General features: G+C 59.7%; 48 protein-coding genes, 1 pseudogene and 1 riboswitch (1 of these 50 only partly in view). Of the genes and pseudogenes, 30 read left to right on the top strand and 19 right to left on the bottom strand.

From position 1 onward, the window contains the following. Window positions 1-660 carry the 5' portion of an aldo/keto reductase gene (locus tag Q9R34_RS08400; RefSeq protein ID WP_485893095.1) on the bottom strand. Its footprint begins 300 nt before the window's first position, so 660 of the gene's 960 nt are visible here — the first part of the coding sequence; it begins with the start codon at window positions 658-660; its stop codon lies off the left edge, out of view. Window positions 661-898: 238 nt separating this feature from the next. On the opposite strand from Q9R34_RS08400, the gene Q9R34_RS08405 reads away from it, so the two are divergent. The 13 genes from Q9R34_RS08405 (at window position 899) to Q9R34_RS08465 (ending at window position 20,565) form a co-directional block, all read left to right on the top strand. After that, complete coding sequence (locus tag Q9R34_RS08405) at window positions 899-2,122, top strand: MdtA/MuxA family multidrug efflux RND transporter periplasmic adaptor subunit (protein ID WP_485893096.1); 1,224 nt, start codon at window positions 899-901, stop codon at window positions 2,120-2,122. Then, window positions 2,122-5,244, top strand: coding sequence for an MdtB/MuxB family multidrug efflux RND transporter permease subunit (locus tag Q9R34_RS08410; protein WP_485893097.1), 3,123 nt, complete (start codon window positions 2,122-2,124; stop codon window positions 5,242-5,244). Before Q9R34_RS08405 ends, Q9R34_RS08410 begins: the two co-directional genes overlap by 1 nt. Next, entirely contained in the window at window positions 5,241-8,315 is a 3,075-nt protein-coding gene (gene mdtC / locus Q9R34_RS08415; protein ID WP_485893098.1) for a multidrug efflux RND transporter permease subunit MdtC, read from the top strand. The genes Q9R34_RS08410 and mdtC overlap by 4 nt, the downstream gene beginning before the upstream one ends. Before the next feature lie 14 nt (window positions 8,316-8,329). After that, window positions 8,330-9,736 carry a multidrug transporter subunit MdtD gene (mdtD, locus tag Q9R34_RS08420; RefSeq protein WP_485893099.1) on the top strand — a complete coding sequence of 469 codons (1,407 nt, stop codon included), beginning with the start codon at window positions 8,330-8,332 and terminating at the stop codon, window positions 9,734-9,736. Continuing rightward, entirely contained in the window at window positions 9,733-11,121 is a 1,389-nt protein-coding gene (gene baeS, locus Q9R34_RS08425) for an envelope stress sensor histidine kinase BaeS (protein ID WP_434122870.1), read from the top strand. Before mdtD ends, baeS begins: the two co-directional genes overlap by 4 nt. Before the next feature lie 6 nt (window positions 11,122-11,127). Continuing rightward, entirely contained in the window at window positions 11,128-11,835 is a 708-nt protein-coding gene (baeR, locus tag Q9R34_RS08430) for an envelope stress response regulator BaeR (RefSeq protein WP_033750242.1), read from the top strand. A 117-nt stretch (window positions 11,836-11,952) separates the two neighbouring features. Continuing rightward, window positions 11,953-13,317 carry a prephenate-dependent tRNA uridine(34) hydroxylase TrhP gene (gene trhP / locus Q9R34_RS08435; RefSeq protein WP_485893132.1) on the top strand — a complete coding sequence of 455 codons (1,365 nt, stop codon included), beginning with the start codon at window positions 11,953-11,955 and terminating at the stop codon, window positions 13,315-13,317. A 222-nt stretch (window positions 13,318-13,539) separates the two neighbouring features. Further along, a complete protein-coding gene (gene yegS, locus Q9R34_RS08440; RefSeq protein WP_434122868.1) occupies window positions 13,540-14,439 on the top strand; it encodes a lipid kinase YegS in 900 nt (299 codons plus the stop codon). 216 nt (window positions 14,440-14,655) lie between these two features. After that, window positions 14,656-15,870: a D-mannonate dehydratase ManD gene (gene manD / locus Q9R34_RS08445; RefSeq protein WP_485893100.1), complete on the top strand. Its 1,215-nt coding sequence runs from the start codon at window positions 14,656-14,658 to the stop codon at window positions 15,868-15,870. 10 nt (window positions 15,871-15,880) lie between these two features. Continuing rightward, on the top strand, window positions 15,881-16,888 hold the full coding sequence (locus Q9R34_RS08450; protein ID WP_485893101.1) for a Zn-dependent oxidoreductase: 1,008 nt from the start codon (window positions 15,881-15,883) through the stop codon (window positions 16,886-16,888). An 81-nt stretch (window positions 16,889-16,969) separates the two neighbouring features. Next, window positions 16,970-18,253, top strand: a complete 1,284-nt coding sequence (locus Q9R34_RS08455) for an MFS transporter (protein ID WP_485893102.1) — start codon at window positions 16,970-16,972, stop codon at window positions 18,251-18,253. Window positions 18,254-18,317: 64 nt separating this feature from the next. After that, on the top strand, window positions 18,318-19,778 hold the full coding sequence (locus tag Q9R34_RS08460) for a mannitol dehydrogenase family protein (RefSeq protein ID WP_485893103.1): 1,461 nt from the start codon (window positions 18,318-18,320) through the stop codon (window positions 19,776-19,778). 100 nt (window positions 19,779-19,878) lie between these two features. Further along, complete coding sequence (locus Q9R34_RS08465) at window positions 19,879-20,565, top strand: GntR family transcriptional regulator (protein ID WP_434122862.1); 687 nt, start codon at window positions 19,879-19,881, stop codon at window positions 20,563-20,565. 60 nt (window positions 20,566-20,625) lie between these two features. Here the strand turns inward: Q9R34_RS08465 and thiD are convergent, their stop codons facing one another. Next, the gene (gene thiD, locus Q9R34_RS08470; protein ID WP_485893104.1) at window positions 20,626-21,426 is read right to left on the bottom strand and encodes a bifunctional hydroxymethylpyrimidine kinase/phosphomethylpyrimidine kinase; all 801 of its coding nucleotides are present in this window, start codon (window positions 21,424-21,426) and stop codon (window positions 20,626-20,628) included. After that, complete coding sequence (gene thiM / locus Q9R34_RS08475) at window positions 21,423-22,217, bottom strand: hydroxyethylthiazole kinase (protein ID WP_485893133.1); 795 nt, start codon at window positions 22,215-22,217, stop codon at window positions 21,423-21,425. Before thiM ends, thiD begins: the two co-directional genes overlap by 4 nt. Window positions 22,218-22,251: 34 nt before the next feature. After that, window positions 22,252-22,348, bottom strand: a riboswitch (TPP riboswitch). A gap of 132 nt (window positions 22,349-22,480) precedes the next feature. Here thiM and Q9R34_RS08480 point away from each other — a divergent pair. The 3 genes from Q9R34_RS08480 (at window position 22,481) to Q9R34_RS08490 (ending at window position 25,924) form a co-directional block, all read left to right on the top strand. Further along, entirely contained in the window at window positions 22,481-23,878 is a 1,398-nt protein-coding gene (locus tag Q9R34_RS08480; protein WP_485893105.1) for a PAAR domain-containing protein, read from the top strand. 812 nt (window positions 23,879-24,690) lie between these two features. Continuing rightward, window positions 24,691-24,888, top strand: a complete 198-nt coding sequence (locus Q9R34_RS08485; RefSeq protein ID WP_485893106.1) for a hypothetical protein — start codon at window positions 24,691-24,693, stop codon at window positions 24,886-24,888. A gap of 76 nt (window positions 24,889-24,964) precedes the next feature. Then, entirely contained in the window at window positions 24,965-25,924 is a 960-nt protein-coding gene (locus Q9R34_RS08490) for an AEC family transporter (protein ID WP_485893107.1), read from the top strand. A gap of 53 nt (window positions 25,925-25,977) precedes the next feature. Here the strand turns inward: Q9R34_RS08490 and ahpF are convergent, their stop codons facing one another. Both ahpF and ahpC read right to left on the bottom strand, forming a co-directional pair. Then, the gene (ahpF, locus tag Q9R34_RS08495) at window positions 25,978-27,546 is read right to left on the bottom strand and encodes an alkyl hydroperoxide reductase subunit F (RefSeq protein WP_485893108.1); all 1,569 of its coding nucleotides are present in this window, start codon (window positions 27,544-27,546) and stop codon (window positions 25,978-25,980) included. A gap of 71 nt (window positions 27,547-27,617) precedes the next feature. Then, window positions 27,618-28,181 carry an alkyl hydroperoxide reductase subunit C gene (gene ahpC, locus Q9R34_RS08500; RefSeq protein WP_033750273.1) on the bottom strand — a complete coding sequence of 188 codons (564 nt, stop codon included), beginning with the start codon at window positions 28,179-28,181 and terminating at the stop codon, window positions 27,618-27,620. Window positions 28,182-28,467: 286 nt separating this feature from the next. Here ahpC and Q9R34_RS08505 point away from each other — a divergent pair, with 286 nt between their 5' ends. Then, window positions 28,468-28,896, top strand: coding sequence for a GNAT family N-acetyltransferase (locus Q9R34_RS08505; RefSeq protein ID WP_485893109.1), 429 nt, complete (start codon window positions 28,468-28,470; stop codon window positions 28,894-28,896). A gap of 21 nt (window positions 28,897-28,917) precedes the next feature. Here Q9R34_RS08505 and apbC read toward each other — a convergent pair whose 3' ends face one another. Beyond that, the gene (gene apbC / locus Q9R34_RS08510) at window positions 28,918-30,030 is read right to left on the bottom strand and encodes an iron-sulfur cluster carrier protein ApbC (RefSeq protein WP_485893110.1); all 1,113 of its coding nucleotides are present in this window, start codon (window positions 30,028-30,030) and stop codon (window positions 28,918-28,920) included. A 163-nt stretch (window positions 30,031-30,193) separates the two neighbouring features. Between apbC and metG the strand changes: the two genes are divergently transcribed. The 6 genes from metG (at window position 30,194) to sanA (ending at window position 37,284) form a co-directional block, all read left to right on the top strand. Next, window positions 30,194-32,224, top strand: a complete 2,031-nt coding sequence (metG, locus tag Q9R34_RS08515) for a methionine--tRNA ligase (protein ID WP_485893111.1) — start codon at window positions 30,194-30,196, stop codon at window positions 32,222-32,224. Window positions 32,225-32,491: 267 nt separating this feature from the next. Beyond that, the gene (locus Q9R34_RS08520) at window positions 32,492-32,881 is read left to right on the top strand and encodes a CidA/LrgA family protein (protein ID WP_434122850.1); all 390 of its coding nucleotides are present in this window, start codon (window positions 32,492-32,494) and stop codon (window positions 32,879-32,881) included. Next, entirely contained in the window at window positions 32,874-33,566 is a 693-nt protein-coding gene (locus tag Q9R34_RS08525) for a CidB/LrgB family autolysis modulator (RefSeq protein WP_434122848.1), read from the top strand. The genes Q9R34_RS08520 and Q9R34_RS08525 overlap by 8 nt, the downstream gene beginning before the upstream one ends. A 119-nt stretch (window positions 33,567-33,685) precedes the next feature. Then, window positions 33,686-34,576 (top strand): cytidine deaminase, encoded by an 891-nt coding sequence (gene cdd / locus Q9R34_RS08530; RefSeq protein WP_485893112.1) that lies wholly within the window; start codon window positions 33,686-33,688, stop codon window positions 34,574-34,576. A gap of 155 nt (window positions 34,577-34,731) precedes the next feature. After that, window positions 34,732-36,429, top strand: a complete 1,698-nt coding sequence (locus tag Q9R34_RS08535; protein ID WP_434122846.1) for an NAD-dependent malic enzyme — start codon at window positions 34,732-34,734, stop codon at window positions 36,427-36,429. Between the two features lie 135 nt (window positions 36,430-36,564). Further along, window positions 36,565-37,284: an outer membrane permeability protein SanA gene (gene sanA, locus Q9R34_RS08540; protein ID WP_485893113.1), complete on the top strand. Its 720-nt coding sequence runs from the start codon at window positions 36,565-36,567 to the stop codon at window positions 37,282-37,284. 309 nt (window positions 37,285-37,593) lie between these two features. Here sanA and mglC read toward each other — a convergent pair whose 3' ends face one another. The 7 genes from mglC to Q9R34_RS08575 all read right to left on the bottom strand — a co-directional run bounded on the left by mglC (window position 37,594) and on the right by Q9R34_RS08575 (window position 45,855). Continuing rightward, window positions 37,594-38,604, bottom strand: a complete 1,011-nt coding sequence (gene mglC / locus Q9R34_RS08545; protein ID WP_434122843.1) for a galactose/methyl galactoside ABC transporter permease MglC — start codon at window positions 38,602-38,604, stop codon at window positions 37,594-37,596. Between the two features lie 19 nt (window positions 38,605-38,623). Further along, entirely contained in the window at window positions 38,624-40,144 is a 1,521-nt protein-coding gene (gene mglA, locus Q9R34_RS08550) for a galactose/methyl galactoside ABC transporter ATP-binding protein MglA (RefSeq protein ID WP_434122842.1), read from the bottom strand. A gap of 69 nt (window positions 40,145-40,213) precedes the next feature. Further along, on the bottom strand, window positions 40,214-41,209 hold the full coding sequence (gene mglB, locus Q9R34_RS08555; RefSeq protein WP_434122841.1) for a galactose/glucose ABC transporter substrate-binding protein MglB: 996 nt from the start codon (window positions 41,207-41,209) through the stop codon (window positions 40,214-40,216). A gap of 314 nt (window positions 41,210-41,523) precedes the next feature. Then, window positions 41,524-42,564 (bottom strand): HTH-type transcriptional regulator GalS, encoded by a 1,041-nt coding sequence (galS, locus tag Q9R34_RS08560; RefSeq protein WP_485893114.1) that lies wholly within the window; start codon window positions 42,562-42,564, stop codon window positions 41,524-41,526. Window positions 42,565-42,708: 144 nt separating this feature from the next. After that, window positions 42,709-43,869, bottom strand: coding sequence for a DUF418 domain-containing protein YeiB (gene yeiB, locus Q9R34_RS08565; RefSeq protein ID WP_485893115.1), 1,161 nt, complete (start codon window positions 43,867-43,869; stop codon window positions 42,709-42,711). Window positions 43,870-43,936: 67 nt separating this feature from the next. Further along, window positions 43,937-44,602, bottom strand: a complete 666-nt coding sequence (gene folE, locus Q9R34_RS08570) for a GTP cyclohydrolase I FolE (protein ID WP_434122838.1) — start codon at window positions 44,600-44,602, stop codon at window positions 43,937-43,939. A gap of 122 nt (window positions 44,603-44,724) precedes the next feature. Then, the gene (locus Q9R34_RS08575; RefSeq protein ID WP_485893116.1) at window positions 44,725-45,855 is read right to left on the bottom strand and encodes a YbfB/YjiJ family MFS transporter; all 1,131 of its coding nucleotides are present in this window, start codon (window positions 45,853-45,855) and stop codon (window positions 44,725-44,727) included. A 103-nt stretch (window positions 45,856-45,958) separates the two neighbouring features. Between Q9R34_RS08575 and ptrR the strand changes: the two genes are divergently transcribed. The 3 genes from ptrR to fghA all read left to right on the top strand — a co-directional run bounded on the left by ptrR (window position 45,959) and on the right by fghA (window position 48,937). Next, window positions 45,959-46,870 (top strand): putrescine utilization regulator PtrR, encoded by a 912-nt coding sequence (ptrR, locus tag Q9R34_RS08580; RefSeq protein ID WP_485893117.1) that lies wholly within the window; start codon window positions 45,959-45,961, stop codon window positions 46,868-46,870. 87 nt (window positions 46,871-46,957) lie between these two features. Beyond that, the gene (locus tag Q9R34_RS08585; protein ID WP_033750320.1) at window positions 46,958-48,082 is read left to right on the top strand and encodes an S-(hydroxymethyl)glutathione dehydrogenase/class III alcohol dehydrogenase; all 1,125 of its coding nucleotides are present in this window, start codon (window positions 46,958-46,960) and stop codon (window positions 48,080-48,082) included. A 12-nt stretch (window positions 48,083-48,094) separates the two neighbouring features. Continuing rightward, window positions 48,095-48,937 (top strand): S-formylglutathione hydrolase, encoded by an 843-nt coding sequence (fghA, locus tag Q9R34_RS08590; RefSeq protein ID WP_485893118.1) that lies wholly within the window; start codon window positions 48,095-48,097, stop codon window positions 48,935-48,937. A gap of 278 nt (window positions 48,938-49,215) precedes the next feature. On the opposite strand, the gene Q9R34_RS08595 is transcribed toward fghA, so the two are convergent. The 5 genes from Q9R34_RS08595 to Q9R34_RS08615 all read right to left on the bottom strand — a co-directional run bounded on the left by Q9R34_RS08595 (window position 49,216) and on the right by Q9R34_RS08615 (window position 54,058). Next, a complete protein-coding gene (locus tag Q9R34_RS08595; protein ID WP_485893119.1) occupies window positions 49,216-50,004 on the bottom strand; it encodes an ABC transporter ATP-binding protein in 789 nt (262 codons plus the stop codon). Beyond that, window positions 50,001-51,059, bottom strand: coding sequence for a FecCD family ABC transporter permease (locus Q9R34_RS08600; RefSeq protein ID WP_033750328.1), 1,059 nt, complete (start codon window positions 51,057-51,059; stop codon window positions 50,001-50,003). The genes Q9R34_RS08595 and Q9R34_RS08600 overlap by 4 nt, the downstream gene beginning before the upstream one ends. Before the next feature lie 146 nt (window positions 51,060-51,205). Further along, window positions 51,206-52,672, bottom strand: coding sequence for an amino acid permease (locus tag Q9R34_RS08605; RefSeq protein ID WP_485893120.1), 1,467 nt, complete (start codon window positions 52,670-52,672; stop codon window positions 51,206-51,208). Window positions 52,673-52,801: 129 nt separating this feature from the next. Next, entirely contained in the window at window positions 52,802-53,668 is an 867-nt protein-coding gene (yieE, locus tag Q9R34_RS08610; RefSeq protein ID WP_434122827.1) for a DNA-binding transcriptional regulator YeiE, read from the bottom strand. 9 nt (window positions 53,669-53,677) lie between these two features. After that, window positions 53,678-54,058 carry a YkvA family protein gene (locus Q9R34_RS08615; protein WP_434122826.1) on the bottom strand — a complete coding sequence of 127 codons (381 nt, stop codon included), beginning with the start codon at window positions 54,056-54,058 and terminating at the stop codon, window positions 53,678-53,680. A 100-nt stretch (window positions 54,059-54,158) separates the two neighbouring features. On the opposite strand from Q9R34_RS08615, the gene Q9R34_RS08620 reads away from it, so the two are divergent. Next, window positions 54,159-55,211: a YeiH family protein gene (locus Q9R34_RS08620; protein ID WP_434122825.1), complete on the top strand. Its 1,053-nt coding sequence runs from the start codon at window positions 54,159-54,161 to the stop codon at window positions 55,209-55,211. A gap of 54 nt (window positions 55,212-55,265) precedes the next feature. Further along, window positions 55,266-56,111, top strand: a complete 846-nt coding sequence (gene nfo / locus Q9R34_RS08625; RefSeq protein ID WP_485893121.1) for a deoxyribonuclease IV — start codon at window positions 55,266-55,268, stop codon at window positions 56,109-56,111. Between the two features lie 211 nt (window positions 56,112-56,322). On the opposite strand, the pseudogene Q9R34_RS08630 reads toward nfo, so the two are convergent. Next, window positions 56,323-56,821: pseudogene (locus Q9R34_RS08630) on the bottom strand (hemagglutinin repeat-containing protein); the annotation flags it as partial. 296 nt (window positions 56,822-57,117) lie between these two features. Here Q9R34_RS08630 and Q9R34_RS08635 point away from each other — a divergent pair. Both Q9R34_RS08635 and Q9R34_RS08640 read left to right on the top strand, forming a co-directional pair. Beyond that, a complete protein-coding gene (locus tag Q9R34_RS08635; RefSeq protein WP_485893134.1) occupies window positions 57,118-57,288 on the top strand; it encodes a SymE family type I addiction module toxin in 171 nt (56 codons plus the stop codon). After that, window positions 57,285-57,608 (top strand): hypothetical protein, encoded by a 324-nt coding sequence (locus Q9R34_RS08640; RefSeq protein WP_485893122.1) that lies wholly within the window; start codon window positions 57,285-57,287, stop codon window positions 57,606-57,608. The genes Q9R34_RS08635 and Q9R34_RS08640 overlap by 4 nt, the downstream gene beginning before the upstream one ends. Window positions 57,609-57,671 lie beyond the last annotated feature (63 nt).

Below are 57,671 nucleotides of genomic sequence, written 5' to 3' on the forward strand. Positions count from 1 at the left end.
GCCGCTGGCCAGCGAATAGTAGTTAATTACGCCCAGCCCGTGCTGCGTCGCCACCGCTTCCAGCGCTGACTCGTAGCCTTCGCGATCGTAAAGATTGTACTCAGGCTGCAGGGTGGCGTAGCGCGCCAGGCCCTGCTCCTCGCTGATTTTCAGCGCCTCCTGCAGGCGCGGCGCGCTGTAGTTCGAGGCGCCGATGGCGCGCACTTTGCCCTCTTTGATCAGCGAATCGAACGCCGCCAGGGTTTCCGCCAGCGGCGTATCCGTATCGTCGCGGTGCGCCTGGTAGAGATCGATATAGTCGGTTTGCAGACGGCGCAGCGAATCCTCCACCGCCTGACGAATATATTGCGGCTTCAGGCCGGTTTTCTCCGGCGAGAGCGCCATGCCGACCTTGGTCGCCAGTACGATGCGGTCGCGCTTGCCGCTTTTTTTCAGCCAGTTGCCAATAATGGTTTCTGACTCGCCGCCTTTATTGCCTGGCGCCCAGCGCGAATAGACGTCGGCGGTGTCGATAAACCACAGCCCCTTTTCCACCAGAGCATCCAGCAATGAAAACGACGCCGCCTCGTCCAGGGTCCAGCCGAAGACGTTGCCGCCAAAGGTTAACAGCGGCACCTGAATGCCGGTATCGCCGAGCTGGCGGGTTTCAACCTGACTCATCCTCTTCTCCTTGTGTAAGAAATGCCCAGTCAAAGAGCATAGCAAAAGCAAAAAGCGCGCTTTATGCGTAATTCCTCGATAAGTTTGCTCTGAGAGGGATACTTACGTCGGGCTGACAGATATCCTTAATTCCTTCAACTTCTGCCCGCGTTGCGGGTCTACACTCTGCTATTTGCAGGCTGCCGCGTTTCAGCCTGCGTTTTGGGGATTTCGCTACTGCTGGAGAGCAACCGTTAAGATGAACCGACCTTCCTTGTTAAAAAAGAGCCTGCTGACGCTGTTAGTGCTGGCTGCCGCTGCAGGCGGCTATTACTGGTGGCACCATCCGGCACAGCCTGACGCCGATCCGCAGGCATCGACCCGGCCGCATCGCGGCAAGGGCAGCGCGGGCGCCCCGCCGGCGCCGGTGCAGGCCGCCACCGCCGTTAGCCAGAGCGTGCCGCACTTTCTGAGCGGGCTCGGCACCGTGACCGCCGCCAGCACCGTGACGGTGCGCAGCCGCGTCGACGGCGAGCTGATGGCGATCCACTTTCAGGAAGGAGAGCAGGTCAAAGCGGGCCAGCTGCTGGCGGAGATCGATCCCCGCCCCTATCAGGTCGTATTGACGCAGGCGCAGGGCCAGCTGGCAAAAGATCGCGCGACGCTGGCGAACGCCCGCCGCGATCTGGCGCGCTATGAAAAGCTGGCGAAAACCTCGCTGGTGTCGCAGCAGGAGCTCGATACGCAGCGTTCGCTGGTGAGCGAAACTCAGGGCACCATTAAGGCGGATGAAGGCAGCGTCGCCAGCGCCCAGCTCAACTTAACCTACAGCCGTATTACGTCGCCGATAGCGGGCCGCGTCGGCCTGAAACAGATGGACGTCGGCAACTACATTACCAGCGGCGACACCAACGGGCTGGTGGTCATCACCCAGACGCATCCCATCGACGTGCTGTTTAGCCTGGCGGAAAATTACCTGCCCGACATCATGCAGGCGCAAAAGAGCGGCCAGCCGCTGGTGGTCGAGGCCTGGGATCGCAGCAACCAGACGCTGCTGACCCAGGGCACGCTGCTCAGCATCGACAACCAGATCGATGCCACCACCGGCACCATCAAGATGAAGGCGCGCTTCGACAATCAGGATGACACGCTCTTCCCAAATCAGTTTGTTAACGCGCGGCTGAAGGTCAACACCCTGCAGGATGCGATTGTTATTCCGACCGCCGCGCTGCAGATGGGCAATGAAGGCCACTTTGTCTGGGTGGTGAACAGCGACAACAAAGTGAGCAAGAAAAGCGTGACCGCCGGGCTGCAGGACAGCCATCAGGTAGTGATTAACGCGGGCCTGAGCGCAGGCGAACGCGTGGTCACCGACGGGCTGGATCGCCTGACGGAAGGGGCGCAGGTCGAAGTTGTCGCGCCGCAGAGCACCGCGCTGAAAAGCAGCCGCGCGGCGCAACCGGCCAGGGGAGCGAGCGAGTAATGCAGGTTACGCCTCCTGACGCCAGCGGCGGGCCGTCGCGTCAGTTTATTTTACGTCCGGTCGCCACCACGCTGCTGATGATCGCTATTCTGCTGGCGGGCGTGCTCGGCTACCGTTTTCTGCCGGTCTCGGCGCTGCCGGAGGTCGATTATCCCACCATTCAGGTGGTGACGCTCTATCCCGGCGCCAGCCCGGACGTCACTACCTCCGCGATTACCGCGCCGCTTGAGCGCCAGTTCGGCCAGATGTCAGGGCTGAAACAGATGGCGTCGCAAAGCTCCGGCGGCGCGTCGGTGATCACCCTGCAGTTCCAGCTGACGCTGCCGCTCGACGTCGCCGAGCAGGAAGTGCAGGCCGCCATTAATGCCGCCACCAGCCTGCTGCCCAACGATCTGCCTAACCCGCCGGTCTACAGTAAGGTCAACCCCGCCGATCCGCCGATCATGACGCTGGCGGTCACCACCAGCAGCATGCCGCTGACCCAGGTGCAGGATATGGTGGAGACGCGCGTCGCGCAGAAAATCTCCCAGGTCTCCGGCGTCGGGCTGGTGACGCTCTCCGGCGGTCAGCGACCGGCGGTGCGCGTGCAGATGAACGCCCAGGCGCTGGCGGCGCTCGGGCTGACCAGTGAAGAGGTGCGCACCGCCATCAGCAGCGCCAACGTCAACTCGGCGAAAGGCAGCCTCGACGGCCCGGAGCGCTCAATTACCCTCTCCGCCAATGACCAGATGAAATCGGCGGAGGATTACCGTCAGCTGATCCTCAGCTATAAAAACGGCGCGCCGGTCAGGCTCGGCGATGTCGCCACCATTGAACAGGGAGCGGAAAATCGCTGGCTTGGCGCCTGGGCAAACCGCGAAGCCGCTATCGTGCTCAACGTGCAGCGCCAGCCGGGCGCCAATATTATCGCCACCGCCGATAATATTCGCGCACTGCTGCCTTCGCTCACCGCCTCGCTGCCGAAGTCGGTGAAGGTCCAACTGCTGACCGACCGCACCACCAATATTCGCGCCTCGGTCACCGATACCCAGCACGAGCTGATGCTGGCAATCGGCCTGGTGGTGATGATTATTTATCTGTTCCTGCGCAACGTGCCGGCGACGATTATTCCCGCCGTCGCGGTGCCGCTGTCGCTGGTCGGCACCTTCGCCGCGATGTACTTCCTCGGCTTCTCTATCAATAACCTGACGCTGATGGCGCTGACTATCGCCACCGGCTTCGTGGTCGATGACGCCATCGTAGTCATTGAAAACATCACCCGCTATCTGGAAAAGGGCGAAAAGCCGCTCACCGCCGCGCTCAAAGGAGCGGGAGAAATCGGCTTTACCATTATCTCCCTTACCTTTTCGCTGATCGCGGTGCTGATCCCGCTGCTGTTTATGGGCGACGTGATCGGCCGCCTGTTCCGTGAGTTTGCCGTCACGCTGGCGGTGGCGATTCTGATTTCCGCGGTGGTCTCGCTGACGCTGACGCCAATGATGTGCGCGCGCATGCTGAGCGCCGAGTCGCTGCGCAAGCAGAACCGCTTTTCGCGCGCCTGTGAAGCCTTTTTCGACCGGTTAATCGCCGGGTACGGCGGCTGGCTGCGCAAGGTGCTGGCGCATCCCTGGCTGACGCTGTCGGTAGCGCTCGGCACGCTGCTGCTCACCGTGCTGCTGTGGATAGTGATCCCGAAAGGCTTTTTCCCACAGCAGGATAACTCGATTATTCAGGGCACATTGCAGGCGTCGCAGAGCGCCTCCTACGCCAGCATGGCGGAGCGCACGCGCGACGTCGCCTCGCTGATCGTGAAAGATCCGGCGGTGCAGAGCATGACCGCTTTCGTCGGCGTCGACGGCACCAACGCCGCGCTCAACAGCGCGCGCCTGCAGATCAACCTGAAGCCGCTGAGCGAGCGCGACGACCGTATCCCGCAGGTGCAGCAGCGGCTGCAGCAGCAGATAAGCCAGCTTCCCGGCGTTACGCTGTGGCTGCAGCCGGTACAGGATCTGACGATTGAAACCCAGGCGAGCCGCACGCCCTATCAGTTCACGCTGCAGTCCGGCTCGCTGGCGTCGCTCGGCACCTGGGTGCCGAAACTGCTGGAGGCGCTGCGCCAGTCGCCTGAGCTGCGCGATATCAGCAGCGACTGGCAGGATCAGGGGCTGGAGGCGTACGTCAATGTCGACCGCGACAGCGCCAGCCGCCTCGGCATCAGTATGGCGGACGTTGATAACGCGCTCTATAACGCCTTCGGCCAGCGCCTGATCTCCACCATTTATACCCAGGCGAACCAGTATCGCGTGGTGCTGGAGCAGGACAACCGCGCCACGCCGGGCCTGGCGGGCCTGGAAAGCATCCGGCTCAACAGCACCGACGGCGGCAGCGTGCCGCTCAGCGCCATCGCGAAAGTTGAGCAGCGCCACAGCGCGCTAAGCATCAACCATCTCGATCAGTTCCCGTCAGCAACCTTCTCTTTTAACGTTGCCGACGGCTATTCGCTGGGCGATGCGGTGAAAGCGGTCAGCGCGGCGGAAGAGCGTCTCGGCATGCCTGCCGAACTGATGACCCAGTTCCAGGGCAGCACTCTGGCGTTCGAGGCGGCGCTTACCAGCACCGTCTGGCTGATCGTCGCGGCCATCGTGGCGATGTATATCGTGCTGGGCGTGCTCTATGAGAGCTTTATCCACCCCATCACGATTTTGTCGACGCTGCCCACCGCCGGCGTCGGCGCGCTGCTGGCGCTGATGCTGAGCGGCGGCGAGCTGGATATTGTCGCCATCATCGGCATTATTCTGCTGATCGGCATCGTGAAGAAAAACGCCATTATGATGATCGACTTTGCGCTGGCCGCCGAACGCGAGCAAGGCATGACCCCCTATGACGCCATCTATCAGGCGTGCCTGCTGCGTTTTCGCCCAATCCTGATGACCACGCTGGCGGCGCTGCTGGGCGCGCTGCCGCTGATGCTCAGCACCGGCGTCGGCGCCGAGCTGCGCCACCCGCTCGGCATCGCCATGGTGGGCGGCCTGATCCTGAGCCAGGTGCTGACGCTGTTTACCACACCAGTGATCTACCTGCTGTTTGATCGCCTCGGCCAGGCCGCGCGCCGCCGCTTTAACGGCCGGGAGGCGGAGCAGTGAGATTCTTTGCGCTGTTTATCCACCGCCCGGTGGCTACCTCGCTGCTGACCCTCGCCATTGCGCTGGCGGGCGTGCTCGGCTTTCGCCTGCTGCCGGTCGCTCCGCTGCCGCAGGTCGACTTTCCGGTGATAGTGATTTCCGCCTCGCTGCCGGGCGCGTCGCCGGAAATCATGGCGTCATCGGTGGCGACGCCGCTGGAGCGTTCGCTGGGCCGCATCGCCGGCGTCAGCGAAATGACCTCCACCAGCTCGCTCGGCAGCACGCGCATTATTCTGGTGCTCGATTTCGATCGCGACATCAACGGCGCGGCGCGCGACGTGCAGGCGGCCATTAACGCGGCGCAAAGCCTGCTGCCGACGGGAATGCCGAGCCGCCCCACTTACCGCAAGGTCAACCCCTCAGACGCGCCGATTATGATCATGACGCTGACCTCGGATATCTATAATCCGGGCCAGCTCTATGACTACGCCTCGACCCAGCTGGCGCAGAAGCTGTCGCAGATCGAAGGGGTCGGCGACGTCACGGTCGGCGGCAGCTCGCTGCCTGCGGTGCGCGTCGCGCTGAATCCGCAGGCGCTGTTTAACCAGGGGGTTTCGCTGGATGCGGTGCGCGAGGCGATCGCCAACGCCAACCAGCGTCGTCCGCAGGGCGCGGTAGAGGATCGCCAGCAGCGCTGGCAGCTGCGCACCAACGACGAGCTGAAAACCGCCAGCGACTACGCGCCGCTGGTGGTGCACTACAGCAAGGGCGCGGCGGTGAAGCTGGCGGACGTCGCCAGCGTACAGGACTCGGTGCAGGACGTGCGCAACGCCGGGATGGCGGACGGCAAGCCCGCGGTGCTGCTGCTGGTGCGCAAAACGCCAGAGGCGAACGTGATCGACACCGTTGACCGCATTCGCGCCGAGCTGCCAACGCTGCACCAGACCATTCCCGCCGCCATCGACCTGCAGATTGCGCAGGACCGCTCGCCCACCATTCGCGCCTCGCTGCATGAGGTCGAGCAGTCGCTGACCATCGCCGTGCTGCTGGTGATTATGGTGGTGTTCGTTTTCCTGCGCTCCGGCCGCGCCACGCTGATCCCGGCCGCCGCGGTGCCGGTCTCGCTGATCGGCACCTTCGCCGCGATGTACCTGTGCGGCTTCAGCCTGAATAACCTGTCGCTGATGGCGCTGACCATCGCCACCGGTTTCGTGGTGGATGACGCCATTGTGGTGCTGGAGAATATCGCGCGCCACGTCGAGGCGGGCATGAAACCCCTGCAGGCAGCGCTGACCGGCGTGCGCGAAGTAGGCTTTACCGTGCTGTCGATGAGCCTGTCGCTGATCGCCGTCTTTCTGCCGCTGCTGATGACAGGCGGGCTGATTGGCCGCTTCTTCTCTGAATTCGCCATTACGCTCTCGGTGGCGATCGCCATCTCGATGGTGATCTCCCTCACCCTGACGCCGATGATGTGCGCGTATCTGCTGAAGCCGCATGCGCCGCGCGCCCAGCCGCGTCGGCACGGCGCTGGCCGGATGCTGCTGGCGATCCAGCAGGGCTATGGTCGCTCGCTGGGCTGGGTGCTGAACCATGCGCGCTGGGTGCTGCTGCTGCTGTTCGGCACCGTCGCCCTGACCGTCTGGCTGTTTATTCAGGTGCCGAAAACCTTTATGCCGGAGCAGGACACCGGCCGCCTGTCGGGCTTTATCTCCGCCGACCAGAGCATCTCCTTCCAGGCGATGCGCCAGAAGCTGCAGGATTTTATGGTGATCGTGAAGGCGGATCCGGCGGTCGAAAGCGTGGTGGGCTTTACCGGCGGCATGCGCACCAACAGCGGCTCGATGTTTATCTCGCTGAAGCCGCTCTCAGAGCGCAGCGAGAACGCCCAGGCGGTCATCGCCCGGCTGCGCGCGAAGCTGGCGAAAGAGCCCGGCGCCAGCCTCTATCTCAACGCGGTGCAGGACCTGCGCGCCGGCGGCCGCGAATCGAACGCCAGCTATCAGTATTCGCTGCTCTCGGACGATCTCGCCGCGCTGCGCGAGTGGGAGCCGAAAATCCGTCAGGCCTTCTCCGCGCTGCCGCAGCTGGCGGACGTCAATTCCGATCAGCAGGACAAAGGCAGCGAAATGGCGCTAATCTACGATCGCGAAAGCATGTCGCGCCTCGGCATTGACGTCTCTGAGGCAAACGCCCTGCTGAATAACGCCTTCGGCCAGCGGCAGATCTCCACCATCTATCAGCCGCTGAATCAGTACAAGGTGGTGATGGAGGTCGATCCGCGCTACACCCAGGACATCAGCGCGCTGGATCAGATGTTTGTGATTAACAGCGAGGGCAAACCGATTCCCCTGTCGTGGTTCGCCCGCTGGCAGCCCGCCAACGCGCCGCTGTCGGTCAACCATGAAGGGCTCTCCGCCGCCTCGACCATCTCCTTTAACCTGCCGGAGGGTGTTTCGCTGTCCCAAGCTTCTGCGGCGATCGATCGCACCATGACGGCTATCGGCGTGCCCTCCAGCGTGCGCGGCAGCTTCGCCGGCACCGCGCAGGTGTTTGAGCAGTCGCAGAGCAGCCAGCTCTGGCTGATGCTCGCCGCCATCGCCGCCGTCTATATCGTGCTGGGCATCTTGTATGAGAGCTATGTCCATCCGCTGACCATTCTCTCGACGCTGCCCTCCGCGGGCGTTGGCGCGCTGCTGGCGCTGACGCTGTTCGATACGCCTTTTAGCCTGATCGCCCTTATCGGCATCCTGCTGCTGATCGGCATCGTGAAAAAGAACGCCATTATGATGGTGGATTTTGCGCTGGAGGCGCAGCGCAGCGGCAACCTGAGCGCGCGCGACGCCATTTTCCAGGCCTGCCTGCTGCGTTTTCGCCCGATTCTGATGACCACGCTCGCCGCACTGTTCGGCGCGCTGCCGCTGGTGATCACCAGCGGCGACGGCGCGGAGCTGCGCCAGCCGCTCGGCATCACCATCGCTGGCGGGCTGATTATGAGCCAGCTGCTGACGCTCTATACCACGCCGGTGGTCTATCTCTATATGGACAAGCTGCGGCGCAAGCGCGGTAAAATCGGCCAGCTGGTGGAGAGTTAAGGAGAGAACAGGAAATGAACGCCCAACACGCCACGGTTCGCTGGCAGCTATGGATTGTCGCCTTCGGCTTCTTTATGCAGACGCTGGACACCACCATCGTTAACACCGCCCTTCCCTCGATGGCGCAGGATCTGGGCGTCAGCCCGCTGCATATGCATGCGGTCATCGTCTCCTATCTGCTGACGGTGGCGGTGACCCTGCCAATGAGCGGCTGGCTGGCGGATCGCTTCGGCGTGCGCAACATCTTCTTCAGCGCTATCGTGCTGTTCAGCGTCGGTTCGCTGCTCTGCGGCTTCTCTTCAACGCTGGACCAGCTGGTGATGGCGCGCGTGGTGCAGGGCGTCGGCGGCGCGATGATGGTGCCGGTCGGCCGCCTGACCGTGATGAAAATCGTGCCGCGCGCGCAGTATATGTCGGCGATGACCTTCGTCACCCTGCCGGGACAGATCGGCCCGCTGGTCGGCCCGGCGCTCGGCGGCGTGCTGGTGGAGTATGCCAGCTGGCACTGGATCTTCCTGATTAATATTCCGGTCGGCATCGTCGGCGCTATCGCCACCCTGACGCTGATGCCAAATTACTCGATGCAGACGCGGCGCTTCGATTTTCTCGGCTTTCTGCTGCTGGCCGTCGGCATGGCGACGCTGACGCTGGCGCTCGACGGCCAGCGCAGCAGCGGCGGCTCTCCCCTGCTGCTGGGCGCGATGATCCTGACGGGCCTCTTTTCGCTGCTCTATTATCTGATGCACGCGCGCGGCAACGACAATGCGCTGTTCAGCCTGAAGCTGTTCGACAACCGCCTCTACTCTATTGGCCTGCTCGGCAGCTTTTTAGGCCGCATCGGCAGCGGCATGCTGCCGTTTATGACGCCAATTTTTTTGCAGGTCGGCATGGGCTTTACGCCGTTTCACGCCGGGCTGATGATGATCCCGATGGTGCTGGGCAATATGGGCATCAAACGCATGGTGGTGCGCATCGTTAACCTGTTCGGCTATCGCAATACGCTGGTCTGCACCACGCTGGCTCTCGCCGTGGTGGTGCTGCTCTTTCCGCTGGTGGCGCTGCTTGGCTGGCTGTGGCTGCTGCCGCTGGTGCTGCTTATGCAGGGCATGGTGAACGCGCTGCGCTTCTCCTCGATGAATACCCTGACGCTGAAGGATCTGCCAGACGCGCTCGCCTCCAGCGGCAACAGCCTGCTGTCGATGATTATGCAGCTGTCGATGAGCGTCGGCGTCACCCTCGCCGGCCTGCTGCTGGGCGCGTTCGGCCAGGATGCGCTGGGCAGCAGCGAGAACACCCATACGATGTTTGTCACCGCCTGGGCCTGCATGGCGCTGATTATCGCCCTGCCCGCGCTGGTGTTCTGGCGCGTGCCGAAGGAAACCAGTCAGAACGTCGATCTGCGACGCCGGAGAAAATCATGAAGTTGCCGTTGCGCCTGGGCATCAGCGCCAAACTCTTTTTAGCCATTTTTTCCACCTGCATGCTGGTGCTGATCACCATGCACTGGGGGGTGCGTCTGAGTTTTGAGCACGGCTTTGTCGACTACATCAAGCGCGGCAACGAGCAGCGGCTCGCCATGCTCGGCGACGCGCTGGCCGATCAGTATGAACAGCACGGCAACTGGGATTTTCTGCGGCATAACGATCGGCTGGTATTCACCATGCTGCGCTCGCTGGAGCAGAATCCCGACAGCAATAACCAGCTGCCGCCGCACGGCTGGCGCACCCAGTTCTGGATCATCGACCAGCAGTATAAGGTGCTGGTCGGGCCGCGCGCGCCGGTGCCGCAGGAAGGCTCGCGCCGCAATATCACCACCAGCAACGGTAAGGTGGTCGGCTGGGTGGTAGGCTCGCCGCCGGAGCGGCTGACGCGCAGCACCGATATCAATTTCGATCACCAGCAGAAGCGCACCAGCTGGCTGATTGTCGGCCTGTCGACGCTGCTGGCGGCGCTGGTCACCTGGCTGATGTCGCGCGGCCTGCTGGCGCCGGTCAAGCGGCTGGTCGCAGGCACCCATCATCTGGCGGCGGGCAATTTCGCCACGCGCGTCGAGGTTGGCAGCCGCGACGAGCTGGGCCAGCTGGCGCAGGATTTTAACCGCCTGGCCAGCTCGCTGGAAAAGAACGAGAGCATGCGCCGCGCCTTTATGGCCGATATCTCCCACGAGCTGCGCACGCCGCTGGCAATCCTGCGCGGGGAGCTGGAAGCGATGCAGGACGGCGTGCGCAAGCTGACGCCAGCGGCGATCGGCTCGCTGCAGAGCGAGGTGGCGGTGCTCAGCAAGCTGGTAGACGATCTGCACCAGCTTTCACTCTCCGACGAAGGCGCCCTCGCCTATCGCAAACAGGCCACCGACCTGGTGCAGCTGATGGAGGTGGTCGCCGGCAGCTTCAACGAGCGCTATCGCAGCCACGGGCTGACGCTGACGCTGCAGATGCCGGACGAGGCGCCTTTCTTCGGCGATCCCGATCGCCTGATGCAGCTCTTCACCAATCTGCTGGAGAACAGCCTGCGCTATACCGACGCGCCGGGCCAGGTCGAGGTGCGGCTCCAGTATGTGGCGCCTTACTGGCAGATGAGCTTTGCCGACAGCGCGCCAGGCGTTGACGCGCAGCAGCAGGCGAAAATCTTCGAACGCTTTTTCCGCACCGAAGGATCGCGCAATCGCGCCAGCGGCGGCTCCGGGCTGGGGCTGGCGATCTGCAAAAATATCGTCGACGCCCACGGCGGCCATATCGCTGCGGAGCACTCTGATTTAGGTGGACTGAAAATCGCGCTACAATTGCGCTATGTTCCCCAGCCGTAACTGATGATGACCGCCGAAAAAACCGACCCGCTGATTCTGGTAGTGGAAGACGAACCGAAGCTGGCGCAGCTGATGATCGACTATCTTGAAGCTTCCAACTACCGCACGCACCATATCGCCCACGGCAGCGACGTGCTGCCTTTCATCCAGCAGACGCCGCCCGATTTAATGCTGCTGGATCTGATGCTGCCCGGCAAAGATGGCCTCTCGCTGTGCCGCGAAATCCGCCGATTCTCTGAGCTGCCGATCATTATGGTGACGGCGCGCACCGAGGAGATCGATCGCCTGCTTGGCCTGGAGATCGGCGCGGATGACTACATCTGTAAGCCCTTTAGCCCGCGCGAAGTGGTGGCGCGCGTGAAAACCATTCTGCGCCGCGTGAAGCGCGCGCCAGAAGAGCCCGGCAAGGCGTCGCTGCTGAAAATCGACGAAGGCCGCTTCCAGGCAAGCTGGCGCGAACAGCCGCTGGAGCTGACGCCGGCCGAATTCCGCCTGCTGAAAACCCTGGCGCTGGAGCCGGGCAAAGTCTTTTCGCGCGAGCAGCTGCTCAATCATCTCTACGACGACTACCGCGTCGTGACCGATCGCACCATCGACAGCCATATCAAAAATCTGCGGCGCAAGCTGGAGAATCTCGACGCCGACCAGCCGTTTATCCGCGCCGTCTACGGCATGGGCTATCGCTGGGAAGCGGATCTGTGCCAGTTGATCTAGATCAACTGACTGACGCGCGTCGCCGCCTACAATTTTGCACCTTTTGCCGGGCCGCCTACCTTGCGGCCGCGGCACGTGCCGCACCGGGCGGCATGCTGACCTGACATCAGTGAGAACATCATGAAACCAGAACTGCTTTCTCCAGCGGGAACGCTGAAGAATATGCGCTACGCCTTCGCCTATGGGGCCGACGCGGTTTATGCCGGCCAGCCGCGCTACAGCCTGCGCGTGCGCAATAACGAATTCACCCATGACAACCTCGCCAGAGGCATTGCCGAAGCGCACGCGCTGGGTAAGAAGTTCTATGTGGTGGTGAATATCGCACCGCATAACGCCAAGCTGAAGACCTTTATTCGCGACCTGACGCCGGTGGTGGAGATGCAGCCGGACGCGCTGATCATGTCCGATCCCGGTTTGATTATGCTGGTGCGCGAGGCCTTTCCGCAGATGCCGATCCATCTTTCGGTGCAGGCCAATGCGGTCAACTGGGCGACGGTGAAGTTTTGGCAGCAGATGGGGCTGTCGCGCGTGATCCTGTCGCGCGAGCTGTCGCTGGAGGAGATCGCGGAGATCCGCCAGCAGGTGCCGGAGATGGAGATTGAAATCTTCGTGCACGGCGCGCTCTGCATGGCCTACTCCGGCCGCTGCCTGCTCTCCGGCTATATGAACAAGCGCGACCCGAATCAGGGCACCTGCACCAACGCCTGCCGCTGGGAATATAAGGTCGAGGAAGGTAAACAGGACGAGGTCGGCAATATCGTCGAGGTGCAGGAGGTGACGCCGACGCTGGGGCTTGGCCAGCCAACCGATAAAGTGTTTCTGCTGGAAGAAAAAATGAAGCCGGGCGAAGTGATGAGCGCCTTTGAAGATGAGCACGGCACCTACATCATGAACTCAAAAGATCTGCGCGCCGTGGCGCACGTTGAACGCCTGAGCGAAATGGGCGTCCATTCGCTGAAGATCGAAGGCCGCACCAAATCGTTTTACTACTGCGCGCGGACGGCGCAGGTTTACCGCCGCGCGATTGACGACGCCGCAGCCGGCAAACCTTTCGATCCGGCCCTGCTGACCACGCTGGAAGGTCTGGCGCATCGCGGCTATACCGAGGGCTTTCTGCGCCGCCATACCCACGACAGCTATCAAAACTATGCGCAGGGCTATTCCATCTCCGAGCGTCAGCAGTTCGTCGGCGAATTTACCGGCGAGCGGCGCGGCGGCTGGGCAGAAGTCGCGGTGAAAAATAAATTTCTGCTCGGCGACAGCCTGGAGATCATGACGCCGAGCGGCAACCTGAACTGCACGCTGGAGGCGCTGCAGGACGCACGCGGCGGCGCCATTGAGGTAGCGCCCGGCGACGGCCATCGCGTCTGGATGCCGGTGCCCGCAGACGTCGATCTCGCCTTTGGTTTGCTGCTGCGCAATTTTACCGACGGCAGCAGCACGCGCGATCCCCATAGCAAATTATTCACGTCGCGCAAGTAAACCGATGAAGTTAGAACAGGATCACAGACCGTCGCGGCGCACTCCTTTATAGTCGCGCCTGCTGCGAACGAGTAACAACTAATAGCTGTTGTATCAGGAACCACCTCATTCACCCGCCCGGCTCCCCCGTGCGGGTTTTCTTTTTTGCGCTTTTCTCCCGTAATTTTTTCCCCCTGACTATGCTATAAGCAGAAATCTTTGTCGGTTTTCAAGGAACGGGAAATGGAAAAACAACCGCTTACTCTACTTATTCTGAATGGCAAAGGCGCAGGCAACGAGGATTTGCGCGCGGCCGTCACCGCGCTGCGCGATGAGGGCTTCGACGTCGCCGTGCGCGTGACCTGGGAGAAAGGCGACGGCGAACGCTACGTTGAAGAAGCGCTGCGGCTGGGCGCTGAGACCGTGGTCGCCGGCGGCGGCGACGGCACCATTAACGAGATTGCTACCGCGCTGGCCGCCGTTGAGGCCGCGCGTCGGCCGGTGCTCGGCATTCTTCCTTTAGGCACCGCCAATGATTTCGCCACCAGCGTCGGCATTCCCGCCGAGATGGAGCCTGCGCTGCGCCTCGCGATCCAGGGCAAAGCCCACGTCATCGATCTGGCGCGGGTCAATCAGGACCGCTATTTCATCAATATGGCGACCGGCGGTTTCGGCACCCGTATTACCACCGAAACGCCAGAAAAGTTAAAATCTGCGCTGGGCGGCGTCTCCTATTTTATTCACGGCCTGATGCGCATGGATACGCTGAAGCCTGACAGCTGCGAGATTTCCGGCCCCGGCTTTCAGTGGCAGGGCGACGCGCTGGCGATTGGCGTCGGCAACGGACGTCAGGCAGGTGGCGGACAGCGTTTATGCCCGTCAGCGCTGATTAATGACGGCCAGCTTGATGTAAGCATCGTCACCGCGCAGGAGCTACTGCCCACGCTGCTGCACTCGCTGACCAGCAACGATGACAATCCGAATATCGTCACCGCGAAGCTGACCTCGCTGCGTATCGTTTCCCCTAATGAGATGACCTTTAATCTGGATGGCGAACCGCTCTCCGGCAATGCGTTTGAGATTGAGGTGATGCCCGGCGCGCTAAGCTGCCGCCTGCCGCCGCAGTGCGCGTTGTTAGCCTGAGGCCGCCTTTCATGCGGTAAGACAAACGCTTACGCGGGCAACAGGCCCGCGTTTTAACTTTTACCCGCCCTGTAACGCAATCGGGCTGCATTCTTCGCGATCGGCAGCGCCAAATTCTCTCTGTGATTGCCTTCACAACTCTGTTACATCAACTTGTATGGTAGTATAAATGCGCGTACTTTTTCAGCATTGATTGCTGAAAGAAGGCCATGAGAGATGAAAATTGTTAGTGCTGACGTCTTTATTACCTGTGCAGGCAGAAACTTCGTTACGCTGAAAATCACCACCGACGACGGCATTACCGGCGTCGGCGACGCCACGCTCAACGGCCGCGAACTGCCGGTCGCTTCCTACCTGAAAGATCATATTTGCCCACAGCTGATCGGCCGTGACGCGCATCAGATCGAAGATATCTGGCAGTACTTCTATAAAGGCGCCTACTGGCGTCGCGGGCCGGTCACCATGTCGGCAATCTCTGCGGTCGATATGGCGCTGTGGGATATCAAAGGCAAAGCCGCCAATATGCCGCTCTACCAGCTGCTGGGCGGTGCATCACGCACCGGCGTCATGGTGTATTGCCATACTACCGGCCATACCATCGACGAAGTAATGGACGACTACGCGAAGCATAAAGAGATGGGCTTCAAAGCGATCCGCGCCCAGTGCGGCGTGCCGGGCATGAAGACCACCTACGGCATGGCGAAAGGCAAAGGTCTTGCCTATGAGCCAGCGACCAAAGGCAACTGGCCGGAAGAGCAGCTCTGGTCCACGGAAAAATACCTCGACTTTACGCCGAAACTGTTTGAAGCGATCCGCGACAAATTCGGCTTCAATGAGCATCTGCTGCACGATATGCATCACCGTCTGACGCCGATCGAAGCGGCGCGCTTCGGCAAGAGCGTGGAGGATTACCGTCTGTTCTGGATGGAAGATCCGACGCCTGCGGAAAACCAGGCGTGCTTCCGCCTGATCCGCCAGCATACCGTGACGCCGATTGCGGTGGGCGAAGTCTTCAACAGCATCTGGGACTGCAAGCAGCTGATTGAAGAGCAGCTGATCGACTATATCCGCACCACCATCACCCACGCGGGCGGCATCACCGGCATGCGCCGCATCGCCGATTTCGCCTCGCTCTATCAGGTGCGCACCGGCTCGCACGGCCCGTCGGATCTTTCGCCGGTCTGCATGGCGGCGGCGCTGCACTTCGACCTGTGGGTGCCGAACTTTGGCGTGCAGGAGTATATGGGCTTCTCCGAGCAGATGATGGAGCTGTTCGACGCCAGCTGGACGTTCGAAGAGGGCTTTATGCATCCAGGCGACAAGCCCGGTCTGGGGATCGAGTTTAACGAGAAGCTGGCGGCGAAATATCCCTATGAGCCCGCCTGTCTGCCGGTGGCCCGTCTGGAAGACGGCACGCTGTGGAACTGGTAAGGAGCGCATCATGAAAAGTGTCGTGATTGAACAACCTGGCGAGCTGGTGCTGGCGGAGCGTCCGCTGCCGACGCCTGCAGCGGGCGAAGTGCGCGTCAAGGTGAAATACGCCAGCATCTGCGGCTCTGACGTGCATATCTGGCATGGCCATAACCCTTTCGCGAAATATCCGCGCGTTATCGGCCACGAGTTTTTCGGCGTGATTGACGCGGTCGGCGACGCGGTCGACGCCAGCCGCATCGGCGAGCGGGTAGCGGTCGATCCCGTCGTGAGCTGCGGTAGCTGCTATCCCTGCTCGGTGGGCCGTCCTAACGTCTGCACCACGCTGAGCGTTATCGGCGTGCACCGCGACGGCGGCTTTAGCGAATATGCGGTTGCGCCGGCTGGCAATGCGTACCCGTTGCCGGCGGCGATCCCGGACAAGCTCGCCAGCATGGTCGAGCCTTTCACTATCGCCGCCAATATCACCGCGTTCCTCAAGCCGCAGCCGCAGGATGTGGCGCTGATCTACGGCGCCGGACCCATGGGCCTGACGGCGATTCAGGTGCTGAAAGGCGTGTTTAAGGTGGCGCAGGTGCTGGTGGTGGACCGTCTGCCGGAACGCCTTGCGCTGGCGCAAGCCAACGGCGCAGATCGGGTGTTCAACAACGCCGAGGTGCCGCTGGCGGCCCAGCTGGAAGGCGTGCAGCAGACGCTGATTATCGACGCCGCCTGCCATCCTTCTATTCTGGCGGAAGCGGCAGCGCTCGCCTCGCCCGCCGCCCGTATCGGCCTGCTCGGCTTCTCCGGCGAGCCCTGTAGCATTACCCAACAAAGCCTGACCAGCAAAGAGCTGTCGCTCTTTACCTCCCGTCTTAACAGCCACCGCTTCCCGCAGGTGATTGAATGGATGGAGCAGGGCCTGATCCAGCCGGAAAAACTTGTTACGCACTATTTTTCGCTCGACGACATCGAACGCGCCATGACGCTGTTCGAAAAAGACCCCCGCACCTGCTGCAAGGTTGTGCTGACCATGTAGCGGTTGCCCTACCCTCACCGGGGATTCAGCCGGCAGCGCGCTGCCGGCGTAATATCACTATAAAAAAGCGTTGGAGCCACCATGTTCAAAAATCTGCGCTGGACAATTGTACTGCTGCTGTTTCTTGTTTACATGATCAATTACCTCGATCGTGTTGCCCTCTCCCTAACTCTACCGCTGGTCGAAAAAGATCTGGCGATCAACGCTGAACAGTTCGGCATGATCTTCGGCAGCTTCTTCTTCGGCTATGCCCTGTTCAACTTCGTTGGTGGCATCGCCACTGACCGCTTTGGCCCCAAAATCGTGCTCGCCGTCGCGGTCGGCATGTGGTCGCTGTTCTGCGGCATGACCGCGCTGGCAACCGGCTTCTGGTCGATGTTGATCCTGCGCGTGCTGTTCGGCATGGCGGAAGGCCCGATTTGCGCCTCGGCCAACAAAGCGATTAACGGCTGGTTTCCGAAAAAACAGGCGGCGACCGCAATGGGCCTGCTGAGCGCTGGCTCGCCGCTGGGCGGCGCGATCGCCGGGCCGATTATCGGCTATCTCGCGCTCGCATTTGGCTGGCGTCCGGCCTTCGTGATCATCTGCCTGATCGGTCTGGTATGGATGGCGATCTGGCTGTTCGTTTCGGCGGATAACCCGGCGAAGAGCCGACGCGTTTCTGCCGAGGAGCGCGCGCTGGTCGACCAGCTGAAAGCGGAGCAGCCGGGCGAAGAAGCGGATCTGGCACAGGCGTCACACGGTTTCGGCTACTATCTGCGTCAGCCGATTATCCTGGTCACCGCTTTCGCCTTCTTCTGCTACAACTATATTCTGTTCTTCTTCCTGAGCTGGTTCCCTGCCTATCTGGTGCAGGCGCACGGCCTGGATATTAAATCGATGTCGATCACGACCATGATCCCGTGGATTGTCGGCTTCGTCGGCCTCGCGCTCGGCGGCTGGATCTCAGACAAGATCTTCAATATTACCGGCAGGTTACTGCTCTCACGTAAAATTGTGCTGGTGGTCTCACTGTTCGCCGCTGCCGTTTGTGTAGCGCTGGCGGGTACGGTAAAAGAGGTCAACTCTGCGGTTATGATGATGTCGATCTCTATCTTCTTCCTCTACATCACCGGCGCTATCTACTGGGCGATTATTCAGGACGTGGTGCACAAAAGCCGTGTCGGCAGCATCAGCGGCTTTATCCATCTGGTGGGCAGCCTGTCGGACATTATCGGTCCGATTGTCACCGGCTTTATCGTGCAGCATACCGGCAAGTTCGACAGCGCCTTCGTGCTGGCAGGCGGCGTCGCTGCCGTTGGTGCCTTCCTGGTGCTGTTCGTTATCCGCAGCCCGAACGCGAGCAAGAAGCCGATTTCGGCGTAAGCAGCAGGTTTTATATGACTGAATCACGGGGCGCAGGACGCCCCGTTTGCCATAAGGACGAACTATGTTAGAGATTGATCGCCTTCCCGCCGACGTGCAGCGCCCGCGCTACGATCGCAGCCAACTGAAAACCCGCATGGTGCATATCGGCTTTGGCGCTTTTCATCGCGCGCACCAGGCGCTGTGCAGCGACAAGCTGGCGGAACAGGGTAGCGACTGGGGCTATTGTGAAGTTAATCTCAACAGCGGCGAGCTGATCCAGGCGCTGCGCCAGCAGGATCACCTCTATAGCCTGACGGAAATGGCCGACGATTCGCTCAACACGCGGATTATCGGCGTGATTACCTCGTCGCTGCACGGCAAAAGCGACGGCATCGAGGCGGTGATCGCCGCCATGAGCCAGCCGGAGGTAGCGATTGTCTCAATGACCGTTACCGAGAAAGGCTACTGCCACCATCCTGCCAGCGGCGATCTCAACCCGGACCATCCCGATATTGTGCATGACCTGGCCCACCCCGACGCGCCGCGCTCGCTCCCGGGCTTGATTCTGGCCGCCATCCGCCGCCGCCGCGACGCTGGCCTGCCGCCCTTCAGCGTGATGTCCTGCGACAATATGCCGGAAAACGGCCACGTCACGCGCAAGGTGATCCAGCAGCTGGCGCAGCGGCAGGATAGCGCGCTGGCGGACTATATCCAGCAGCATGTCACCTTCCCCTCGACCATGGTCGATCGCATCGTTCCGGCGATGACCGACAGCGCCTTTGCCCAGCTTGCCGAGCGTCTCGGCAGCCGCGATCCGGTGGCGGTGGAAGCGGAGCCGTTTTTCCAGTGGGTTATCGAGGATAATTTCGTCAGCGGCCGTCCCGCCTGGGAGCAGGCAGGCGCAGAGCTGGTTAAGGACGTGCTGCCGTTTGAGGAGATGAAGCTGCGTATGCTTAACGGCAGCCATTCGTTTCTGGCCTATCTCGGCTTCCTCTCCGGCTATGAGCACATCAGCGACTGCATGGCGGACGCAAACCTGCGCACCGCCGCGCGCAGGCTGATGCTGGAGCAGCAGGCGCCGACGCTGCGCACCCAGGGCGTGGATCTCACCGCCTATGCCGACTCGCTGATCGCGCGCTATGAAAACCGCGCCATCAAACATCGCACCTATCAGATAGCGACCGACGGCACGCAGAAGCTGCCGCAGCGCCTGCTCGACAGCGTGCGCTGGCATCTGCGCAACGGCAGCAACTGCGACCTGCTGCTGCTGGGCGTTGCGGGCTGGATGCGCTACGTCGGCGGCGTGGACGAGCAAGGCGCGCCGATCGAGATCCGCGATCCGCTGAAGGCGGAACTGGCGGAGCGCGTGGCCGCCAGCGACGAAGGCGAAGCGCGCGTGAAGGCGCTGCTGGGGATGAAAGCGGTGTTTGGCGAGGATCTGGCGCAGAATGCGGAGGTGGTCGCGACGCTAACGCGCTTCTGGCTGCAGCTGCGCGAGCATGGCGCGCGCGCTACGGTGGCGCAGGCGGTGGGGTCGCCGTAATTGTTCAGTGTCAAAAGCGCTGGCGCAGTCGCAGCGCGCTGATTAGACTGACACTTTCCCAACGGGCTGGCTGCCGCCAGCCGTAATACGGATATGCCGCATGTCTATCGCCTATACCATCACCACCAGCGAACCGGTCAACCAGCAGATTTATCGTTATCTGCGTAAGGATATCGTGACCTGCGTTATTCAGCCGGGTTCACTGCTGTCAGAAAAAGAAGTGTCGGCCCGGTTCAACGTGTCGCGTCAGCCGGTGCGCGAAGCCTTTATTAAGCTGGCAGAAGCGGGTCTGGTGCAGGTGTTGCCGCAGCGCGGCACCTTCGTGCGTAAAATTTCCGCACGCCGCGTCGCGGACGGCCGGTTTATTCGCGAAGCGGTAGAGGTGTCGGTCGTGCGCCGTGCCGCGCTGGAGATTGAGCCGGTGGCGCTGTTGGCGCTGGAGCATAACCTCCAGCTGCAGAAGATGGCCGCCGCTCGCCATGACAGCCAGGCGTTTCTCAGCCTCGACGATGAGTTTCACCGCCTGATTGCCGAGAGCATCAACTGCCTGCTGGCGTGGGAGACGGTAGAGAATATCAAAGCGGCGATGGACCGCGTACGCTTTCTGACGCTGAGCGAGGTCTCGCCGCCGGACAGCCTGATTGAGCAGCACGAAGAGATCCTGTCCGCGCTGAAAAACCACGATGCCGACGCGGCCGAAGCGGCGATGCGGCGCCATCTGCAGGAGATGATTTTCTCAATTACGCCGATCGCCGAGCGCAACAGCGAGTGGTTTGAATCGCTGTAACCCCGCCCTGCACATTGATAAAAAGGCCAGCACGCTGCTGGCCTTTTCTGTCTGTGACCTTTACCACCAGCGATGAAAATGGTGCACCGGCCCAATTCCCTCGCCCACTTCCAGCGTATCGGCCTGCATCAGCGCCTGCTGCAGCCAGGCTTTCGCCTCGCGCAGCGTGTTTGCCCAGCTGCTATGGCGCGGACGCAGCGCCGCCAGCGCGGCGGAGAGTGAACAACCGGTGCCGTGAGTATGGCGCGTATTGACACGCGGCGCGGTGAAGCGCTCCGCGCCGTCACGAGTGATAAGCCAGTCCGGGCTCTCGCTGTCGCTGAGATGGCCGCCCTTCATCAGCACCTCCTGACAGCCAAGCGCCAGCAGCGCTTCCCCCTGCTCCAGCATCGCCTCTTCGCTGCGCGCCGGCGCGCACTCCAGCAGCGCCGCCGCCTCCGGCAGATTGGGCGTAATCAGCGATACCTGCGGCAGCAGCAGTTCGCGCACGCTGGCGATGGCATCGGGCGAGAGCAAGGGATCGCCGCTTTTCGCCACCATCACCGTATCCAGCACCACATAAGGGATAGCGGCTCGCTTCAGCTTTTCCGCCACGATCTGCACAATCGCGGTTTCCGAAAGCATGCCGATTTTCGCCGTGTCGATGCGCACGTCGCTTAAAACTGAATCTAGCTGTGCGCCAACAAACTCAGGTTCTATGCGATAGACCGACTGCACGCCGCGGGTGTTTTGCGCCACCAGCGCGGTAATGACGCTGGTACCGTAGGCGCCGAGCGCCGAAAAAGCCTTGAGATCGGCCTGGATGCCGGCGCCGCCGCTGGGATCGGTGCCGGCAATGGTCAGAGCGTTAATACGCTTCATGCGCGCGCCTCCTGTGCCAGCTGCCACAGGGCGTCGATAAACAGCACGGCGAAGCTGCCGGGCGCGGCGATCTGCGCGGCGGCGCGCTCGCCCGCCAGCGCCATGACGCGGCAGGCGCTGGCGACGTTGTTCAGTCGGTCGCCGGGCAGGCTGCAAAAGGCCGCCACCACGGCGGAGAGCGCGCAGCCGGTGCCGACCACGCGCGTCATCAGCGCGCTGCCGCCAGGCACGCTTAGCGTCTCGGTGCCGTCAGTGACGTAATCGACCTCGCCGCTGATCGCCACCAGCGTCTGATGTTGCCGCGCCAGCGCGCGCGCCGCCTCAAGCGCCGCCTCCGACTGGTGCTGCGTATCCACGCCGCGTCCGCCTGCGCCCTGCTGCGCCAGCGCGAGGATTTCAGAGGCGTTGCCGCGTATGGCGGCAGGCCGCAGGGTCAGAAGCTGCTGGCAGAACTCAGTGCGCAACCGCAGCGCGCCGACCGCCACTGGATCGAATACCCAGGGCGTCTGCGCTGCGTTGGCGGCCTGTACCGCTGCCAGCATGGCGTCGCGGCGATCGCGCGTCAGCGTGCCGACATTGATCAGTAAGGCGTCGGCTATGGCGGCAAACTGCGCGGCCTCATCGGGATCGATCACTATGGCGGGGGAAGCGTTGAGCGCCAGCAGGACGTTAGCGGTCATATTCTGCACTACGTCGTTGGTCATGCAGTGCACCAGCGGCTGGCGCTGAACGAAGCGGGCGAGAACGGGCGCGAAGTGCGCGTCGGAAAAGCGTTGAGGTTGGCGGATCATCATAACTCCCAACCGGCGAACAAGAAGGCGAATGCGGTCAGGCATCTGACTTCCCTACGCTGGCATTATCCAGATCAGGTAATACGGGTCTTTCTCAGCCTTCACAAAGAAGGGCACCCCGAGTCATAAGTACAAAATGTGTTACTCGCTGGCAGATTAGGGGAAGTGGCTTACAGATTCAAGCTCACCGCTGAAGTATTGCGTTTTGCATGATTGTTCGTAAAATGAACAACGCATTAAACCCATAATCAATGGAGGGATTTATGGTAAAAGGCGTTGTGCTTTGTAAGGGGGATGAAACAACCTGTGGAGGCAGGATAATCGCAGCTACTGCCCTCTGTATTGCGTTCGGTAAGCCGCAGGCCAGAGAAGGTGATCCTGTTACCTGTGGTAAGGATGGCAAAACATATAAAATTATTGGCGGAATATCCTTTTATACTACTGGTCCCGATAACAAGCGTGTTGCCGGTTCGCTAGATAGCTTTAGCTCCTGTCCCTGTAAAGCTAAATTTCTGCCCTCTAATGCTTTTCCTGTTTATTCCAGAGAAGAGAGCCTGCCACCCAAAAATGCATCAATGATGAATTCAGCATCTTTATCGACAATGCTCCTGTCTAAATCAGAACAAAAACCCGAACAACATGCTCAGGCTGCAAAGAAAAAAACAGGCGTAGATGCTGGCTTTGCCGTACTCCCGCATGGAGGCACAACAGCAGCGTGGCAGCGCCTGCTGTTCACCGGACAGGTGCCAGTCGGAGCTAAAAATCTTTTCGCTACGCTGAACGGGGAAGATAAAAAATATAAAGCCGGTTCCATTATGCTGGTGGTTGATCCGAAGAATCAGGACAGTCAACAGATAGCGCATATGCAGGCCGCGAAAGAACGCATTGATGCGGCGCTGGAACCGCTGACGCATAAGGAGGCCAACTTTCTTCACCAGCATTACGCCACTATTGCAAACTTCTCCAACATTGCAGATAAAGGAATTGGACTATCAGCCGAACCAGCAGGAAAGTACTTTGATAGCATTGAAAAAATTCTCAAAGAGATTCAGGAAACATACAAAAACACTTATTTAACCCATGGCGCGCTACTTGGTGATCAATTCTATGTGAGGCGTGCGCAACTATTTAAAGAGCTGGAAACTGTGCTAAAGGTTGGTTTCCTGAATAAGGCAATGAAACTGGGCCAATACACTAAGATAAAAAATGCGCTCGGCCTGTCCAGCAGTTCTATTACCCACAAATGGAACGAAACCGGGATCGGTGATATTGAGGGGTATGCGACACATATTGAGCGTGCTGCTAAATATGTTAAAGCCATGCGTTATACTGGCTATATTGGAATAGGGTTTAGCGCGATTCATTTAATCAATGAAATAAATGAGGCTTGTACTGTTGGTCGCGAGGCTGAGTGTAGAAACAAAAGGTACACAGAGATTGGTAGCTTTTCTGGTGGCATAATTGGAAGCATCGGAGGCGGAGCAATAGGCACAGGTATATGCACTGTAGTATTAGGTGCTTTGACAATAGAAGCCTCTGGGGCTGGTGCATTAGCTTGTGGTGTAATTCTTGGTACTGGTTCAGGTTATGTAGGAGGGGAATTCCTGTCAGATCAAGGTGAAATTCTTGGTGAGCTTATCTATAAAACGGTAGGTGAATAGTGGGCATACTATCTGCAACCTCAACACTATTGTGTATAGTCTTCGGATTTATCGCAGTTGGGTATTCTGTTCTAAAAAACAAACAACATCTTTTGTTGTGCGATACTTTTAGAGAACGATTCGGTTATGTACCAGCAGTAATAATTCTTGCACAAGCAGGTGGGATATTCTTAACCTTTCAGAAAGATTTCTATTTCATCTTGCCTTTCGTATTTAAAAAGGGGAGTTTTCCAGTCAGAAATATGGATTCTGACCATTATGATTTCATCAAAGGCTTATCTAATGAAAAAGTATCATGGCTAAAAGTTAAGTTTGTTCTATTTTTATTAATGATTTTTTTATTTTTATTTACTATAATATCTTTTCTCCTCTCTATATAAGCTTTGTTTATAAAGCCGCTTATGCGGCTTTCCTTGTACGTATATCCGAAAGCGATTAGATTACTCGCCTTTAGATCACGAAATGTAGATTTTGAGATGCATAAGAATGGCTTCTGCGTAGCATTTTCTATTTATCCAGTTTTCCTTCGGCAATCAGGAGATGTAAGCAGGCGAAATCCTGGCCCCTACGCTGGCATTATTCAAATCAAGTTTCTTAGCCTTCACGCAGAAGCACATCCCGAGTCGAACGTTACGCCAGCAGCATAGGAGAGGCGGCAAACGAAAGCAATACACCTACCTCTTAAGAGGTATTACCAGTTAGCACGGTTCTACATGATCTCGATCAACCAGCCACCGCTGAAAAACAAGCCTAATGCTCCGGGCCCGCAAACCATGCTGTTTAATCCTGGCTATCCGTTTTAGAGGAACCCGATGAAACTGCTTTCGCTTATCCCGCACTGGCACCACTGGCAGGATGTTGTAATTACTCGTGCTAATGCCGTTGCCCCGAATGGCAGAAGCTATTTTTCTACTCATATTACTGCCCGCTGCAGAAGCTGCGACCAGACGCTACATCGCGTCTACTATCGCGATATCAGCGACGCGCAGGCGCGACGCTGGCTGGGCTAGAGAATGCGCTGCCAGGTGACGCTTTTCGCAACATCATGTTAGGCTGATGTTACCTGATGCCGATAACAGACGCGCTATGCCTGGCTTGCTTGATACCCTTACCCATCAGATTTACCTTTCCGCTCCGCTATTTATTTTAATTTTTCTTGGCTATGCCCTGACGCGCATCGGCAAATGGCCGCTCACTATCAGCGAAGGCATGAACCGCTTTGTCTTTAACGTCGCCCTGCCCTGCATGCTGTTCCGCGTAATGAGCGACTTCTACAAAAGCCCGCCGGTGGATGTGCGGCTGCTGCTGGCCTTTTTCGGCAGCTGCTTGCTAATTTTTATCCTTGGCCGCCTGCTGGGGGCGCGGCTGTTCAAGCTCGACGGCGTCGCGGGCACGGTTTTCGCGCTCGGCGGCATCTTCTCCAACAATGTGATGCTCGGCATTCCGGTGGCAACGGTGCTGCTCGGCCCGCAGGCGCTGCCGTCGGTGGCGCTGGTGCTGGTGTTCAACAGCCTGATCCTCTGGACACTGCTGACGCTCTCGGTGGAGTGGGCGAAGCAGGGCAGCTTCTCGCTGAAGGGCATCGGCCATACCCTGCTCAGCGTGGCGAAGAATCCGCTAATTATCGGCATCCTCAGCGGCACCGCCTGGAGCTTTTTAAAGCAGCCGCTGCCGGCCATTGCCGCCGAGCCGCTGCGCATGCTCGGCGCTATCGCCGCGCCGCTCTCGCTGGTAACGCTCGGCATGAGCCTGGCGCACTATCGCGTGCGCGACGGGCTACGCGAAAGCTATACCATCTGTTTGCTTAAGCTGATTTTACAGCCGATGACCATCTGGGCGATCGCCTGGCTGGTGCATCTGCCGCCGCTGGAGAGTCGGGTTGTGGTGCTGCTCGGCTCGATGGCGGTCGGCGTCAACGTCTATCTGATGTCGCAGAAGTTCAACGTGCTGACCGGCCCGGCGGCGGCAAGCATGCTGTTTTCTACGCTATTCGCGGCGGTGACGACGCCGGTGTGGATGATGCTGATGTCGTGGGCGGGCTATTAAAAAAAAGCCCCGAGACAGAGGTCCCGGGGCCGTTGCGTGGCTATCGCAAAAGGTTATTCAGCCGGTTTGGTGCGGATCAGGTAGTCGAAAGCGCTCAGGGAGGCTTTCGCGCCTTCGCCGCTGGCGATGATGATCTGCTTGTACGGCACCGTGGTGCAGTCGCCCGCCGCGAATACGCCTTTCAGGCTGGTTTCGCATTTCGCATCAATCAGGATCTCGCCCATTTTATTGCGCTCTACCGCGCCTTCCAGCCAGGTGGTGTTCGGCAGCAGACCGATCTGCACGAAGATACCGCTCAGCGCGATGTCGTGCGCCGTCTGGTTGTTGCGATCGATATAGGCCAGGCCAGTAACTTTGCTGCCGTCGCCTTTCACTTCCGTGGTCTGCGCGTTCAGGATCACGTCAACGTTTTTCAGGCTGCGCAGCTTGTTCTGCAGCACCTGATCGGCGCGCATTTCGCCGGCGAACTCCAGCAGTGTCACGTGCTCGACGATGCCCGCCAGGTCGATAGCCGCTTCAACGCCGGAGTTGCCGCCGCCGATAACCGCGACGCGTTTGCCTTTAAACAGCGGGCCGTCGCAGTGCGGACAGTAGGTGACGCCTTTGGTGCGATATTGATCTTCGCCAAGCACGCCCATGTTGCGCCAGCGCGCGCCGGTGGCGATGATGATGCTGCGTGATTTCAGCACGGCGCCAGAAGCGGTTTCAATGGCGTGCAGGCCGCCCTCTTTCGCCGCTGGGATCAGCTTGATAGCGCTCTGGGTATCGATCACGTCGACGTCGTAGTCGTCAACGTGGGCGCGCAGCGAGCCGGCCAGCTTAGCGCCTTCGGTTTTCTGCACGGAGATGTAGTTTTCAATGTCTACGGTGTCGAGCACCTGGCCGCCGAAACGCTCGCCCATCAGGCCGGTACGGATGCCTTTACGCGCCGAGTAGATCGCCGCCGCCGCGCCTGCCGGGCCGCTGCCGACGATCAGCACTTCATAGGCATCGCGCTTGTTCAGCTCTTCCGCCGCGCGCTTGTCGGCGTTGGTGTCGACCTTGCCGACGATCTCAGCGAGGCTCATGCGGCCCTGACCGAACTCTTTGCCGTTCAGGTAGACCGCCGGCACGCCCATCACGTTGCGCTCGGTAATTTCATTCTGGAACATGCCGCCGTCAATCGCCGTGTGCGAGACGCGCGGGTTGATAATCGCCATCAGGTTCAGCGCCTGCACGACGTCAGGGCAGTTGTGGCATGACAGCGAGTAGTACGTTTCGAAATGCAGGTCGCTATCCAGCGACGCCACCTGGTCAAGCAGGCTCTGCGTCTCTTTCGACGGATGGCCGCCGGTCTGCAGCAGCGCCAGCACCAGAGAGGTAAATTCGTGACCCATCGGCGAACCGGCAAAGCGCGGGCCGCTGTGCGAGCCAGGGTTGGTGATCAGAAAAGAGGGTTTACGCACCGGACGATCGTTCTCTTCGCGGAAGCTGACTTTTTCAGACAGGCTTGCGATATCCGCCAGCAAATCGCGGATTTCCGCTGATTTGGCGCCATCGTCCAGGGTGGCGATCAACTCAACAGGCTTGGTTAATTTCTCAAGGTAGGCCTTGAGCTGGGTTTTTAAATTTGTGTCGAGCATAGTGAGTTCCTGTCAGAAGAAATCGGGTGCCGCAGCACCCGATAGAGAAGATCGAAAAGCCGGTGTGGAAATTAGATTTTGCCAACCAGGTCCAGAGACGGAGCCAGGGTTGCGTCGCCTTCTTTCCATTTAGCCGGGCAAACTTCGCCTGGGTGAGAAGCGACATACTGAGCAGCTTTCACTTTACGCAGCAGGTCAGACGCGTCGCGGCCGATACCTTCAGCAGTGATTTCGATCGCCTGGATGATGCCTTCCGGGTCAACGATGAAAGTACCGCGGTCAGCCAGACCTTCGGCTTCGCGCATGATTTCGAAGTTGCGGGTCAGCGCGCCAGTCGGGTCGCCGATCATGGCGTACTGGATTTTCGCGATGGTTTCAGAAGAACCGTGCCAGGCTTTGTGGGTAAAGTGGGTGTCGGTAGAAACAGAGTAGATATCTACGCCCAGTTTCTGGAATTCTTCGTAGTGGTCAGCCACGTCACCCAGTTCGGTCGGGCAAACGAAGGTGAAGTCAGCCGGATAAAAGAAGAATACACTCCATTTACCTTCAACGTCTTTCTCAGTTACGTCGATGAATTCGCCGTTTTTAAACGCAGCGTTTTTGAACGGTTTGATTTTGGTATTAATGATAGACATCTGAAGTCCTCCGCTAAAAGATGTGATGTACGTTACAAAATTTTCGGGCCAACTTCTAATACGCAGTCGTTATCAATCAGATAAACGAAAGCTATCAAACGCGGCAAGCCGCACCGCTATTGACGCCGCCCCGGCATTCTACACGCAAAGCACCTTGATTTAACGCGGTTTATCTTTTCTTCGCAGAACTGCTAATTTTGTAGAGACGCTTATTAATGACGAGCCAGCGCCCTCTCCCCCGCTTGCGGACAGGCCAGCACTCTGATTGCCGTTAAGGGAGTTTACCGTGCAGATACGTTCTTATACCGAAGCCGATCGTCCGTTCCTGCGCACGCTGTTTCTTGCCGCGCGTCGCCATAACTGGCGCTGGCTCGACGACAGCCACTGGCAGCTGGAAGATTTCGACAGCGTGATTCTGGGCGAAACCGTCTGGGTGGCCGAGCTTGAAGGACATCGCGTCGGTTTTGCCGGCGTGCTGGAAAATGACAACTTCCTTCACAGCCTCTACGTCGATCCCGCTTATCAGGGCCGCGGCGTCGGTGCCGCGCTGCTGGAGAGAGTGCAGACGAATTTTACCAGCACCGGCGCGCTGAAATGTTTGTTGATGAACAACGCAGCGCAGGCGTTCTATTTAAAGCACGGCTGGAAGATCATCGCGCAGGGTGAGAGCGAGCAGGGAAAATATCTGCTGATGCACTTTCCGCTGGCGTCCTGAGTAGACGCCAGCGGCGCGCGGTTAAAGCGCGCGGAAAGCGATGTCGCCGGGGATCACTTCGCCCTGCCAGTAGAGGCGCGAGGCGACGCGGCCCGCCAGCTGGCGGTAGAGCGCGGTAAATTCACTGTCGGGTCGGCGGATCACCGTCGGTTCGCCATCATCCAGATCTTCGCGCAGGTTGATATGCAGCGGCAGCTGCGCCAGCAGCTGCGTCTGATAGTCCGCCACCAGCTTTTCCGCGCCGCCGGTGCCGAAGATCGGCTCGTGGAAGCCGCAATGGCTGCAGATATGCAGGCTCATATTCTCCACCACGCCGAGCACCGGCACATTGACCTTCTCGAACATCACCATGCCTTTGCGCGCATCGATCAGCGCGATATCCTGCGGCGTGGTGACGACAATCGCGCCGGTTACCGGCACGCTCTGCGCCAGCGTCAGCTGGATGTCGCCGGTGCCGGGCGGCATATCGAGCACCAGATAGTCGAGATCCGGCCACAGCGTCTCATTAAGCAGCTGCATCAGCGCCTTGCTCGCCATCGGTCCGCGCCACACCATCGCATTATCATCGGTCACCAGATAGCCGATGGAGTTGGTGGCGAGGCCGTGCGCCATAATCGGCGCCATATGAGTGCCGTCCGGCGAGGTGGGACGCTCATGCTCGGTACCCAGCATATTGGGCACCGACGGACCGTAAATATCCGCGTCGAGAATGCCGACGCGCGCCCCTTCCGCCGCCAGCGCCAGCGCCATATTGACGGCGGTGCTCGACTTGCCGACGCCGCCCTTGCCGGAGCTGACGGCAATAATGTTTTTCACGCCGTTTACGCCGGGCTGGCCTTTGACGCGCTTCAGGGTGGCGATATCGTGGCGCAGCCGCCAGTCGATCGCCTGGGCGCCGGTCAGGCGCAGCAGCTCGGCGCTGGCCTGCCCCTTCAGCTCTTCAAACGCGCTCGCCCAGGTGAAGGGCATGCAGAGTTCGATATGCAGCTTGCCGTCCAGCAGTGCCACATGATGCAGCGCTTTCAGTGCGGTGAGGTTGCGATCGAGGGTCGGATGCCGGAAGCCGCTTAACACGCCCATAACCATGGCGCGTAAGGCTTCAGGTGAATGTGATGTCCGGGATTGTGCTGTCATCCCCACTCCTTGTTATTTTTTCTGACGCTGGGTTCAGCGGTAACACAACAATGATATCAGATGTCGAGGCGGTCAACGCCAGACCGCCCTTGTGTTTACGCCCGCCAGGGCATGAGTTACCATCTAAGCCCGTTTTTTCAATCAACAGAAAGCTACGCAAACTATGACTCAAGTCGCTAAAAAAATAATGGTAACGTGCGCCCTGCCGTACGCGAACGGATCGATCCATCTCGGCCACATGCTCGAGCATATCCAGGCAGATATTTGGGTGCGTTACCAGCGAATGCGTGGCAATCAGGTCTATTTCATCTGCGCCGACGACGCGCACGGTACGCCGATCATGCTGAAAGCACAGCAGTTGGGCATCTCGCCGGAGCAGATGATTGCCGAAATGAGTCAGGAACATCAGGTCGATTTCGCTGGCTTCAACATCAGCTACGACAACTACCACTCGACGCACAGCGACGAAAACCGCGTGCTGTCGGAGCTGATCTATACCCGCCTGAAAGAGAACGGTTTTATTAAGAACCGCACCATCTCTCAGCTCTACGATCCGGAAAAAGGGATGTTCCTGCCGGATCGTTTTGTGAAGGGCACCTGCCCGAAATGCAAATCGCCGGATCAGTACGGCGACAACTGCGAAGTGTGCGGCGCGACCTACAGCCCCACCGAGCTGATCGAGCCGAAGTCGGTGGTTTCCGGCGCAACGCCAGAGATGCGCGACTCCGAGCACTTCTTCTTCGATCTGCCGTCGTTTAGCGCCATGCTGCAGGCCTGGACGCGCTCCGGCGCACTGCAGGAGCAGGTAGCGAACAAGATGCAGGAGTGGTTCGAATCCGGGCTGCAGCAGTGGGATATCTCCCGCGATGCGCCCTACTTCGGCTTTGAGATCCCTGATGCGCCGGGCAAATATTTTTACGTCTGGCTGGACGCGCCGATCGGCTATATGGGCGCGTTCAAGAACCTGTGCGACAAGCGCGGCGATATCGATTTTGACGAGTTCTGGAAGAAAGATTCCACCACCGAGCTCTATCACTTTATCGGCAAGGATATCGTCTACTTCCACAGCCTGTTCTGGCCGGCGATGCTGGAAGGTAGCCAGTTCCGCAAGCCTAACAATCTGTTCGTGCACGGCTATGTGACGGTAAACGGCGCCAAAATGTCTAAGTCGCGCGGCACCTTTATTAAGGCGAGCACCTGGCTGCAACATCTGGACGCGGACAGCCTGCGCTACTACTACGCCGCCAAGCTCTCTTCACGCATCGATGACATCGACCTGAATCTGGAAGACTTCGTGCAGCGCGTCAACGCCGATATCGTCAACAAGGTGGTGAATCTGGCGTCGCGTAACGCTGGCTTCCTGACCAAGCGCTTTAACGGTCAGCTTTCAGCCGAACTGGCGGATTCCGCGCTCTACCAGACCTTTGTCGACGCCTCAGAGAAGATTGGCGAAGCCTGGGCGAGCCGCGAGTACAGCCGCGCCATTCGTGAAATCATGGCGCTGGCCGATCTGGCTAACCGCTATGTGGACGAGCAGGCGCCGTGGGTGGTGGCGAAGGAAGAGGGCCGCGACGCCGACCTGCAGGCGATCTGCTCGATGGGCATCAATCTGTTCCGCGTGCTGATGACCTGGCTGAAACCGGTGCTGCCGAGCCTGAGCGAGCGCGCCGAAGCGTTCCTTAACAGCGAACTGCGCTGGGATGCCATTGCGCAGCCGCTGCTTAATCACCAGGTGGCGCCATTCAAAGCGCTCTATGGACGTATCGAAATGACGAAAGTTAACGCGCTGATTGAAGCGTCGAAAGAAGATGCCGCCGCGGCCAGCCAGCCGGCAACCGGCCCGCTGGCGGATGCGCCGATTGGCGATACCATTACCATTGACGATTTCGCCAAAGTCGATATGCGCGTAGCGCTGATCGAACACGCCGAGCTGGTGGAAGGTTCTGATAAGCTGCTGCGTCTGCAGCTCGATCTGGGCGGCGAGAAGCGCCAGATCTTCTCCGGCATCCGCGCGGCCTATCCAGATCCATCGGTGCTAATCGGTAAAATGACGATTATTGTCGCCAACCTCGCGCCGCGTAAGATGCGTTTCGGCGTGTCGGAAGGCATGGTGCTGTCAGCGGGTCCGGGCGGCAAAGATCTGTTTGTGCTCTCCGTCGACAGCGGCGCGCAGCCGGGCATGCCGGTTAAGTAAGGAGTCAGGCTGAAAGAAGAGCGCCGAATTTGTCGTCTTTAAGGCCAGGGCAATGTGCCCATCGCGGGTGGCATGGCCCGATCGCAAAGACGCAAAAGACGGCATGCCTGCCAGCTCGGCCTGCGCCATCCCTGGCGCAGGACGCTTTGCTCTTCGGTCCATGCCACCCGCTCGCAAGCTTCTCTGCGGTCATCAGGGCGACAGCAATGTCGCCCTTTTTTATCCCATGTCGCGTATGATGTTGTGCAGTAAAAACAGGAGCCTGCTATGCCCACCGTGCTGTCTCTGTGCTGGCGCTACGTGCGCGCCTTCGTCATCATCTATCTCTGCCTCTATGCGGGCAACGCCCTCTCTTTGCTGCTGCCTGTCACCATTCCCGGCAGTATCCTCGGCATGCTGACGCTGTTCGCCCTGCTGGCGACGCAAATCCTTCCGGTGGAGTGGGTAAAACCCGGCTGCCACCTGCTGATCCGCTATATGGCGCTGCTGTTTGTGCCCATCAGCGTTGGGGTGATGAACTACACCGACGTTCTCAGCGCGCAGTTCGGTCCAGTCGTGGTCTCTATCGTGGTCAGCACTTTTCTGGTGTTGACGATAGTCGGCTGGAGCGCCCATAAAATTCATACGCGCAGCGTGCAGGAGAAGCCCAGTGAATGACATCTGGTGGTCGCTGCCGCTCAGCGTCGGGGTTTTTATGCTGGCGCGTCGCCTGGCGGCGAAGCTGAAAATCTCGCTGCTCAATCCGCTGCTGGTCGCGATGGCGATCATTATCCCGCTGCTGCTGGTGCTGCAGATCCCCTACGCGCGCTATTTCGCCGGCAGCCAGATCCTCAATCAGCTGCTGCAGCCCGCGGTGGTCGCGCTGGCGCTGCCGCTCTACGAGCAGATGCATCAAATCCGTGCGCGCTGGAAATCGCTGATCGGCGTCTGCTTTATCGGCAGCCTGACCGCGATGGTCTCCGGCACCGCTATCGCGCTGTGGATGGGCGCGACGCCGGAAATCGCCGCGACCATTCTGCCTAAATCGGTCACTACGCCCATTGCAATGGCGGTCTCCGCCTCGCTGCACGGCATCCCCGCGATCAGCGCTATTTGCGTGCTGATCGCCGGCGTGCTCGGCGCGGTCTTCGGCCATATGGTGCTGAACCTGCTGGGGATAAAAACTCGCGCGGCGCGCGGACTGGCAATCGGCAATGCATCACACGCGCTCGGCACGGCGCGCGCGGCGGAGGTGGATTACCAGGAAGGCGCGTTCAGCTCGCTGGCGCTGGTGCTGTGCGGCATCATCACCTCGCTGCTGGCACCCTTTATTTTTCCGCTGCTGCTGCACGCGTTTGGGTAAAACTTTGCGATAGATCTCGCAAAGTTGAAACGATGCAAATCTGTTGCATTGTCAGAGCGATACAGATCACATATAACCCCTCTGGCGGCAATGGGCCGCCTGATATTAACGAGGCTATCATGCATCCACGTTTCACCTCCGCCTTCGACGCGCTGCCCGCCGATCTGCAAAGCGCGCTGCGCCCGATTCTTGACGACGCGCAGTTTCAGGCGGCGCTGACGCCGGAGCAGGTCGCATCGCTGATGCAGCAGACCCGGCTGGATGCCGACGCCCTTGCTCTGGCGCTGCTGCCGCTGGCGGCAGCTTGCGCGGTGGCGCCGGTCTCACGCTTCAACGTCGGCGCCGTAGCGCGCGGCGTCAGCGGTTGCTGGTACTTCGGCGCGAATATGGAGTTTGCAGGCGTGGCGATGCAGCAAACGGTCCACGCCGAACAGAGCGCGATTGCGCACGCCTGGCTACGCGGCGAGCCTCGCCTGGAGGCGGTCACGGTTAACTACACGCCGTGCGGCCACTGTCGCCAGTTTATGAACGAACTCAACAGCGGCACCGATCTGCGCATTAGCCTGCCCGGTCGCGGCGTCAGCACCCTGGCGGACTACCTGCCAGACGCCTTCGGCCCGCGCGATTTGAACATCACTACCCTGCTGCTGGATAAGGTCGATCACGGCTATCAGGCGGAAGGCGATGCGCTCGCGCAGGCGGCCATCGCCGCCGCCAGCCAGAGCCATGCGCCATACAGCGGCTCGCACAGCGGCATTGCGCTGCGCACCGCGAGCGGCGCGACGGTTACCGGGCGCTACGCCGAGAACGCCGCCTTCAATCCGAGCCTGCCGCCGCTCCAGGCGGCGCTGATCCTGCTGAATATGCAGGGTGAAGCCTGCGAAAATATTGAGGCCGCCACGCTGGCCGAAGTGGAAAACGCCACGCTGAATCAGTTCGCCGCGACGCAGGCGACCCTGGCCGCGCTGGGATGTAAACAGCTGAGCTGCGTCACGCTGCACCGAGGCTGAGGCACAGCACACGCTTTCCAACACTGGCGCTATCTTTTATTTACAAAAGCTGTACATCGGCGAGAAATTTCATAGGATCGTGCGCCAGCAACACACAAAAAGAATGACTGGCGTCTGAGCTTTGCCAGACAACACCGCAACCGGAGCATCCCTTCATGGAACATGAGTACGAAAGTAAGCGTCCGCTGTACATCCCCTACGCTGGCCCGATCCTGCTGGAATTTCCCCTGCTGAATAAAGGCAGCGCCTTCTCACTGGAAGAGCGCAACGAATTTAACCTCAACGGCCTGCTGCCTGAAGCGGTTGAGAGCATTGAAGAGCAGGCAGAGCGCGCCTGGCGTCAGTTTCAGGACTTTAAAAACAATAACGATAAGCACGTCTACCTGCGCAACATTCAGGACACCAACGAAACCCTCTTCTATCGCCTGCTCGACAACCATCTCGAAGAGATGATGCCGATTATCTATACCCCAACCGTCGGCGCGGCCTGCGAACACTTCTCCGAGATCTACCGCCGCGCGCGCGGCGTCTTTATCTCCTATCCGAATCGCGATCGCATCGAAGACATGCTGCAGAACGCGACCAAGCAGAACGTAAAGGTGATTGTGGTCACCGACGGCGAGCGTATTCTCGGCCTCGGCGATTTGGGCATCGGCGGCATGGGCATTCCTATCGGCAAGCTGTCGCTCTATACCGCCTGCGGCGGCATTTCGCCAGCCTATACGCTGCCGGTCGTGCTGGACGCCGGCACCAACAATCAGCAGCTGCTTAACGATCCGCTCTATATGGGCTGGCGTCATCCGCGCATCACCGGCGAAGAGTACGACGCCTTTGTTAACGACTTTATCCAGGCGGTTAAACGCCGCTGGCCGAACGTGCTGCTGCAGTTTGAAGACTTTGCGCAGAAAAACGCCATGCCGCTGCTGCAGCGCTATCGCGACGAGATCTGCTGCTTCAACGACGATATTCAGGGCACCGCCGCCGTGACCGTCGGCACGCTGATCGCCGCCAGCCGCGCCGCAGGCAGCCGCCTGTGCGAGCAGAAAGTGGTGTTCCTCGGTGCAGGCTCCGCCGGATGCGGCATCGCCGAGCAAATTATCGCGCAGATGAAATCGGAAGGCCTGAGCGACGAAGAGGCGCGCGGCCGCGTGCTAATGGTCGATCGTTTCGGCCTGCTGACCGACAAGCTGCCGAACCTGCTCGATTTCCAGAGCAAGCTGGTGCAGAAGAGCGAGAACCTGAAAGCCTGGGACACCGCCAGCGATTCTATCTCGCTGCTGGACGTGGTGCGCAACGCCCGTCCCGATATTCTGATCGGCGTCTCCGGCCAGCCGGGCCTGTTTACCGAAGAGATTATCCGCGAGATGCATAAGCACTGCGCGCGTCCTATCGTAATGCCGCTGTCGAACCCGACATCGCGCGTCGAGGCGACGCCAGCGGATATTATCGCGTGGACCGACGGCGCGGCGCTGGTCGCAACCGGCAGCCCCTTCTCGCCGGTAAGCTGGAAAGGCAAAACCTATCCAATCGCCCAGTGCAACAACTCCTATATTTTCCCGGGCATTGGGCTGGGCGTCATCGCCTCAGGCGCGACGCGCGTCACCGACTCGATGCTGATGACGGCAAGCCGCGCGCTGGCCGACTGTTCGCCGCTGGTGAATGAGGGCGAAGGTCCGGTGCTGCCGGAGATCAAAGATATTCAGGGCGTGTCGAAACTCATCGCCATGGAAGTGGGCAAAGCGGCGCAGCTGGCGGGCGTCGCGGTGGTGACGTCGGAAGATGTGCTGTCGCAGGCGGTCGCTAACAATTTCTGGCTGCCGCAGTATCGTCACTATCGTCGTACCTCAATCTGACAACCGGTCGCCGGGCCATTTCAGGCCCGGCTGCCGCGCAAAAATCCATCAGCCAACCGGCGTTGCCTTGCTTCGTAACCGCTCCTCAAGTAGCCTTGATGCACCCATTTTTCCCGATCTCGAGCGCTTGCGCGTATGTTGAAACGCGTTTTTATTGGTCTCTTATTCATCATCTTACTGATGGTGGCGACCGCGCTCGGCCTGGATCGCTGGATCAGCTGGAAAACCGCGCCCTATATTTATGAAGATGTCGCCTCGCTGCCGCACCGTCAGGTTGGCGTGGTGCTGGGCACCGCCAAGTATTACCGCACCGGCGTCTACAACCAGTATTACCTCTATCGCATTCAGGGCGCGCTGAACGCCTATAACAGCGGCAAGGTTAACTATCTGCTGCTGAGCGGCGATAACGCCATGAGCAGCTATAACGAGCCTATGACCATGCGTCGCGATCTGATCAAAGCTGGCGTCGATCCGCAGGATATCGTGCTGGACTATGCCGGTTTCCGTACGCTCGACTCTATCGTGCGCACGCGCAAGGTGTTCGACACCAACGACTTTATTATTATCACCCAGCGCTTCCACTGCGAGCGCGCGCTGTTTATCGCCCTGCATATGGGGATTCAGGCGCAGTGCTACGCGGTGCCGTCACCGAAGAATATGCTCAGCGTCCGCTTCCGCGAGGTGGGCGCGCGCCTCGGCGCGCTGGCCGATCTCTACGTGATGAAGCGCGAGCCGCGCTTCCTCGGCCCGCTGGTGCCGATCCCGGCGGTGTATGAGGTGCCGGAAGATGCGCAGAGCTATCCGGCGGTAACGCCGGAGCAGCTGCTGGAAAGCGAGCAGAAAACGCGGAAATAGAAAGAGCTCCGTGCCGTTTCATTCAGGCGGCTCAAAAGCCTGCCAGGCGGGCGACAGGGGCTGTGGAGCAAAGCGTCCCGCGCCAGGGACAAAAACGCCGGGAGCGTTTTTGAACAACGCCCCGCGTTGGCCCGGTACGGGCGCACCTCAGGGAGGAGGTGCGTGTCCGCGCGGGCCGAGCGAGCAGGGATGCCTTGAGCGACTTTGCGAAACAGCCCCTGTCGCCCGCGCCGCTTCTGACACACACAAGGGGCACCCGCAAACAAAAAGAGCGACTCGAAGGTCGCTCTTTTTCAACATATTTTGCTCTTACTTCTTACGCGAATACTTCAGCGAATCCAGCGCCACGGCGAAGATAATAATGCCGCCCTTGATAATGTACTGCCAGTAAGGGTTAACGCCGATATAGGTCAGACCGTAGTTGATCACGGTAAAGATCAGCACGCCGGTCACTACGCCTGCTACCGTACCCACGCCGCCAGCAAAGGAAACGCCGCCCACCACGCACGCCGCAATGGCGTCCAGCTCATACATAAAGCCGAGGTTGTTGGTGGCGCTGCCGATACGGCCCGCTTCCAGCATGCCGCCGAAGGCGTAAAACACGCCGGACAGCGCATAGATCAGAATCAGGTTAAGGTTGACGTTCACGCCAGAGACCTTCGCCGCTTCCGGGTTGCCGCCGATAGCAAAAATATTCTTGCCGAAGCGGGTCTTGTTCCAGAGGATCCAGATGAAAATGATGGCGGCAATTGCGTAGAAGGTAATGTAAGAGAGCTTGAAGTCGCCAAAGCGCAGGAAGCCCTGAGCAAACTTCGAGAAGCCGCTGTCAAAGCCCGCAATCGGCGACGCGCCAACAAAATCGTAATAGAGCGAGTTGATGCCGTAGACGATAATCATGGTGCCGAGCGTGGTAATAAACGGCGTCACCTTGAGGTAGGCGATGATCAGGCCATTCACCAGACCGATAACGCCGCCGATCACGCACACAACCAGAATCACTACCGGAATCGGCACGGTATCCAGCGTCGGAAACACCTTGTTGGCGTTATCCATCGACTGCAGCAGCGTCGCCGCCACCACCGCCGCCAGCCCCACCTGACGACCGGCCGACAGGTCGGTGCCCTGCGTAACGATCAGTCCCGCCACGCCGAGCGCGATAATAATACGCACCGAGGACTGGGTCAGAATATTACTCAGGTTCATCAGGCTTAAAAAGGTCGGATCCTGGAAAATAATAATCGCCAGCAGAACCAGCAGAACGACATAAATGCCGCCCTCTTTCAGCCAGGTTAGCGCATTCTTTTTAGTAGTCGCTTTCATGTTAACAGCCCTTGCTTCATTAAAGGTGTAATGACGCTAAACGCAATATTTCGTTCTGCGTGGTTGTCTTGGTATCTACAATGCCCGCTACCTGACCGTTGCTCATCACCAGAATACGATCGGTAATGCCCAACAGCTCCGGCATTTCGGAAGAGATAATAATGATGCCCTTCTCTTTCTTCGCCAGCTCGGCAATCAGCTGGTAAATTTCGAACTTCGCGCCGACGTCAATGCCGCGCGTCGGTTCGTCAAGCATCAATATTTCAGGCTGGGTCAGTAGCCAGCGGCCGATAATCACCTTCTGCTGGTTGCCGCCCGAAAGCGATCCAATTTGCGTATGGTGGCCCGGCGTTTTTACGCGCATGGCGTCGATCACCCACTGGGTATCGCTTTTCATCCGCTTATTATCGAGCAGCCCGATATTGTTTTTATACTTCTTGATATTGGAGATTAGCGAGTTAAACCCGATATCGAGAAAGGCATAAATACCGGTCGAGCGGCGCTCTTCCGTCACCAGGGCGAAACCGTGGTTAATGGCTTCGTTGGCGCTGTGGTTATTAATCGCCTTGCCGTGCAGTTTAATGGTGCCGCTCACCTTCTCGCGGATCCCGAACAGGGTTTCGACGATATCAGTACGCTTGGCGCCCACCAGCCCGGCGATGCCCAGAATCTCCCCTTTGCGCAAATCGAACGAAACGTCGCGGATCGACGGCTGACGCAGCGACGTTAAGTGGCGCACCTCAAGAATGGTTTCGCCCGGCACGTTGGTTTTGTCAGGAAAGCGCTGGTTCAGGGAGCGGCCGACCATCATGGAGATGATCTTATCCATATCCAGCCCTTCCAGCGGCTGGGTGGCGATCCACTGACCGTCGCGCAGGATAGTGATCTCGTCGCACAGCTGGAAAATCTCTTCCATCTTGTGGGAGATATAAACAATGCCGCAGCCGCGATCTTTCAGCTTGCGAATAATGGTGAACAGATGGTTCACCTCTTTTTCGGTCAGCGAAGAGGTTGGCTCGTCCATGATGACGATTTTGGCGTCATAGGAGAACGCCTTAGCGATTTCGATCATCTGCATCTGCGAAACCGAGAGCGTCGCCACTTTGTCGCGTGGATCGATATCGATATCTAGCTCGTCGAAGATCGCTTTGGTATCGCGATACATTTTGTCCTGATCGACAAACGGCCCTTTTTGCGGATAGCGACCCAGCCACATATTGTCCATAACGGTGCGCTGTAAAACCAGGTTCAGTTCCTGATGCACCATTGAAACGCCATTTTCCAGCGCCTCTTTTGAACTTTTAAAATCAATTTCCTCACCCTGAAACAGGATGCTCCCCGTATCTTTTTTATAAATACCAAACAGGCATTTCAATAATGTCGATTTACCGGCGCCGTTTTCACCCATCAATGCATGAACGGAGTGAGGCCGCACTTTTAAATTTACATTATCTAAGGCTTTAACCCCTGGAAATGATTTAGAGACGTTCGTCATTTCCAGCAGATATTCACGCTGCGCGGTCGGATTATCACTGGCCATAATTTACCTGGCTAAAAAAAGCGTTGGTCACGTGAAAACAGGGCGCGGCTTAGCCGCGCCCGGACAGGATTACTTCTGGAACTGAGACAGGTTCTCTTTGTCCACCGCCACGTAAGGCACGCGGACGATTTTATCGGCGATCTTATAGCTGGTGCCTTCGGTCGCGGCCTTGCCGTCCGCCAGGTTTTTCGCCATATCCAGCGTCGCTTTCGCCTGGTTCTCCGCATCGTTCAGCACGGTACCCGCCATCGCGCCCGACTTCACCAGCGCCAGCGCTTCCGGCAGCGCATCGACGCCGAACACCGGAATCGAGGTCTTGTTATGCGCTTTCAGCGCTTCAACCGCGCCCATCGCCATGGCGTCGTTGTTGGCGATCACCACTTCGATTTTGTTGGCGTTCGGACCGGAGAGCCACGCATCCATTTTATCTTTCGCCTGAGCGGTATCCCACATCGCGGTATCCATCGCCAGCTGCTGGGTCTTGATGCCGTCCTGATTCAGGGTATCGATAACGTATTTGGTGCGCGCTTCAGCATCCGGATGGCCCGGCTCGCCTTTCAGCAGCACGAACTGAATCTGACCATCTTTGTTCAGGTCCCAGTTCGGCGAGGCTTTCCAGTGCTTCTCAATCAGTTTGCCCTGAATAATGCCGGACTCTTTGGAGTCGGTGCCGACATAGTAGGCTTTGTCATAGCTGGCCAGCACTTTCGCGTTCGGCTCTTTGTTGAAGAACACCACCGGCACGTCATTACTGCGCGCCTTGTCAATCACCACGGCCGCCGCGGCCGGATCCACCAGGTTAATCGCCAGCGCCTTCACGCCTTTTGCCATCAGCACGTCGATCTGGTCGTTCTGTTTGGACTGGTCGTTCTGCGAGTCATTCATCAGCAGCTGTACGCCGCCAAGGTTTTTAGCCTCTTTCTCGATGTCCTTACGAACCATCGACATAAAGTTGTCGTCATACTTATAGATGGTCACGCCGATACGCGTGTCCGCTGCGTGTGCCGTTGCGCCGAACATCATGCTGGCAACCAAAGCTGTGAGCGTGAAAACCTTCTTATTCATGGTATCTCCGGTTTTATGCAGGGTAGTACTGGCTCAGACGCGTCAGGCGCGCAGGAGCTTTCGGTAAAATAAGATTCGGCGAGTGGCAAAGAGGCGAGTGAAATCGCGCTGCCCCGCTGAATCGCCGTCCAGAAACCTGACTTCCATGTGCGACAACGCATCCTCAAGATGTGATGAACCTTTTCAACGGGTTGCTGAAACCACGCCTGCTGCGGTTAGTGCGGCGTTACATAATGTTTCAGTCCGGTAAGACGCTGCCATCATAGTGAGCGGCATGTTAATTAACTGTGAATACAATCACAGATTGAAAACGGTTACATGGCGCTATCGCCTGAATTAGTGACCGACTCCACATTTTGCCGCTGTGCCACAGAGTGACGACGCACCAGCGTCGGCATAAAGACGTGCTGCGCGCTGACGTCCAGCTGGCCCGCCACGCCGCTCAGCGCCAGCTCGGTGGCAAGTTTGGCCATAGAAACAATGGGATAGCGCACCGTAGTCAGTTGCGGATCGGTGTAACGCGACATCGGGATATCATCGAAGCCGATGACAGAGAAATGCTGTGGCACCTGAATACCGTTATCTTTTAGCGCGGTAAGTGCGCCAGCCGCCATGCCGTCGTTATAGGCGAAAATCGCGCTGAGGTGCACGTTGCGCCCCAGCAGCTCCACCATCGCCGCCTCGCCGCCCTGCATATCGGGCTCGGCGCTGGCGATCCAGCTCTCCTGCGGCCGAATCCCCTGCTCCGCCAGCGCCTGCTCCCAGCCCTCGCGCCGCTGCTGCACATCTTCAATGTCGTGGCTGGAGCAGAGGTAGCCGATGCGGCCGTGTCCCTGCTGCTGCAGCATGCGGGTCGCCATCAGCGCGCCTGCCACGTTATCCAGACTGACGCAGCGATGAGCAAAGCCTGGCACGATGCGGTTGACCATCACCATGCCTGGCACCTGCTGCATAAACGAGGCGAGCTCCTCGTCTGAAAGCGTTTTCGCGTGTACCACCAGCGCATTGCAGCGCTGACGGATCAGCACCTCAATCGCATGGCGCTCTTTATCTTCCTGATGCCAGGAGTTACTGATCAGCACATGTTTGTGCAGGCGCTGCGCCACGGTATCCACCGCTTTCACCAGCGCGCCGAAGAAGGGATCGGAGACGTCCATCACCACGACGCCGATGGTGTCGCTGATCTGCGTTGCCAGCGCCTGCGCGTTGGCGTTGGGCCGGTAGCCCAGTGAATCCACCGCCTGCAGCACCGCGTCGCGCGTCTCCGCGGTAACGGCGCTGCTGTTATTCAGCACGCGCGAGACGGTCGCCACCGACACGCCAGCCAGACGGGCAACATCACGAATCGTTATCATGCAGCTGTTCCACAGAGGAAAAAGGCATTACGCCAGGAAGTCATCCGGCGCTATTCTGGCAGGCGCGGCGAGGCAGCAGCGTGAATCACGTCACACTCATGAAAACGGTTACATACAATTATGTAACCTTTGTGATGAACATCATTATCTGAATGAGGAGCGATGCGGCGTTTTGCCCGCCGCCAGCTGCGTCAGGCGACGCCATAGCCATTCAAGCGGGCCCTGAGGAAAAAAGCGCAGCCAGATCGTTGAGAAGAGAATATTGACCAGCCAGACAGCCGGCACAAACGCCAGCAGCTGCAGGCGATCGAAACGCATAAAGAGATCGAAGCGGTAGAAGAGCGTGGTGCAGATCAGCGTTTGCAGCAGATAGTTGCTCAGCGCCATGCGCCCGACGCACTGAATCGCCGACGTGAGGCGCCAGCGCGCCAGCTGCGGCCAGTAGCCGAGGATCAGCGCGGCGTAGCCAAGACTGATAAAAGGGCTGGCGAGATCGCGCGGCACCTGCAGGTAGAAGCCGCTCCAGCGAAACGACCAGTGCAGCATCCACTGCGACGCCACCCCAGACAGGGCGATGACATAGCCAACGGCCAGCAGAAGCGCGGCGCAGCGCCGGTAGTGGCGCAGGCTAAACTCCCCGGTCAGCCAGCCGCAGCGCAGCAGCGCGGCGCCCATCATCATCAGCCCGGCCAGCTGCCAGCCATACTGCGCCGCCAGCGCCATCAGGCTGGAGGAGAGATGGTCGAGGCGGTTCTGCACCGCTTCCCAGCCGCCGGCCAGCTTCCAGAAGCGTTCATACTCCAGGTCAGCCGCGCCGGGCAGCCACGAGCGGCTCGGTTCGGGATCGGAGATAGAGCCGAAGATCAGCAGCACGCCGCAGCCCACCAGGTAGAGCAGCGCGCCGGTATGAAACAGGCTGCGCGTCGAGGGGACGTCGCGCAGCATACGCCAGACGATAAGACCGATAATGGCGTAATCGAGCAGGATATCCCCTTCCCACATCGCCACGGCGTGAAACAGGCCGATAAGCGCCAGCAGCGTCAGGCGCGCCGAGAGCCAGCGGCCGCCGCGCGGCAGCTGAAGCTGCAGGCCCGCGCCAAACAGCAGCGCGAATAAGGTCAGGAATTTCAGCTGTGCCAGCAGGTCAAGCACCGCCCAGGTCCAGATCTCATCGGTGGCGGAATCGCCGCGCCAGGCGGGATTAAGATAGGCGGCAGAAGGTAAGGCGAAGCCAACAATGTTGAGCAACAAAATGCCGAGGATGGCGCAGCCGCGAATGAAATCCAGCACATGATAACGTTGCATAGCGATCCCTGTTAGCGTGAAGCACCGCCGCCTGAGAGCAGACGGCGGCTAAGGCTGCCGGTGTCCGTTAAATATGACGCACCGCGCGCAGGAACTCCTGACGGGTATTCTGGCTCGACTTAAACAGGCCGCCCAGCGAGGTGGTGGTGGTGGCGCTGGTGGCGTCTTTCACCCCGCGCGCTTTCACGCAGTAGTGCACCGCATCGATAGAGACCGCAACGTTGTTGGTGCCGAGCAGCGTCTGCAGCGCCACCAGCACCTGCTGAGTCAGACGCTCCTGCACCTGCGGGCGCTGGGCGAAGAACTGCACGATGCGGTTGATCTTCGACAGGCCGATCACCTTCTCTTTCGGAATATAGGCCACGGTCGCTTTGCCGTCGATAATCACGAAGTGATGCTCGCAGGTGCTGGTCAGGGTGATATCGCGCACCGTCACCATCTCATCCACTTTCATCTTGTTTTCGATGACGGTGATTTTGGGGAAGTTTGCGTAATCCAGACCGGAGAAAATCTCATCCACATACATTTTGGCGATGCGATGTGGCGTCTCCATCAGGCTGTCATCCTCGAGATCCAGATTCAGCAGCTGCATAACCTCGGTCATGTGGCCGGCGATCAGGCGCTTACGGGTTTCATCATCCATTTCACGCGTCGGCGCGCGTAACGGCGTTTCCAGGCCTCGCGCCAGCAGCGCTTCGTGAACCAGGATTGCTTCCTGACTAAGGGTGCTCATCGTACTCATCTCCGCAGGTGTAACGCCCGCCGGGGAGACCGGCGGATTCAATTCTGAGCGCGTATTGTGAAGCTTTCCGCTGGGGTAATCCAGTAATCAATCCAATCGGCGATGAAAGCGTTTCACGACGATCGTCGCCATACCAGCAGTCCGGCGGCCGCCAGTCCCAGTCCGGCAATCCACAGCGCCGGCTCCAGCCGATGCAGCAGCGCGGTCGAGAGCGACGACAGCACCGGCCCCACCAGCTGCCCGACGGCGTAGCCGGTGGTCAGCAGCCCCGCCATATAGCGCGTGTGCTGCGGCGCCAGCTCGCGCGCATAGGCCAGCGCCAGCTGCACCACGCAAAGGAAGCCGCCGCCCACCAGCAGCGCGCCGAGCAGCAGGCCGCTAAAGCCGGGCAGCGCCGCCGCCGCCACCACGCCCAGCGCCTGCGCCCAGAGCACGAAAGCGAGCCGCCGGTTATTACTGGCGAGGCCGCGCGTCAGGATCCCTAGCGCGATGCCGACTATCGCCGCGCCGCCGAAGATCGGCCAGACGAACTGGGCGAAAGCGCCGTCGGGAAAGCGCGCCGCCGCCATCTGCGACAGAAAGGTGGCGGGCAGGATATAGCCGAAGCCCGCCAGGCTGTAGCTCAGCACCAGCCGCCGCAGGTCAACGGTCAGCACCAGCGGATCCGGCGCCTGATCGGGACGATGCAGCTCGCCGACGCGGCGCGGCAAATTGCGCGCGATAGCGGCGATAATCAGCAGCGCCAGCAGGCCGTAGGCAGCCCACGCCAGCGAGGCGGACGCCTGCGACGTATGCAGCTGCACCGCCAGCAGGCCGCTGATGAAAATGCCCGCGCCCGGCCCTGCGAACACCGCCGCCGACAGGCTGGGCCGACCGTAGTGATGCAGCTGCTCGCTGCTCCAGGCGGCGACCAGCACCAGCGCCACGCCGCTCGCCCAGCCGATTAAAAAACGCACCGCGCCGTGCAGCCAGGGGCCGCTGACGCAGGCGGAGAGCAGCGTCAGGATGACTGCGCCCCAGACGCCCAGCTGCAGGCGCAGCTCGACGCGCCGCCGCGCGCGCATCGCGTCAAAAGAGCCGCACAGATAGCCGAGATAGTTGAGCGCCGCCACCAGACTGGCGCTGGTCAGCGTCAGCTGGCCGTCGTGTATCATCAGCGGCACCTGCGGCGTAAAGGCGAACCGTCCGATGCCCATCACCACCACCAGCGCCAGAAAGGCGCTGAGCGCCACGCGAAAAGCCATATTCCTGCTCCCGGGTATTTTTATGCTTGCTTATAAGATGCCAGCTTATTAAACTCACGAAAACTGAATAATTCATATCAAGTTGTTTACGATAAGAGAATATATGGATCTTGTCCAGCTACGCATGTTCTGTTCCGTGGCCGAAACCGGTTCGCTGGCGCGCGCTGCGGAACAGCTCCATCGCGTCCCCTCCAACCTCACCACGCGGCTGCGTCAGCTGGAAGAGGAGATGGGCGTCGATCTGTTTATACGCGAGAAACAGCGCATTCGCCTGTCGCCGATGGGCCATAATTTCCTTAACTACGCGCAGCGCATCCTGGCACTGAGCGACGAGGCACTGAGCATGGCGCGCGCGGGTGAACCGGCCGGCAACTTTGCGCTCGGCTCGATGGAGAGCACCGCCGCAACGCGCCTGCCAGGCCTGCTGGCGGCCTATCATCAGCGCTTCCCGAAGGTGTCGCTGTCGCTGATCACCGGCACCTCCGGTGAGATTATTGACAAGGTGTGCGAAGGCACGCTGGCCGCCGCGCTGGTAGACGGTCCCGCGCCTTATGACGATCTCAACGGCTGCATCGCCTTTCGCGAAACCCTGACGCTGATCACCAGCCTGGATCATGCGCCGGTCGAGAGCGCGCGCGACGCGCAAAATGACACCCTGTTCGCCTTTCGCAACAGCTGCTCCTACCGCGTGAAGCTGGAATCCTGGTACCGGGACAGCGGTGTCGCCCCCGGCAGCGTGATGGAGATCCAGTCCTACCACGCGATGATGGCCTGCGTGGCGGGCGGTGCGGGCGTGGCGATGATCCCCGACTCGGTGCTGAAGCAGATGCCTGAGCGCGCCCGCGTGCAGGCGCATCAGCTGCCGGCGGCTTACCGCGACACCGCCACCTGGCTGATGTGGCGCCGCGACGCCTTTACTCCCAACGTTGAAGCACTGAAGTATTTGATTATTGATATGTTCGACGACCGTCCTCAGGACGACCAGCTGCTGCATCCATTGCAGATGGCAGAGTAGTGGCTGATTAAGCGCTATTTTTATTGATATGACGACCATGGACGCGACCAGACCGGCGCGTCCCCATCTGACCGCAAGAGGGATTGCATGAACATGATTAAAACTCGCGCCGCCGTTGCCTGGGCCGCTGGCGAACCGCTGAAAATCGAAGAAGTGGATTTGATGCCGCCGCAGAAAGGCGAAGTGCTGGTGCGCATCGTTGCTACCGGCGTGTGCCATACCGATGCCTATACCCTGTCCGGCAAAGATCCGGAAGGTGTATTCCCGGCCATCCTCGGCCATGAAGGCGGCGGCGTAGTAGAAGCGGTCGGCGAAGGCGTCACCAGCGTCGAAGTCGGCGATCACGTGATCCCGCTTTACACCCCGGAGTGCGGCAAGTGCAAATTCTGCCTGTCGGGTAAAACCAACCTCTGCCAGGCGATCCGCGCCACTCAGGGCAAAGGCCTGATGCCGGACGGCACCACGCGCTTCTTCAAAGACGGCAAGCCAATTTTCCACTATATGGGCACCTCGACCTTCTCCGAGTACACCGTGGTACCGGAAATTTCGCTGGCGAAAATCAGCAAAGAGGCGCCGCTGGAAGAGGTATGTCTTTTGGGCTGCGGCGTGACCACCGGCATGGGCGCGGTGATGAACACGGCGAAAGTGAAAGAAGGCGATACCGTGGCGATTTTTGGCCTCGGCGGCATCGGCCTGTCGGCGATTATCGGCGCGAAGATGGCGAAAGCGGGCCGCATCATCGCTATCGACATCAACACCAGCAAATTCGACCTGGCGCGCAAACTGGGCGCGACTGACCTGGTAAACCCGAAAGATCATGAGAAGCCGATTCAGGAAGTGATCGTCGAGATGACCGACGGCGGCGTCGATTTCTCTTTTGAGTGCATAGGCAACGTCAACGTAATGCGTTCCGCGCTCGAGTGCTGCCATAAGGGCTGGGGCGAATCGGTGATTATCGGCGTGGCCGGCGCGGGCGAAGAGATCTCAACCCGTCCGTTCCAGCTGGTGACCGGCCGCGTCTGGCGCGGTTCCGCCTTCGGCGGCGTGAAGGGTCGCTCACAGCTGCCGGGCATCGTGCAGGATTACCTCGACGGCAAGTTCGCGCTGAACGACTTTATTACCCACACCATGCCGCTGGAAGAGATCAACGACGCCTTCGACCTGATGCATGAAGGGAAATCGATCCGTTCGGTGGTGCATTTTAACAAGTAATCGGGAGGCGATATGGCATCCACGCTGGAACTGCTGGAAGAACACCGGATGTTCGGCGGCTGGCAGCAACGCTGGCGACATCAGTCAGCCGCGCTTAACTGCCCGATGACCTTCAGCATATTTTTGCCCAATCCGAAAGGCGACACGCCGCCGCCCGCGGTGTGGTTTCTGGCAGGCCTGACCTGCACGGATGAGAACTTCAGCACCAAATCCGGCGCGCAGCGCGTCGCGGCGGAGCTGGGTCTGGTGCTGATTATGCCGGACACCAGCCCGCGCGGCGAGGCGGTCGCCAACGACGAGGCTTACGATCTCGGCCAGGGCGCAGGGTTTTACCTTAACGCCACCCAGGCGCCCTGGTCGGCCCACTTTCGCATGTTCGACTACCTGAGTCAGGAGTTGCCGGCGCTGATCGCCAGCAACTTCAACATCAGCGAGCGGCAGTCGATTATGGGGCATTCGATGGGCGGCCACGGCGCGCTGATGCTGGCGCTGCGTCTCGGCAACCGCTTTGCATCGGCGTCCGCCTTTGCGCCTATTGTTAATCCGAGCGAGGTGCCCTGGGGGCAGAAAGCGTTCAGCGCCTATCTGGGCGATGATCGCGCGGCCTGGCGTGAATATGACAGCTGCGCGCTGATGCGTGAGGTGCAGTCGCGCTTGCCGCTCCTGATCGATCAGGGCGACAGCGATCAGTTCCTGGCGGATCAGCTGCAGCCGGAGCGGCTGGATGTGGTGGCGAAAGAGGTTGGGTTTCCGCTGACGCTGCGCGTGCAGCCGGGCTATGATCACAGCTACTACTTTATTGCGACCTTCGTCGAGGATCATTTGCGCTTCCATGCGCAGCACCTGCTGGTGTAGGTCGTTCAGGGCCGCGATGCGGCCCTGAACGTTTGGCAAGGTGTGCAGCCGACAGGCATTGCGCACACGCGGTTGGCATGACCCGATCGCAAAGACGCAAAAAACGGCATCCCTGCCAGCTCGGCCCGGTGACGGGCGCACCTCATCCCTGAGGTGCGCCCGTCACCGGGCTAACGCGCTGCGTTGTGCAAAAACGCTCCCGGCGTTTTTGTCCCTGTCGCGGGACGCTTTGCTCTTCGGGCCATGCCAACCACGTTCTCAACTCCGCTGCGCGCGGTTTAAACCAGTTCCGAGCCGACCAGCCCGTCAATCATCACCTGCGGCATTCCCTGCGAGCAGTGTTCGATACGTCCTTTCACGCCGTATACCTGCGCCAGCGTCTCCGGCGTAATCACCTGCTCCGGCACGCCGTCCGCTATCAGCGCCCCCTCTTTCAGCATCAGCGCATGGTGCGCATGGCGTAAGGCAATATTGATATCGTGCACCACCACCACGGTGACGATATTGCGCTGGGCGGTTTCGCGCCGCACCAGGTCCATCACGTGGAACTGATAGTTCAGGTCTAGCGCGCTCAGCGGCTCATCCAGCAGCAGCAGCTCCGGGCGACGGATCAGCGACTGCGCCAGGCCGACCAGCTGTTTCTGCCCGCCTGAGAGCTGATCGAGATAGCGCATCGCCAGATGCGAAATGCCAAGCTGCTCCAGCAGATACATCACTTCCGCTTCGCTGGCGGCGTTATGCAAACCGCCCGAGGCGCGCTGCGCCACGATAATCGACTCCAGCACGTGCAGATGCACGCCCGCCGGCAGCGTCTGCGGCAGATAGACTACGCGCTGGGCGCGGCGCGCGAACGGCTGCTGCATCAGCTCTTCGCCGTTCAGCCACAGCTCGCCCTGCCCTTTGTTCAGCCCGGCCAGCGCGCGCAGCAGCGTCGACTTGCCGCAGCCGTTCGGCCCCAGCAGCACGGTAATCTTGCCGCGCGGCAGCAGCGCCACGCTGAGGTCCTCAATCACCTTGCGTTTGGGATAGCCCGCGGTGAAGTGTTTTAACGTCAGACCCTGAGTCATACATTCCCCCGATGGCGTAGGATAATGCTCAGGAAGAACGGCACGCCCACCAGCGAGGTGACGATGCCAACCGGAATAATCACGCCGGGAATAAGGTTCTTGGAGGCGACCGACGCCATCGAGAGCACCAGCGCGCCGGTCAGGGCGCTGGCGGGCAGATAGTAGCGATGGTCTTCGCCGAAGATCATGCGGGCGATATGCGGCGCCACCAGCCCAATAAAGCCGATCGGGCCGACAAAAGCGACCGCCAGCGCGGAGAGAATACTGATGCGCAGCAGCGTCGCCAGGCGCAGGCGGCGCACGTCGATGCCGAAGCTGACGGCGCGATCTTCGCCGAGGCGAAGCGCGGTCAGCTTCCAGCTGCTGAGCAGCGAGAACGGCAGCAGCAGCGCGAAAGCCGCGCTTAGCACGCCGAGCTTCTCCCAGGAGGCGCGCGCCAGGCTGCCCATGGTCCAGAACACTAGCCCCTGCAGGGTATCTTCGCTGGCGATAAACTGCATCATCGACACCAGCGCGTTAAAGGTAAATACCAGCGCGATGCCGAACAGCACCACGCCCGAGGTGGAGACCCGCGTCCAGCGCGTGACGCCGTCGAGCATCAGCGCGGCGAACAGCGCGAACACAAAGGCGTTGGCGGAGATCAGCCACTGATCCGGCACGCCGGGAATGCCGATGCCGAGAATAATCGCCAGCGCCGCGCCGAACGCCGCCGCCGAAGAGACGCCGAGGGTAAAGGGGCTGGCCAGCGGATTATTGAGGATGGTTTGCATCTCGGCGCCCGCCAGTCCGAGGCAAAAGCCGACCACGACCGCCATCAGCGCGTAGGGCAAACGAATATCCCAGACGATGACGCGCGTACCGGCGTCAACCGTGGCGGGATGGAGCAACGATTGCCAGAGAGTCGGCAGCGAGAGGCCGGCCGGGCCAAGGGTAAAGTCCAGCACCAGCGAGGCGATAATCGCCAGCACCAGCACGGCGATCATCAGCATGCGGCGGCGCAATACCTGATGATAGCGGCCCATAGCGCCCTGTGCGGGCAGAGTTGAGTCCGTCATAAAAAGCCTGTTTTAAAGGTTCGGTCGAAAACGCTGCCACAATAGAGCAGATGATAATAATTATCAATTCTTCAACCTAAACAAAACGGCACCTTAACGAAAAAAGCGCGGCCAGGCCGCGCTTACTATGATGGTGAAGGTTAACCTCACGCTTTATGCGTCGGGAATTCCATCTCGCTGTACTTCACGAAGCGGCTGCCGCGCGTCAGCTTATAGCCCATCCAGATCAGCAGAAACAGCGGCAGGCCGATATAGGTAGCGGCGACGCCGTACCAGTCGATGCTGTCGTTGAGGAACGCCTGGTAGTTCTGGCCCAGGGTGATGATCAGACAGAGCACGAAGGCAAAAATCGGGCCGAGCGGGAAAAAGCCCGAGCGGTACGGCAGGTCGTCCAGACTATGGCCCTGCTTGATATAGCCGCGACGGAAACGATAGTGGCTAATGGCGATACCCAGCCAGGCGATAAAACCGGTCATGCCCGAGGTATTCAGCAGCCAGAGATAAACTTCCTGATTGCCGAACTTTGAGGTCAGGAAGCAGAGGCCCGCCACGACGGTGGTCGCCAGCAGCGCGTTGCGCGGCACGCCGCCTTTCGACAGCCGGGCGAAAATGCGCGGCGCTTTGCCTTCGCTTGCCAGGTTATAGAGCATGCGCGTCGAGGCGTACATGCCGGAGTTGCCCGCCGACAGCACCGACGTCAGGATCACCGCGTTCATCACCGCCGCCGCCGAGAGCAGTCCCGCGTTCTGGAACACCAGGGTAAAGGGGCTGACGCTGATGTCGGTCACGTCGTTGTGCAGCAGTTGCGGATCGGTGTAAGGCAGGATCAGGCTGATAATCAGAATCGCGAAGATATAAAACAGCAGAATACGCCAGAACACCTGGCGCACCGCGCGCGGAATGTTTTTCGCCGGATCTTCTGATTCGCCCGCCGCGATGCCGATCAGTTCGGTGCCCTGAAAAGAGAAGCCGACAATCATCGCCACGCCGATCATCGCGGCGAATCCGCCGGCGAACGGCGCGTCGCCGACCTGCCAGTTATGCCAGCCGGCGTGCTCGCCGCCGCGCAGGATGCCCACGATCATCAGTACGCCGACCAGGATAAAAATAATCACGGTGGCGACTTTAATTAATGAGAACCAGTACTCGGCTTCGCCGAAACCTTTTACCGAAATAACGTTAAGCAGGAACATCAGACCCAGGAACAGCGCACTCCAGATCCAGCCCGGCGTATCGGGAAACCAGTAAGTCATCACCAGCTGCGAGGCGACCAGATCCACGGCGATGGTGACCGCCCAGTTGTACCAGTAGTTCCAGCCGAGAGCGAAACCAAAGCCCTCTTCCACATATTTTGCGCCGTAGGTGGCGAAGGAGCCGGAAACCGGCATAAAGGCCGCCAGCTCGCCGAGGCTGGTCATCAGAAAGTAGACCATCAGGCCAATCAGCGCGTAGGAGAGCAGCGCGCCGCCCGGCCCCGCCTGGGAGATGGTGGCGCCGGAGGCCACGAACAGGCCGGTGCCGATCGATCCGCCGATGGCGATCATCGTCAGGTGACGCGCCTTTAACTCACGTCGTAACGCAGGTTGTTGTGTTGTATTTGTGTCGTTATGCATGTGTAAACACTAGGCTCGCTAAAAATGAGGCGCGATTGTAGCAATTCACCCTGCTCTGTATAGCATTGACGCCGTGTTATTAGTTACCTTCATGATCGCCGCTGAATTATAAGCAAAAACCTTTTGCGGCTACTCGCGGCAGTAGGAGAGAAAGCGGTCAAGCGCTCTGGAAAGGTGCTTCTGACGATGATGGATGCGGTACAGCGTGCGCGTCAGGCGCGGCAGCGGAATGGTCAGCTCCACTAAGGTGCCCGCCTCCAGCAGATCGGCGATCACGCGCCGCGACAGGCAGCTGATGCCCATATTGTGCCGCACCGCATGCTTGATCGCCTCAGAGTTGCCCAGCTCCATGCCCAGCTGAAACGCGGGCAGGTGCGAGAGCAGCAGATAGTCGACGATTTCGCGCGTGCCGGAGCCGTGCTCGCGCAGGATCCAGGGGGCGTTGCCGAGACTCTCCAGCGTCACCGGCTGGCGCAGGATTTCCGCATCAGGCGCGGCAAAGACCACCAGCTCATCCTCCAGCCAGGCATCGCTCACCAGCTCGGTCATATGGCACGGCCCTTCGATCAGGCCGACGTCGACGCGAAAATCGGCCACCGCGTTGATCACATCCTGGCTGTTGCCGACGCTCAGCTCCAGCGGCAGGCCGGGAAAGTCGCGGCGATAGGCGGCTATCATGCCCGGCAGCAGGTAATTACCGATAGTGCTGCTGGCGTAGATGCGGATCGCGCCATTGTCCTCTTTAAACAGCTGTTCGATTTCGCTCGCCTGCTCCAGCAGGCCAATGGCGCGCGGATAGAGCAAGCGGCCATGTTCGTTGAGCACCAGCCGCTTGCCGACGCGATCGAATAGCTGCACGCCAAGCTGGCCTTCCAGATCCGCCAGCGCCGCGCTCACCGCCGACTGCGAGAGCGCCAGCACCTGCGACGCCTGCGTGGTTGAACCGCTTTTCAGCACTTCGGTAAAGACTTCTATCTGCCGCAGCGTGATATGCATGGCATCTCCTTACATCGCGTAGCGCTGCACAAGGTAGTACAGCACCGACAGCCAGATCAGCACCATCAAAAACAGGCCGAAGCCGCTGACCACTTTTTTGCCGCGCGCGCGCTGCACTTCGGCGCGCTCCGCGCTGCTGATACGGACGTCGCGTGGCAGCAGACGCAGCAGGATCAGCACGCCGAGCGGAATAATAATCGCATCGTCGAGCAGGCCGACGATCGGGATGAAATCGGGGATCAGATCGATGGGGCTAAGCGCATAGGCCACCAGCCCGAAGGCCAGCAGCTTGAACCACCAGGGCGTGCGCGGGTCGCGACAGGCGAACCACAGCGTCAGCACATCTTTTTTAATCAGGGCGGCCCAGCGGCGTAAACGTCCAAATAACATGTTTCGGCCTTATCGGTTTATCTGGTTAATTATAAATATATTATCAATTTAACTTTTAAGCCAGCGCGGCGCATGCTTTGCCCGACACAAGGAGCAGATTATGACAGAGCTGACTTTTCCCCGACTTCCCTTTTTTATGCAACACCGTTTTCCCGGCCTGCTGCTGACCGTCGCCATTGCCGGCGGCGCGGCCTGGCTGGCGCAGCGCCCGGCGATCGCTGGCCTGGGCCTCGGCGCGCTGACGCTGGCGATTATGCTCGGCATTCTGGTCGGCAACACGCTTTACCCTTCCCTCGCCCCGCACTGCGATGCGGGCGTGCTGATGGCGAAGCAGAAGCTGTTGCGCCTCGGCGTTATTCTGTTCGGTTTCCGCATTACGCTGCAGCAGATCGCTGACGTCGGCGCGAGCGGCGTGCTGATAGACGTGCTGACGCTGAGCTCAACCTTCTTTATTACCTGTCTGCTGGGCATCCGGCTGCTGAAGCTCGACCGCGAAACGGTCTGGCTGATCGGCGCGGGCAGCAGCATCTGCGGCGCGGCGGCGGTGCTCGCCACCGAACCCGTGGTGAGAGCGTCACCGACGAAAGTGGCGGTGGCCGTAGCGACCGTGGTGCTGTTCGGCACCCTGGCTATCTTGATCTATCCCCCGCTCTGGCTGCTGGCGCAACACCATTTCCCGCAGCTGAGCATCGCGCAGTTCGGCATCTTTACCGGTTCGACCATCCACGAGGTGGCGCAGGTGGTGGCGGCCGGTCATGCGGTCGGCCCGGAGGCGGAGAACAGCGCGGTGATCGCTAAAATGCTGCGCGTCATGATGCTGGCACCGTTTCTGCTCTGCCTGAGCGGCTGGCTGCGCCGCGCGCCGCAGCCAACGCAGCGCCAGGGCATCGCGTTTCCCTGGTTCGCGCTCGGTTTTGTCGGCGTGGCGCTGTTTAATTCTCTGCATCTGCTGCCGACCGCGTGGGTCGCCAATATTAATCAGGTCGCTAACCTGATGCTGGCGATGGCGATGGCGGCGCTCGGCCTCACCACGCGCTTCGGCGCGCTGCGTCAGGCAGGCGTGAAACCGCTGCTGCTGGGGCTGATGGTATTCGTCTGGCTGATCGTCGGCGGCGGCGCCATCAATCTGCTGGCGCAGCATTTCTTGCAGTAGACGCATCGGGTATGATGCGGGCTTCTTTTAGTCAGCCTTTTCAGGAGAAGCGGCATGAAATATATCGGCGCACACGTCAGCGCGTCTGGCGGCGTAGAGCAGGCAGTGATTCGTGCCCATGAACTGGAAGCCACCGCGTTTGCCCTGTTTACCAAGAATCAGCGGCAGTGGAAGGCGGCCCCGCTTTCGGCGGAGACCATCGACGCCTTTAAGGCCGCCTGCGAAAAATATCACTTTGGCCCGCAGCAGATCCTGCCGCACGACAGCTTTCTGATTAACCTGGGCCATCCGGAAGCGGAGCCGCTGGAGAAGTCGCGCGCCGCTTTTATCGACGAGATGCAGCGCGCCGAGCAGCTGGGTCTGACGCTGCTTAACTTCCATCCCGGCAGCCATCTTAACAAGATCGACGAAGAGGCGTGCCTGAAGCACATCGCCGAGTCGGTGAATATCGCGCTGGATAAGACCTCGCAGGTGGTGGCGGTCATCGAGAATACCGCCGGTCAGGGCAGCAACCTCGGCTTTCGCTTTGAACATCTGGCGACCATTATTGAGCACGTCGAGGATAAATCGCGCGTCGGCGTCTGCATTGATACCTGTCACGCCTTCGCGGGCGGCTACGATCTGCGTACCGAAGCGGCGTGCGAAGAGACCTTTGCCGAGTTCGAGCGTATCGTCGGCTTCCAGTATTTGCGCGGCATGCACCTTAACGACGCCAAGAGCGCCTTCGGCAGCCGCGTTGACCGCCATCACAGCCTGGGCGAAGGCAATATAGGCAAAACGCCGTTTAGCTGGCTGATGAAAGATGCGCGCTTCGATGGCATTCCGCTGATTCTGGAGACCATTAATCCGGATATCTGGAAAGATGAGATCGCCTGGCTGAAGGCAGAGCAGAAGAATTAACACCGCCTTGCTGCCCGCACACCGTCCAAAGGTTAACAGCGGGTGGCATGGGCCGAAGAGCAGAGCGTCCCACGCTATGGGCAAAACGCCGGGGAGGCCGCAGAAGGAATTGTGGAGTAGCTATCGCTTTAAGGTAACGAGCTGATTATAAACTTAAATCACAGTCAGCTTCGGCTGGGGTTGAATATTCAAGAGAGGGAAATTTTGACGGGTCGCGGATAACGATAGTGCCTTCACTCACCGCCGACGTCGTGGTGGAGTCCGCGCTGTCCGAGCCGCTCAGCCCCGCCAGCATCCCGTTCGCCATGTTTCCGCCGAACTGTCCGGCGAGGCCGCCGCCGGTGCTTATCCCTGCGCTCTGATGCTCCACCTTATAGTCCGCGTGGTTCTCTATGTTGCCGAAGCCCAGCGTGCCGGTGTCGAGCGTATTCAGGCTGGCATCTGCTGTACTCGCAATGACCGCGCCGTTCAGCTGCGTGTGCTCACCCACCGTCACGTTAAAGCCGCCCTTACCCGCAAAAATCCCGGTCTGCTCCGCCACGCTCTGCCAGGTGCTGTGCATCTTATCCCGGCTCACGTTCACGTTCGCCGAGCCGGTCATCGAGCCGAAGGTGAAGCTGCCGCCCGCGCCGGCGCTCTGCTGCTTACTGTCGTAGCGGTCACTGTCCTGCCTGCCTGCTCGCCAGCGTCACCTCGCGGCCGGCGCTCACCTGCGTTTCCGTATGGGTGACGCCGCTGCCCTGCTTGCTGCCTTTTGCCCTTGTTAACGCTGAGCGTTCCGCTGATGAACCTTAGGATGGTCAGCGCGAGGCTGAAGATTTTTCTGGGCGCGCTGAATCAGGCGTGGGAGATGCCGGTTATCATAAGATGGTAAGGGCGGCTGAAGAAAAGGGTAATCCCGGCCGGGATGGCCGGAATTTGAGCAGCTAAACTTATGAATAAGGACTGTCATTATAAGGTGCATTGAAGTACGTCAGAACCCGCTGTACCCCAAGCCCGCAAAAGCATCGTCGGTTATTGTCCCAACGGTGGCAGACCGAATCTATTACCTCAACTGACCATCAAAGGACGTTGGCTGGAACAGTGGGGATTTATCAAAGGTCAGCCTGTAAACATCATCGCCGAACAGGGCCAGTTGATTATCCGCATCGTGCACATCAGGGAGGAGAATACATGAATATCACTTTTATTTCCGGGCCAATCCCGGAACTGACCATCACGGGCAGCCAGCTGGCCGTGATGGGATTTACTACCGACACGCTGATTCGGTTAACGCTGCGTGATAACACACTTTCGGTAACAACCGTGGCCGATGAGGCGGAGTGGGAAGAACTCTGCGAAGCCAGCCAGCAGTGGCAGGATTCAGGGGCGGACTGGGTGCGGGATAACGGTGAAGTGATTATCGGCGGTGACTGGCTGACCGGCTTCGGTATCACTGAGGCGGAACAGCTGGAGGTTACCACTGCGTCCGGTGTGATTCGGTTGCGGCGGAGGTAAACGGAAGGATTAAAGGCTTAAATGTAAAAATCCCGGCCAGTATGAAGCGAACTCCGAAAGTTG

Origin of the sequence: Enterobacter sp. BRE11 (genome assembly GCF_031844285.1) — a bacterium.
GTDB lineage: Bacteria > Pseudomonadota > Gammaproteobacteria > Enterobacterales > Enterobacteriaceae > Pantoea.

Bases quoted from the DNA above. Each gene is read 5' to 3' on its own strand.
- Q9R34_RS08585 (WP_033750320.1), top strand. From the start codon at position 46,958: ATGAACATGATTAAAACTCGCGCCGCCGTTGCCTGGGCCGCTGGCGAA.
- yeiB (WP_485893115.1), bottom strand. From the start codon at position 43,869: ATGCAACGTTATCATGTGCTGGATTTCATTCGCGGCTGCGCCATCCTC.
- Q9R34_RS08405 (WP_485893096.1), top strand. From the start codon at position 899: ATGAACCGACCTTCCTTGTTAAAAAAGAGCCTGCTGACGCTGTTAGTG.
- Q9R34_RS08455 (WP_485893102.1), top strand. From the start codon at position 16,970: ATGTTCAAAAATCTGCGCTGGACAATTGTACTGCTGCTGTTTCTTGTT.
- metG (WP_485893111.1), top strand. From the start codon at position 30,194: ATGACTCAAGTCGCTAAAAAAATAATGGTAACGTGCGCCCTGCCGTAC.
- Q9R34_RS08485 (WP_485893106.1), top strand. From the start codon at position 24,691: ATGAAACTGCTTTCGCTTATCCCGCACTGGCACCACTGGCAGGATGTT.
- thiD (WP_485893104.1), bottom strand. From the start codon at position 21,426: ATGAAGCGTATTAACGCTCTGACCATTGCCGGCACCGATCCCAGCGGC.
- Q9R34_RS08465 (WP_434122862.1), top strand. From the start codon at position 19,879: ATGTCTATCGCCTATACCATCACCACCAGCGAACCGGTCAACCAGCAG.
- Q9R34_RS08605 (WP_485893120.1), bottom strand. From the start codon at position 52,672: ATGCATAACGACACAAATACAACACAACAACCTGCGTTACGACGTGAG.
- sanA (WP_485893113.1), top strand. From the start codon at position 36,565: ATGTTGAAACGCGTTTTTATTGGTCTCTTATTCATCATCTTACTGATG.
- yegS (WP_434122868.1), top strand. From the start codon at position 13,540: ATGGAAAAACAACCGCTTACTCTACTTATTCTGAATGGCAAAGGCGCA.
- cdd (WP_485893112.1), top strand. From the start codon at position 33,686: ATGCATCCACGTTTCACCTCCGCCTTCGACGCGCTGCCCGCCGATCTG.
- Q9R34_RS08480 (WP_485893105.1), top strand. From the start codon at position 22,481: ATGGTAAAAGGCGTTGTGCTTTGTAAGGGGGATGAAACAACCTGTGGA.
- ahpF (WP_485893108.1), bottom strand. From the start codon at position 27,546: ATGCTCGACACAAATTTAAAAACCCAGCTCAAGGCCTACCTTGAGAAA.
- nfo (WP_485893121.1), top strand. From the start codon at position 55,266: ATGAAATATATCGGCGCACACGTCAGCGCGTCTGGCGGCGTAGAGCAG.
- baeS (WP_434122870.1), top strand. From the start codon at position 9,733: ATGAAGTTGCCGTTGCGCCTGGGCATCAGCGCCAAACTCTTTTTAGCC.
- yieE (WP_434122827.1), bottom strand. From the start codon at position 53,668: ATGCATATCACGCTGCGGCAGATAGAAGTCTTTACCGAAGTGCTGAAA.
- Q9R34_RS08620 (WP_434122825.1), top strand. From the start codon at position 54,159: ATGACAGAGCTGACTTTTCCCCGACTTCCCTTTTTTATGCAACACCGT.
- ahpC (WP_033750273.1), bottom strand. From the start codon at position 28,181: ATGTCTATCATTAATACCAAAATCAAACCGTTCAAAAACGCTGCGTTT.
- folE (WP_434122838.1), bottom strand. From the start codon at position 44,602: ATGAGCACCCTTAGTCAGGAAGCAATCCTGGTTCACGAAGCGCTGCTG.
- galS (WP_485893114.1), bottom strand. From the start codon at position 42,564: ATGATAACGATTCGTGATGTTGCCCGTCTGGCTGGCGTGTCGGTGGCG.
- Q9R34_RS08520 (WP_434122850.1), top strand. From the start codon at position 32,492: ATGCCCACCGTGCTGTCTCTGTGCTGGCGCTACGTGCGCGCCTTCGTC.
- mglB (WP_434122841.1), bottom strand. From the start codon at position 41,209: ATGAATAAGAAGGTTTTCACGCTCACAGCTTTGGTTGCCAGCATGATG.
- thiM (WP_485893133.1), bottom strand. From the start codon at position 22,217: ATGATCCGCCAACCTCAACGCTTTTCCGACGCGCACTTCGCGCCCGTT.
- mdtD (WP_485893099.1), top strand. From the start codon at position 8,330: ATGAACGCCCAACACGCCACGGTTCGCTGGCAGCTATGGATTGTCGCC.
- Q9R34_RS08575 (WP_485893116.1), bottom strand. From the start codon at position 45,855: ATGGCTTTTCGCGTGGCGCTCAGCGCCTTTCTGGCGCTGGTGGTGGTG.
- ptrR (WP_485893117.1), top strand. From the start codon at position 45,959: ATGGATCTTGTCCAGCTACGCATGTTCTGTTCCGTGGCCGAAACCGGT.
- mglA (WP_434122842.1), bottom strand. From the start codon at position 40,144: ATGGCCAGTGATAATCCGACCGCGCAGCGTGAATATCTGCTGGAAATG.
- Q9R34_RS08450 (WP_485893101.1), top strand. From the start codon at position 15,881: ATGAAAAGTGTCGTGATTGAACAACCTGGCGAGCTGGTGCTGGCGGAG.
- Q9R34_RS08490 (WP_485893107.1), top strand. From the start codon at position 24,965: ATGCCTGGCTTGCTTGATACCCTTACCCATCAGATTTACCTTTCCGCT.
- Q9R34_RS08410 (WP_485893097.1), top strand. From the start codon at position 2,122: ATGCAGGTTACGCCTCCTGACGCCAGCGGCGGGCCGTCGCGTCAGTTT.
- Q9R34_RS08535 (WP_434122846.1), top strand. From the start codon at position 34,732: ATGGAACATGAGTACGAAAGTAAGCGTCCGCTGTACATCCCCTACGCT.
- mglC (WP_434122843.1), bottom strand. From the start codon at position 38,604: ATGAAAGCGACTACTAAAAAGAATGCGCTAACCTGGCTGAAAGAGGGC.
- Q9R34_RS08600 (WP_033750328.1), bottom strand. From the start codon at position 51,059: ATGACGGACTCAACTCTGCCCGCACAGGGCGCTATGGGCCGCTATCAT.
- Q9R34_RS08640 (WP_485893122.1), top strand. From the start codon at position 57,285: ATGAATATCACTTTTATTTCCGGGCCAATCCCGGAACTGACCATCACG.
- fghA (WP_485893118.1), top strand. From the start codon at position 48,095: ATGGCATCCACGCTGGAACTGCTGGAAGAACACCGGATGTTCGGCGGC.
- Q9R34_RS08595 (WP_485893119.1), bottom strand. From the start codon at position 50,004: ATGACTCAGGGTCTGACGTTAAAACACTTCACCGCGGGCTATCCCAAA.
- manD (WP_485893100.1), top strand. From the start codon at position 14,656: ATGAAAATTGTTAGTGCTGACGTCTTTATTACCTGTGCAGGCAGAAAC.
- Q9R34_RS08615 (WP_434122826.1), bottom strand. From the start codon at position 54,058: ATGTTATTTGGACGTTTACGCCGCTGGGCCGCCCTGATTAAAAAAGAT.
- Q9R34_RS08460 (WP_485893103.1), top strand. From the start codon at position 18,318: ATGTTAGAGATTGATCGCCTTCCCGCCGACGTGCAGCGCCCGCGCTAC.
- baeR (WP_033750242.1), top strand. From the start codon at position 11,128: ATGACCGCCGAAAAAACCGACCCGCTGATTCTGGTAGTGGAAGACGAA.
- apbC (WP_485893110.1), bottom strand. From the start codon at position 30,030: ATGACAGCACAATCCCGGACATCACATTCACCTGAAGCCTTACGCGCC.